Source organism: Streptomyces sp. SAI-127, from assembly GCF_029894425.1.
Classification (GTDB): domain Bacteria; phylum Actinomycetota; class Actinomycetes; order Streptomycetales; family Streptomycetaceae; genus Streptomyces.
This window is the reverse complement of record NZ_JARXYJ010000001.1, coordinates 6,851,932-6,909,602: the sequence shown is the minus strand read 5'-3', so window position 1 is coordinate 6,909,602 and position 57,671 is coordinate 6,851,932. Positions and strand designations below refer to the sequence as shown.

General features: G+C 70.9%; 46 protein-coding genes and 2 tRNA genes (2 of these 48 only partly in view). 12 read left to right on the top strand and 36 right to left on the bottom strand.

The genetic code is table 11. The features are described from left to right. Positions 1-3,134 carry the 5' portion of a S41 family peptidase gene (locus tag M2157_RS31810; RefSeq protein WP_280866899.1) on the bottom strand. 82 nt of this gene lie to the left of the window's left edge, so only the first 3,134 of its 3,216 coding nucleotides appear in the window; its start codon is at positions 3,132-3,134; its stop codon lies off the left edge, out of view. A 45-nt stretch (positions 3,135-3,179) separates the two neighbouring features. After that, entirely contained in the window at positions 3,180-3,656 is a 477-nt protein-coding gene (locus tag M2157_RS31805; RefSeq protein WP_280857560.1) for a hypothetical protein, read from the bottom strand. Between the two features lie 138 nt (positions 3,657-3,794). On the opposite strand from M2157_RS31805, the gene M2157_RS31800 reads away from it, so the two are divergent. After that, the gene (locus tag M2157_RS31800) at positions 3,795-4,184 is read left to right on the top strand and encodes a hypothetical protein (RefSeq protein WP_280857561.1); all 390 of its coding nucleotides are present in this window, start codon (positions 3,795-3,797) and stop codon (positions 4,182-4,184) included. Here the strand turns inward: M2157_RS31800 and M2157_RS31795 are convergent. From M2157_RS31795 to hrcA, 5 genes are all read right to left on the bottom strand, one after another. Then, positions 4,126-4,518, bottom strand: coding sequence for a VOC family protein (locus M2157_RS31795; RefSeq protein WP_280857562.1), 393 nt, complete (start codon positions 4,516-4,518; stop codon positions 4,126-4,128). The two genes, M2157_RS31800 and M2157_RS31795, sit on opposite strands and share 59 nt — an antisense overlap. Before the next feature lie 17 nt (positions 4,519-4,535). After that, the gene (locus tag M2157_RS31790) at positions 4,536-5,285 is read right to left on the bottom strand and encodes a 16S rRNA (uracil(1498)-N(3))-methyltransferase (RefSeq protein WP_280857563.1); all 750 of its coding nucleotides are present in this window, start codon (positions 5,283-5,285) and stop codon (positions 4,536-4,538) included. Beyond that, positions 5,282-6,358: a nitronate monooxygenase gene (locus M2157_RS31785; RefSeq protein ID WP_280857564.1), complete on the bottom strand. Its 1,077-nt coding sequence runs from the start codon at positions 6,356-6,358 to the stop codon at positions 5,282-5,284. Before M2157_RS31785 ends, M2157_RS31790 begins: the two co-directional genes overlap by 4 nt. A gap of 198 nt (positions 6,359-6,556) precedes the next feature. Further along, positions 6,557-7,696, bottom strand: a complete 1,140-nt coding sequence (gene dnaJ / locus M2157_RS31780) for a molecular chaperone DnaJ (protein ID WP_007381949.1) — start codon at positions 7,694-7,696, stop codon at positions 6,557-6,559. Then, positions 7,697-8,713 (bottom strand): heat-inducible transcriptional repressor HrcA, encoded by a 1,017-nt coding sequence (gene hrcA, locus M2157_RS31775; RefSeq protein ID WP_057615852.1) that lies wholly within the window; start codon positions 8,711-8,713, stop codon positions 7,697-7,699. It abuts the gene before it with no gap. Positions 8,714-8,863: 150 nt separating this feature from the next. Between hrcA and M2157_RS31770 the strand changes: the two genes are divergently transcribed. Together M2157_RS31770 and M2157_RS31765 are read left to right on the top strand one after the other, a co-directional pair. Continuing rightward, complete coding sequence (locus M2157_RS31770) at positions 8,864-9,595, top strand: MBL fold metallo-hydrolase (protein ID WP_280866898.1); 732 nt, start codon at positions 8,864-8,866, stop codon at positions 9,593-9,595. Positions 9,596-9,626: 31 nt separating this feature from the next. Next, complete coding sequence (locus M2157_RS31765; RefSeq protein ID WP_280857566.1) at positions 9,627-10,439, top strand: DUF3097 domain-containing protein; 813 nt, start codon at positions 9,627-9,629, stop codon at positions 10,437-10,439. A 575-nt stretch (positions 10,440-11,014) separates the two neighbouring features. Here M2157_RS31765 and hemW read toward each other — a convergent pair. Next, positions 11,015-12,247, bottom strand: a complete 1,233-nt coding sequence (gene hemW / locus M2157_RS31760) for a radical SAM family heme chaperone HemW (RefSeq protein ID WP_280857567.1) — start codon at positions 12,245-12,247, stop codon at positions 11,015-11,017. A gap of 31 nt (positions 12,248-12,278) precedes the next feature. Continuing rightward, positions 12,279-14,273 (bottom strand): ATP-binding SpoIIE family protein phosphatase, encoded by a 1,995-nt coding sequence (locus tag M2157_RS31755; protein ID WP_280866897.1) that lies wholly within the window; start codon positions 14,271-14,273, stop codon positions 12,279-12,281. Positions 14,274-14,376: 103 nt separating this feature from the next. Here M2157_RS31755 and M2157_RS31750 point away from each other — a divergent pair, with 103 nt between their 5' ends. After that, on the top strand, positions 14,377-18,501 hold the full coding sequence (locus tag M2157_RS31750; RefSeq protein WP_280857569.1) for a HAMP domain-containing protein: 4,125 nt from the start codon (positions 14,377-14,379) through the stop codon (positions 18,499-18,501). A gap of 13 nt (positions 18,502-18,514) precedes the next feature. Next, positions 18,515-19,063 carry a response regulator gene (locus tag M2157_RS31745; RefSeq protein ID WP_280866896.1) on the top strand — a complete coding sequence of 183 codons (549 nt, stop codon included), beginning with the start codon at positions 18,515-18,517 and terminating at the stop codon, positions 19,061-19,063. A 76-nt stretch (positions 19,064-19,139) separates the two neighbouring features. On the opposite strand, the gene M2157_RS31740 is transcribed toward M2157_RS31745, so the two are convergent. Continuing rightward, entirely contained in the window at positions 19,140-21,014 is a 1,875-nt protein-coding gene (locus tag M2157_RS31740) for an AMP-dependent synthetase/ligase (protein WP_280866895.1), read from the bottom strand. A 232-nt stretch (positions 21,015-21,246) separates the two neighbouring features. Further along, positions 21,247-23,115, bottom strand: a complete 1,869-nt coding sequence (gene lepA / locus M2157_RS31735) for a translation elongation factor 4 (protein ID WP_280866894.1) — start codon at positions 23,113-23,115, stop codon at positions 21,247-21,249. 255 nt (positions 23,116-23,370) lie between these two features. Here lepA and rpsT point away from each other — a divergent pair, with 255 nt between their 5' ends. Beyond that, on the top strand, positions 23,371-23,637 hold the full coding sequence (gene rpsT, locus M2157_RS31730) for a 30S ribosomal protein S20 (protein WP_280857573.1): 267 nt from the start codon (positions 23,371-23,373) through the stop codon (positions 23,635-23,637). Positions 23,638-23,871: 234 nt separating this feature from the next. Here rpsT and M2157_RS31725 read toward each other — a convergent pair whose 3' ends face one another. From M2157_RS31725 to leuS, 9 genes are all read right to left on the bottom strand, one after another. Beyond that, complete coding sequence (locus tag M2157_RS31725; protein ID WP_280857574.1) at positions 23,872-24,270, bottom strand: nuclear transport factor 2 family protein; 399 nt, start codon at positions 24,268-24,270, stop codon at positions 23,872-23,874. A 259-nt stretch (positions 24,271-24,529) separates the two neighbouring features. Further along, positions 24,530-25,519 carry a DNA polymerase III subunit delta gene (gene holA / locus M2157_RS31720; RefSeq protein ID WP_280857575.1) on the bottom strand — a complete coding sequence of 330 codons (990 nt, stop codon included), beginning with the start codon at positions 25,517-25,519 and terminating at the stop codon, positions 24,530-24,532. Positions 25,520-25,753: 234 nt separating this feature from the next. Then, positions 25,754-25,999: a hypothetical protein gene (locus M2157_RS31715; protein ID WP_280857576.1), complete on the bottom strand. Its 246-nt coding sequence runs from the start codon at positions 25,997-25,999 to the stop codon at positions 25,754-25,756. Between the two features lie 37 nt (positions 26,000-26,036). Then, the gene (locus M2157_RS31710) at positions 26,037-26,915 is read right to left on the bottom strand and encodes an arylamine N-acetyltransferase (RefSeq protein ID WP_280866893.1); all 879 of its coding nucleotides are present in this window, start codon (positions 26,913-26,915) and stop codon (positions 26,037-26,039) included. Beyond that, the gene (locus M2157_RS31705) at positions 26,896-29,559 is read right to left on the bottom strand and encodes a ComEC/Rec2 family competence protein (RefSeq protein WP_280866892.1); all 2,664 of its coding nucleotides are present in this window, start codon (positions 29,557-29,559) and stop codon (positions 26,896-26,898) included. Before M2157_RS31705 ends, M2157_RS31710 begins: the two co-directional genes overlap by 20 nt. 14 nt (positions 29,560-29,573) lie before the next feature. Then, positions 29,574-30,818, bottom strand: coding sequence for a helix-hairpin-helix domain-containing protein (locus M2157_RS31700; protein ID WP_280866891.1), 1,245 nt, complete (start codon positions 30,816-30,818; stop codon positions 29,574-29,576). Positions 30,819-30,943: 125 nt separating this feature from the next. Next, positions 30,944-31,789 (bottom strand): DegV family protein, encoded by an 846-nt coding sequence (locus tag M2157_RS31695; protein ID WP_266523331.1) that lies wholly within the window; start codon positions 31,787-31,789, stop codon positions 30,944-30,946. Positions 31,790-31,861: 72 nt separating this feature from the next. Next, on the bottom strand, positions 31,862-32,596 hold the full coding sequence (locus tag M2157_RS31690) for a hypothetical protein (protein WP_280866890.1): 735 nt from the start codon (positions 32,594-32,596) through the stop codon (positions 31,862-31,864). 154 nt (positions 32,597-32,750) lie between these two features. Further along, a complete protein-coding gene (leuS, locus tag M2157_RS31685) occupies positions 32,751-35,624 on the bottom strand; it encodes a leucine--tRNA ligase (protein ID WP_280866889.1) in 2,874 nt (957 codons plus the stop codon). A gap of 505 nt (positions 35,625-36,129) precedes the next feature. On the opposite strand from leuS, the gene M2157_RS31680 reads away from it, so the two are divergent. Beyond that, positions 36,130-37,401 (top strand): cytochrome b/b6 domain-containing protein, encoded by a 1,272-nt coding sequence (locus M2157_RS31680; RefSeq protein ID WP_280866888.1) that lies wholly within the window; start codon positions 36,130-36,132, stop codon positions 37,399-37,401. Then, positions 37,398-39,011, top strand: a complete 1,614-nt coding sequence (locus tag M2157_RS31675; protein ID WP_266523338.1) for an NADH-quinone oxidoreductase subunit NuoF family protein — start codon at positions 37,398-37,400, stop codon at positions 39,009-39,011. Before M2157_RS31680 ends, M2157_RS31675 begins: the two co-directional genes overlap by 4 nt. A gap of 114 nt (positions 39,012-39,125) precedes the next feature. Here the strand turns inward: M2157_RS31675 and M2157_RS31670 are convergent. The 4 genes from M2157_RS31670 to M2157_RS31655 form a co-directional block, all read right to left on the bottom strand. Further along, positions 39,126-39,198: transfer RNA gene (locus M2157_RS31670), tRNA-Ala, on the bottom strand. Positions 39,199-39,295: 97 nt separating this feature from the next. Continuing rightward, positions 39,296-39,529 (bottom strand): hypothetical protein, encoded by a 234-nt coding sequence (locus tag M2157_RS31665; RefSeq protein WP_003976229.1) that lies wholly within the window; start codon positions 39,527-39,529, stop codon positions 39,296-39,298. Between the two features lie 3 nt (positions 39,530-39,532). Continuing rightward, positions 39,533-39,706, bottom strand: a complete 174-nt coding sequence (locus M2157_RS31660; RefSeq protein ID WP_106409891.1) for a hypothetical protein — start codon at positions 39,704-39,706, stop codon at positions 39,533-39,535. Between the two features lie 69 nt (positions 39,707-39,775). Further along, a complete protein-coding gene (locus M2157_RS31655; RefSeq protein ID WP_280866887.1) occupies positions 39,776-41,143 on the bottom strand; it encodes an MFS transporter in 1,368 nt (455 codons plus the stop codon). Between the two features lie 225 nt (positions 41,144-41,368). On the opposite strand from M2157_RS31655, the gene M2157_RS31650 reads away from it, so the two are divergent. Beyond that, entirely contained in the window at positions 41,369-42,217 is an 849-nt protein-coding gene (locus M2157_RS31650; RefSeq protein WP_280866886.1) for a helix-turn-helix transcriptional regulator, read from the top strand. A 57-nt stretch (positions 42,218-42,274) separates the two neighbouring features. On the opposite strand, the gene M2157_RS31645 is transcribed toward M2157_RS31650, so the two are convergent. The 7 genes from M2157_RS31645 to M2157_RS31615 all read right to left on the bottom strand — a co-directional run bounded on the left by M2157_RS31645 (position 42,275) and on the right by M2157_RS31615 (position 46,686). Continuing rightward, positions 42,275-42,347: transfer RNA gene (locus tag M2157_RS31645), tRNA-Ala, on the bottom strand. A gap of 80 nt (positions 42,348-42,427) precedes the next feature. Next, positions 42,428-43,087, bottom strand: coding sequence for a histidine phosphatase family protein (locus M2157_RS31640; protein ID WP_280866885.1), 660 nt, complete (start codon positions 43,085-43,087; stop codon positions 42,428-42,430). Beyond that, positions 43,084-43,527 (bottom strand): ribosome silencing factor, encoded by a 444-nt coding sequence (gene rsfS, locus M2157_RS31635; RefSeq protein ID WP_057615887.1) that lies wholly within the window; start codon positions 43,525-43,527, stop codon positions 43,084-43,086. Before rsfS ends, M2157_RS31640 begins: the two co-directional genes overlap by 4 nt. 114 nt (positions 43,528-43,641) lie before the next feature. Next, positions 43,642-45,510, bottom strand: a complete 1,869-nt coding sequence (locus tag M2157_RS31630) for an LCP family protein (RefSeq protein ID WP_280866884.1) — start codon at positions 45,508-45,510, stop codon at positions 43,642-43,644. Between the two features lie 16 nt (positions 45,511-45,526). Continuing rightward, positions 45,527-46,165: a nicotinate-nucleotide adenylyltransferase gene (gene nadD / locus M2157_RS31625; RefSeq protein WP_266523350.1), complete on the bottom strand. Its 639-nt coding sequence runs from the start codon at positions 46,163-46,165 to the stop codon at positions 45,527-45,529. A 79-nt stretch (positions 46,166-46,244) separates the two neighbouring features. After that, the gene (locus M2157_RS31620) at positions 46,245-46,409 is read right to left on the bottom strand and encodes a hypothetical protein (protein WP_031051387.1); all 165 of its coding nucleotides are present in this window, start codon (positions 46,407-46,409) and stop codon (positions 46,245-46,247) included. Between the two features lie 118 nt (positions 46,410-46,527). Beyond that, the gene (locus tag M2157_RS31615; protein WP_266523353.1) at positions 46,528-46,686 is read right to left on the bottom strand and encodes a hypothetical protein; all 159 of its coding nucleotides are present in this window, start codon (positions 46,684-46,686) and stop codon (positions 46,528-46,530) included. A 146-nt stretch (positions 46,687-46,832) separates the two neighbouring features. Here M2157_RS31615 and M2157_RS31610 point away from each other — a divergent pair, with 146 nt between their 5' ends. Beyond that, positions 46,833-47,933 carry a M48 family metallopeptidase gene (locus tag M2157_RS31610; RefSeq protein WP_280866883.1) on the top strand — a complete coding sequence of 367 codons (1,101 nt, stop codon included), beginning with the start codon at positions 46,833-46,835 and terminating at the stop codon, positions 47,931-47,933. 121 nt (positions 47,934-48,054) lie between these two features. On the opposite strand, the gene M2157_RS31605 is transcribed toward M2157_RS31610, so the two are convergent. From M2157_RS31605 to proB, 5 genes are all read right to left on the bottom strand, one after another. After that, the gene (locus M2157_RS31605) at positions 48,055-49,125 is read right to left on the bottom strand and encodes a hypothetical protein (RefSeq protein ID WP_280857587.1); all 1,071 of its coding nucleotides are present in this window, start codon (positions 49,123-49,125) and stop codon (positions 48,055-48,057) included. 78 nt (positions 49,126-49,203) lie between these two features. Further along, positions 49,204-49,770 (bottom strand): hypothetical protein, encoded by a 567-nt coding sequence (locus tag M2157_RS31600; protein WP_280866882.1) that lies wholly within the window; start codon positions 49,768-49,770, stop codon positions 49,204-49,206. A 148-nt stretch (positions 49,771-49,918) separates the two neighbouring features. Continuing rightward, positions 49,919-51,205 carry a glutamate-5-semialdehyde dehydrogenase gene (locus tag M2157_RS31595; protein WP_280866881.1) on the bottom strand — a complete coding sequence of 429 codons (1,287 nt, stop codon included), beginning with the start codon at positions 51,203-51,205 and terminating at the stop codon, positions 49,919-49,921. An 85-nt stretch (positions 51,206-51,290) separates the two neighbouring features. Then, positions 51,291-51,767, bottom strand: a complete 477-nt coding sequence (locus tag M2157_RS31590) for a hypothetical protein (protein WP_280866880.1) — start codon at positions 51,765-51,767, stop codon at positions 51,291-51,293. A gap of 612 nt (positions 51,768-52,379) precedes the next feature. Beyond that, positions 52,380-53,486 (bottom strand): glutamate 5-kinase, encoded by a 1,107-nt coding sequence (gene proB, locus M2157_RS31585; protein ID WP_280859013.1) that lies wholly within the window; start codon positions 53,484-53,486, stop codon positions 52,380-52,382. Between the two features lie 291 nt (positions 53,487-53,777). On the opposite strand from proB, the gene M2157_RS31580 reads away from it, so the two are divergent. Both M2157_RS31580 and M2157_RS31575 read left to right on the top strand, forming a co-directional pair. After that, on the top strand, positions 53,778-55,790 hold the full coding sequence (locus tag M2157_RS31580; protein ID WP_280857591.1) for a hypothetical protein: 2,013 nt from the start codon (positions 53,778-53,780) through the stop codon (positions 55,788-55,790). Positions 55,791-55,924: 134 nt separating this feature from the next. Then, positions 55,925-57,671, top strand: the 5' portion of a protein-coding gene (locus M2157_RS31575) for a hypothetical protein (RefSeq protein WP_280859014.1). 272 nt of this gene lie beyond the right edge of the window; only the first 1,747 of its 2,019 coding nucleotides appear in the window; the start codon lies at positions 55,925-55,927; its stop codon lies off the right edge, out of view.

The window sequence follows — 57,671 nt, the reverse complement described above, 5'->3', positions numbered from 1 at the left end:
GCGTCCCGGCCCGCCGCGTAGTCCTGCGGCCTCTGCACGACCTCCACGTCCGGGTCCACCCCGTGGTTCTCCACGCCCCACTCGTAACCCTCCAGCCAGAACGCGTACTTCGGCTGGGTGATCAGCGTGCCGTCGACGAGGCGGTAGCGGCTGTCGATGCCGATGACACCGCCCCAGGTGCGCGTTCCCACCACCGGGCCGATGCCCAGCGCCTTGATCGCCGCGTTGACGATGTCGCCGTCGGATCCCGAGAACTCGTTCGCCACCGCCACGACAGGACCGCGCGGCGCGTCCCTCGGATAGCTGTAGGCGCGCATTCCGCGCGGCAGCGCCCAGCCGACGATCCGGCGGGCCAGCTTCTCGACGACCAGCTGGGAGGTGTGGCCGCCGCGGTTCTCCCGGACGTCGACCACGAGCCCCTCGCGGGCCACCTCGACCCGCAGGTCGCGGTGGATCTGGGCCCAGCCCGGGGCCTGCATGTCCGGGACGTGCAAGTACCCCAGCCGGCCGCCGGACTTCTCGTGGACGTAGGCGCGGCGGTCGGCGACCCAGGCGTGGTAGCGCAGGGGTTCCTCGTCGGCGATGGGTACGACGACCGCGTGGCGCAGCTCGCCGCCGCCGGACGGGGAGATGGTGAGCTCGGTCGGTTTGCCCGCCGTGCCGACCAGGAGCGGGCCGGGGCCCGTGACCGGGTCGACCGGGTGGCCGCCGACCGCGACGATCGCGTCCCCGGCGCGGACCGCGACGCCGGGTGCGGCGAGCGGGGAGCGGGCGTCGGGGTCGGAGGTCTCGGTCGGCAGGATGCGGTCGATGCGCCACTGTGCCGCCCCCTGGGGGCCGTCCTCGTGGCGGGAGATGTCGGCGCCGAGCAGGCCCTGGCGGGGGCCGTGGCCGTGGCCGCCGCGGGGGGTGACGTAGGCGTGGGAGGTGCCGAGTTCGCCGTGCACCTCCCAGAGGAGGTCGACGAGGTCGTCGTGGGTGGCCAGCCGGTCCAGGACGGGGCGGTAGCGGTCGAGCACGCCGTCCCAGTCGACACCGCTCATGTCCGGACGCCAGAAGTGGTCGCGCATGATGCGGCCGGTCTCCGCGTACATCTGGCGCCACTCGGCCGACGGGTCGACGGTCTGGCGGATACGGCCGAGGTCGACGCCGATGTTCGTGTCGCTGTCGTCGTCGCTCGAGGCACGGCGGTCGCTCGGTACGACCTTCAGACGGCCGTCGGTCCACAGCAGGACCCGCTTGCCGTCGCCGCTGACGGCGAAGTGGTCGGCGTCGGCGGCGAGGTGCTCGAGTCGCTGCTGGGCGAGGTCGTAGCGCTGGAGGTCGGTCTTGGGGTCCGGGTCGTCCGGGGTGGCCCGGGAGGAGCCGAGGACGCCCTGGACGGGGTGGCGCAGCCACAGCACGCCGTCCTTGGCCGCGCGCAGGTTGGAGTAGCGGCCGGCCTCCACCGGGAAGGGCACGATCCGGTCGGCGAGGCCCTCGAGGTCGATACGGGTGGCCGGGGTGCCCTCGCTGTCGGGGGTCTCGTCCTTGTCGGGGGCCTCGAAGGGGCGGCCGTGGCGCTGCGGGCCGAACGGCGACGGGGTGGTCGCGGCCAGGGTGATCAGGTGCGGGCGGTCGCCGACCACGAAGGCGAGGTCGAAGACGTGCTCGTCGTAGACCGGGTCGAAGGAGCGGTTGGACAGGAAGGCCAGGTGCTTGCCGTCGAGGGTGAAGGCGGGGGCGTAGTCCTGGAAGCGCAGCGGGGTGGCCTCGGTGACCGACAGGTCGGTGGTGTTGGCGAGGCGGAGCTGGCAGAGCGGTGCGGGGCCGGGGTGCGACCAGGCGAGCCAGGCCGAGTCGGGCGAGAAGGTCAGCCCCCGTACGTCGCCGTCCTCGCTGCGGTCGACCTCGCGGACCTCGCCGGTCTCCCGCTCGACGAGCAGCACGCGGCCGTCGTGCGCGGCGACCGCGGCCCGGCTGCCGTCGGGGGCCATGGCGAGACCCAGGACGCGGCCGAGCTGTCCCGCGGCGAGGCGGCGCGGGGTGGCGCCGGGGGCGAGACCGGTGGCGGGCGCGAACTCCAGGGCGTCGTCGCCCTCCGCGTCCGTCACCCACACCACCCACTCCTCGCCCTCCGTGCGGAAGGTGCGCGGCAGCCGGGCCCTGACTCCGGGTTCGGCGGCGAGGGCACGGGCCGGGCCCGAGCGGTGGGTGACCCAGTGGACGGCACCGCGCACCGCGACCGCGCTGCCGCGCGCGGTGTGGTCGGGTGCGGCCGAGCCGAACCAGCGGGAGGCGTCCACCGGGAACGGCTGCCGGTCGGCACGCTGTCCGCCGAGCCGGACCTCCAGGCGGCGCGGTTCGGCGCCGTCGAGGTCGTCGAGGATCCACAGCTCACCGGCGGAGGTGTGGACGACCCGGGTGCCGTCGCCTGCGGCGTGCCGGGCGTAGTAACCGTCGAGGGGCGTGTGCCGTCGCAGGTCGGAGCCGTCGGCGAGGGAGGAGTAGAGGGCCCCGGTGCCCTCGTGGTCCGAGAGGAAGGCGATCCGGTCGCCCGCCCACACGGGGTACTCCAGGTTTCCGTCCAACTCCTCATGCAGCCGTACGAACTCGCCGTCGCCCTCGGGATCGATCCACAGCTTGCCCGCGGTACCGCCGCGGTACCGCTTCCACCAGGCCGCCTCCCGGCCCATGGGCGCGGAGAGGATCACGGTCGCCGGTCCGTACGCGACCTGGCCGACGGGACCGTAGGGCAGGGTGGTGCCGGGGCCGCCGTCGAGCGGGACGGTGTGCGCCCAGCTGCGGCGCAGGCTGGCCTGGCCGTGGGTGGTGATCGCGAGGACCTCGCCGTCCGGGGTCCAGCCGCGCACCTGGGTGCGTGCACTGCCCCAGTGGGTCAGCCTCCGGGACGGTCCGCCGTCGACCGGGGCGATGTGCACCTCGGGGGCGCCGTCGCGGGCGGAGGTCCAGGCGACGGTGGTGCCGTCGGGCGAGATACGGGGGTGGGTGACCGGCACGTTGTCCGCGCTGACCCGCCAGGCGCGCCCGCCGTCGAGCGGCGCGAGCCACACGTCGTCCTCGGCGGTGAAGGCCACCAACTCGCCCTGCAGGTGCGGAAACCGGAGATATGCAGACGTCGCAGGCTGTGTCACCCGATCACCCTATGCACGGGCGGTCCCCGTGCACAGAGGTTTCGATCACTTGCCGTCGGGCCAGCACTGCGGGTCGTTCTGGCACCAGATCGTCTTCGTGACGGTCACGGTGACGGTCGGTCCGGGCTGTCGCGGGTTGTTGACCGGCGGGGTGGGCGTGGCGTTGCAGTCGCCGAGCCCCTCCACGTGGAACCACTGTTTGCCACCGACGGTGGCGGTGAGGTCCCCGCGCACACACGCGCCGCTGACGGTCCGGGTCACCTTGCCCTTGACGGTGATGTCCTTGCCGTCCCGTGTCTTCCCGTCGCAGTCGACGGTGGCGACGGTGTTCACGCTTGAGCTCGGTGTCCGGTCGCCGTTGTCGTACGAGGCCGTGCAGGTCAGCCAACTCACGTCGGCCTTCTGCCGGTTCAGCTCCTTGGTGACCAGCTGGTCGGTGGTGTACGACACGGTCGCGGAACTGACCGCGCCGGTCGGATCACACGCGGCGACCCCGCCCACGGCCAGCACGGCAACCCCCATCACACCCGCTACTCGCACCCCGCGCGGCCGACGCCAGTTCCGTCTCAACGCCACCATGGAGGGCAGCCTGCCACTGTCCCGCCCACGACGGTAGGGCGCATACGGCCACCTGTGCGCCGGTCGGGCTACGGTGGGCGGATGCGCAAAGACGGTGCGGTGAGAAGGCTCGTCGTGGGCGACCGAACCTACAGGTGGAGCCTCCGGCACAAGCACCGGGACGGCGACGTCTGCCGCGATGTGCTCCACCTGGTCCTCGACGGGGTCCGCACCCGGATCGTCTTCCGGGAAGGCGAGGGCCGGGGCATCTCCTGCTGCTACGCGCACGACGGCTTTGTGGCGACGGGCCCCGGCAGGGCGCTCTATCTGAACGAGCCCGGTACCGTACGCCGTCTCGTCGACGAGGCGACGGACCGCGGACTCCTGCCCGGTGCGGCCGAGTTGGACGGCTGGGACCTGTTCGACGCGGTGCTCAGGCGCGCAGCAGCAGCCACTGCTGCAGCTCCACCAGGTTTCCCTCCGGGTCCTTGAGGTGGGCGACGCGCATGCGGTCCGTCATCGGGGACGGGCCGTGCAGGAGGGTGGCACCGCGGGACGCGATCTGATCGCAGTAGGTGTCCAGGTCGTCGACGCGGAGCACGACCAGGGAGCGGTGGCCGGTGGCCGTGTCGCCCAGTTCGCCGAGGACCGCCGCCATCATCGACCGGTCCTGCAGGGCGATGCCCGCCGAGCCGGTGGCGGGGCTGAACTTCTCGTACGGCCCGCCCGTCGCCCCCGACTGGGGCTTGAGGCCGAGGACCTCGGCGTAGAAGCGGTAGCAGGCGGCGAAGTCGGTGACGAGCAGGCGTACTTGAGCGAGTTCCACAGCCGTCCTTCCAGGGGTCAGGACCAGCGGCCGGTGCGGCCGAGGAGCAAAGCGGTCGCCGCGGTTCCGGCGGTCGAGGTACGCAGCACGGTGGGCCCGAGGACGTAGGCGCGCGCACCGGCCTCCTCGAAGAGCGCCAACTCGTCCTTGGCGACGCCTCCTTCGGGACCGACCACCAGCACGATCTCGCCCTCGTCGGGGAGTTCGGCGGTGGCCAGCGGCTCGCTGCCGCGGTCGAAGTCGGAGTGGAGCACGGCGGCGAAGTCGGCTTTGGCGAGAAGTGCGGCAACCTGTCTGGTCGTCGCCGCGTCCGCGACCTCCGGGAAGCGGACCCGGCGGGACTGCTTGCCGGCCTCGCGGGCGGTGGCCCGCCACTTGGCGAGCGCCTTAAGGCCCCGGTCGCCCTTCCACTGGGTGATGCAGCGGGCCGCCTGCCAGGGCACGACGGCGTCGACGCCGACCTCGGTCATGGTCTCGACGGCGAGTTCACCGCGGTCGCCCTTGGGGAGGGCCTGGACGACGGTGATGCGGGGCTGTGGCCTGGGTTCCTCGGCCACCGAGTCCAGCTGGACGATCAGCCGGTCCTTGCCCTCGGTGCCGAGCACCACGCAGTCGGCCCAGCGCCCGGCCCCGTCGGTGAGGATGACGTCCTCGCCGGGCTGGAGCCGCTTCACGGAGACGGCGTGGCGGCCTTCGGGGCCGTCGAGGACGTAGCGTCCGCCGCCGTCCGCGTCGAAGTGCTCGACCACGAACACCGGTGCGGTCATCGCGCGTCCCCCGTCCCTGACAACGCTGTCCTGGCGGCGTCGAATTCGGCGGCGAGTATCTCCACCAGCTGTCCCGCGGGCAGCTCGCGTGCCATCCGGTGCCCCTGGCCCGCCCACAGCGCCATGCCCTGGGCGTCCTTGGCCTTGGCGGCGGCCTTCCTGAGCGGGGCGGTGAGGTGGTGGACCTCGGGATAGGCGGCCGGCGCGTACGGTCCGTGCTCGCGCAGGAAGCGGTTGACCAGGCCACGAGCCGGTCTGCCGGAGAAGGCGCGGGTCAACTCGGTGCGGACGTAGAGGGGGTTGGTCAGCGCCTGCTTGTGCACGTCGTGGGCGCCCGACTCGTGCGTGGCGAGGAACGCCGTGCCGAGCTGGGCCGCGCTCGCGCCCGCGGCGAGGACGGCGGCGATCTGGCTGCCGCGCATGATGCCGCCGGCGGCGACGATCGGGATGGTCACCGTCTCCCGGATCTGGGCGACGAGCGAGAGGAGTCCGAGGCCGGAGCCGTCCTGCTCGGGGAGGTCCCGGTGGGTGCCCTGGTGACCGCCGGCCTCCACGCCCTGCGCGATGACCGCGTCGGCGCCCGCGTACTGCACGGCGAGGGCCTCTTCGGGGGTGGTCGCGGTGACGAGGGTGAAGGTGCCGGCACGGCGCAGCGACTCCAGGACCTCACTGCTCGGGATCCCGAAGTGGAAGGAGGCCGCCGGCACGGGGTTGTCGAGGAGTACGGCGAGTTTGGCGTCGTACCCGTCGTCACGGCCGCTGTCGGGGTCGCCGAGCTCGGTCTCGTACCAGGTGGCCTCGCCGGCGAGCTGATGGGCGTAGACGTCGACGGCCGCCGGGTCGGCGTACTCGGGTTGCGGCATGAACAGGTTGACCCCGAAGGGCAGCGCGGTCAGCCCGCGCAGCTGCTTGATCTCCTGGTACAAACCGTCGGCCGTCTTGTACCCGGCCGCGAGGAATCCGAGCCCGCCCGCCTCGGACACGGCGGCGGCGAGCCGCGGCACGGAGACACCGCCCGCCATGGGGGCCTGCACGATCGGATGACGGAAGAGACCGGTCAGCGCGGAGGACATGACGGCATGTTGTCACGTCCTCCGAACAAGTCCGAATCGGGCCTTCGACAGCTCACGTACGGCCGTTGAACACGTCCGTCGACAGCTCACGTACGGCCGTTGAACACGTCCTTCAACCTGGAGAACAGGCCCTGCTGCCCCGGCTGGCTGTGTCTGCCCGGGGGACAACCCCCGGACCCCCGGCAGTCGTCCCACGCCTCACGTACGGCCGTTGAACGCGTCCTTCAACCTGGAGAACAGGCCCTGCTGCCCCGGCTGGAACTGCCCCGTGGGGCGCTCCTCGCCGCGCAGCTTGGCCAGCTCGCGCAGCAGGCGCTCCTGCTCGGGGTCCAGCTTGGTCGGGGTCTGGACCTCGACGTGGACGATGAGGTCGCCCCGGCCGCCGCCGCGCAGGTGGGTGACGCCACGGCTGTGCAGCGGGATCGACTGGCCGGACTGGGTACCGGGCCGGATGTCGACCTCCTCCATGCCGTCCAGCGTCTCCAGCGGCACCTTCGTGCCGAGCGACGCCGCCGTCATCGGGAGCGTGACCGTGCAGTGCAGGTCGTCGCCGCGCCGCTGGAACTGCGAGTGCGGGAGTTCGTGGATCTCGACGTAGAGGTCACCGGCGGGACCGCCACCGGGACCGACCTCGCCCTCACCCGCGAGCTGGATCCGCGTGCCGTTGTCCACACCGGCCGGGATCTTCACGGTCAGTGTGCGGCGCGAGCGGACCCGGCCGTCGCCGGCGCACTCCGGGCACGGCGTCGGGACCACGGTGCCGAAGCCCTGGCACTGCGGGCACGGCCGGGACGTCATGACCTGGCCCAGGAAGGACCGCGTCACCTGCGACACCTCACCGCGGCCGCGGCACATGTCACACGTCTGGGCGGAGGTCCCCGGCGCCGCGCCCTCACCGCTGCAGGTGGTGCAGACGATCGCCGTGTCGACCTGGATGTCCTTCGTGGTGCCGAAGGCCGCCTCGTCGAGCTCGATCTCGAGACGGATCATCGCGTCCTGGCCGCGCCGGGTGCGCGAGCGCGGACCCCGCTGCGACGCCGTACCGAAGAACGCGTCCATGATGTCCGAGAAGTTCCCGAACCCACCGGCCCCGAAGCCGCCCGCGCCACCGCCGCCGGCCTGCGAGAGCGGGTCGCCGCCGAGGTCGTAGACCTGCTTCTTCTGCGGGTCCGACAACACCTCGTAAGCGGCGTTGATCTCCTTGAACCGCTCCTGGGTCTTCGGATCCGGGTTGACGTCCGGGTGCAGCTCGCGCGCGAGCCGACGGAACGCCTTCTTGATCTCATCCTGCGACGCGTCGCGGCGCACGCCGAGAACGGCGTAGTAGTCCGTGGCCACTTACGACTCCGCCAGGATCTGTCCGACGTACCGTGCCACTGCGCGTACCGCTCCCATCGTTCCCGGGTAATCCATGCGGGTCGGTCCGACCACGCCGAGCTTGGCGACTGCCTCGTTGCCCGAACCGTAGCCGACCGACACCACTGAAGTGGAGTTGAGTCCCTCATAGGCGTTCTCGTGACCGATGCGTACGGTCATGCCCGAATCCCCCGCCTCGCCAAGGAGTTTGAGGAGGACGACCTGCTCCTCCAGAGCCTCCAGGACGGGCCGGATGGTGAGGGGAAAGTCATGTCCGAAGCGGGTGAGATTGGCGGTGCCGCCGATCATCAGCCGCTCCTCGTTCTCCTCGACGAGTGTCTCCAGGAGAGTGGAGAGCACTGTCGTGACCGTACCCCTGTCCTCGACGTCGAAGCCTTCGGGCAGGTCCTCGACCAGCCGCGGCACATCGGCGAACCGCCGTCCGGCGACCCTGCTGTTGAGCCGGGCCCGCAGATCGGCGAGCGAGGCCTCCCCGAAGGGCGCCGGGCAGTCGACCATGCGCTGCTCGACCCGGCCGGTGTCCGTGATCAGCACGAGCATCACGCGCGCGGGGGCGAGCGAGAGCAGTTCCACGTGCCGCACGGTCGAGCGGGTCAGGGACGGGTACTGCACGACGGCGACCTGCCGGGTCAGCTGCGCCAGCAGCCGCACGGTCCTGGCCACGACGTCGTCGAGGTCGACCGCGCCGTCGAGGAAGTTCTGGATCGCGCGCCGCTCGGGCGCGGTCATCGGCTTGACGCCCGCCAGCTTGTCGACGAACAGCCGATAGCCCTTGTCGGTCGGGATGCGCCCGGCACTGGTGTGCGGCTGGGCGATGAACCCCTCGTCCTCCAGGGCCGCCATGTCGTTGCGGACGGTCGCCGGGGAGACGCCGAGGTTGTGCCGCTCGGTCAGGGCCTTCGACCCGACCGGCTCCTCGGTGCCGACATAGTCCTGGACGATGGCGCGCAGCACCTGGAGCCTGCGTTCACTCAGCATCGCGCACACCTCCAGAAGTCGTTCCCTTTGCGCCTCGCCTGGCACTCTGTCCGTCCGAGTGCCAGCGCTCCCCGGCCAGTGTACGGCGGTGGGGTAGGCCCTGGGCAAGGCTGGTCCCGGCGTGACGGGTTGTAGGGCTAGCGTCGCGGTATGACGGTGACTTGGGAAGAGCTCGGGTGGGAGCGGGTCGCGACCGGGGTGGGGCGGTGCCGGCTGCCCGGCTGGGACTGTACGGCGGGCCTGGTGATCGGCGAGGGCACGGCCCTGCTGATCGACTCCGGCTCCGGACTCGCGGAGGGCGCCCGCCTGCGCGCCCAGGCCGAGGAACTCGCCGGTCATCGTGTGACCCATCTCGCGCTCACCCACCCCCACTTCGACCATGTCTTCGGGGCGGCGGCGTTCGCCGGGGCGGAGGTGTTCGGCGCCGTGGGTGTGGAGACGGTGCTGAGGGGACGGCTGGGCCGCGCGGAGCTGCGGGCGGACGCGGTGCGCAACGGACTGGACCCGGCGGTGGCCGACGAGGCGGTGGACGCCCTCGTCTCGCCCCGGCATCACGTCTCCGGCGAGTGGACGCTCGACCTCGGCGGCGGCCGGCAGGCGCTGCTGGCGAACGTCGGCCCCGGCCACACGGCCCACGACCTCGCCGTCCTCGTCCCCGGCTCCCCGGAGGTCGTCTTCTGCGGCGACCTGGTCGAGGAGTCGGGCGAACCGCAGGCGGGCCCGGACGCCGTACCGCCGCAGTGGCCCGCCGCGCTGGACCGGCTGCTGGACCTGGGCGGCGAGGACGCGCTGTACGTGCCCGGTCACGGAGCGGTGGTGGACGCGGCGTTCGTCCGGGCACAGCGGGACGCGCTGGCCGCCCGCTTCGGCGTGTCGTCATGACTCCCGAGCCGCTTCTCCTATCGTCATCCGAATGCGCCAGTACTCCGCCGACCTGACCCCTCCGTGGAAGAAGCCCAAGCCGGTGCCGGAGGTCCCCGCCGAGCCCGGTCTGGTGGTCGAGGAGCCGGGGACGGGCTTCTGCGGCGCGGTGATCCGCTGCGAGGCGGGCACGGTGACGCTGGAGGACCGCTTCGGCAAGCACCGGGTGTTCCCGCTGGAGCCGCGCGGTTTCCTCCTGGAGGGCCGGGTGGTGACGCTGGTGAAGCCGTCGGGCGCCTCAGCCGCTTCTGTGCGACCCACTCGTACCGCGTCCGGCTCGGTGGCCGTCCCCGGCGCCCGCGCACGCGTGGCCCGCGCGGGCCGTATCTACGTCGAGGGCCGCCACGACGCGGAACTCGTGGAGAAGGTCTGGGGCGACGACCTGCGCATCGAGGGCGTGGTCGTGGAGTACCTGGAGGGCGTGGACGACCTCCCGTCGATCGTCGCCGAATTCGCGCCGGGCCCGGACGCCCGCCTCGGCGTCCTGGTCGACCACCTGCTCCCCGGCACCAAGGAGTGGCGCATCGCACAGCAGGTGACCAGCGAACACGCGCTTGTCGTCGGCCATCCGTACATCGACATCTGGGAGGCGGTGAAGCCGTCGTCCCTGGGCATCGAGGCATGGCCCCGGGTACCGCACGGCCAGGACTGGAAGACGGGCGTGTGCAAAGCCCTGGGCTGGCCGTCGGAGAACACGGGCGCGGTGTGGCAGGCGATCCTGAAGCGGGTGGGGTCCTACCGGGACCTGGAGCCGGAGCTGCTGGGCCGGGTGGAGGAACTGATCGACTTCGTCACGGCGCCGTAGCGGATACGCGCGGCGAGTCTGCGGGCGGGTCGTACGGCTGCGGGCCGGTGGGGGCTCGTCGCGCCCGCGGCGGTAGCCGCACATCGATACAGCCCCGCGCCCCTGAGCAGGTTGCGGCTGCGGTCAGTCACCCACCCAAGGGCCGCGGGGAACTGCGCGACCAGCTACAACGAACCCGCAGCCGCCACACAACCCGACGCGTCACCGTTCCTGTGGACTGAGCGGGAGTGAGTCCGTTCAGCCGCGCGCCCCGAACGGGCTTGGGCGAGCTGGTCCCCGGCGTACTCGACCCCGGGGCGGCGACACGCATCCTGTGCGCGGTCCGAGCCTGAGAGGCCAGTTCCCTTACGACCTGGCAGGTCGGTACGGCCAGAGGCGACGGGGAGGCCCTGAACCATCCTCTGGTGGAGCAGGGGCCCCGCACGCTGACGCCGTACCCGGTGTCCCAGGTCGCACGACCACGCCAGCCCGAACAGCCCAGGGCGCCGCAAGCCCGTCAGCGGACGATCACACGATCGAGCTAATGCGGCCTTGTGCGCACTCCTTGGGGAGCAGTACCTACCCCCACCAGGCGCCTAATCCACCAGATCCCGAACCACCGCGTCCGCCAGCAACCGCCCCCGCAGCGTCAGCACAGCCCGGCCCTCCGCGTAAGGCGTCTCCTCGAGCAGCCCCTCCCCCAGCGCCCGGCGGGAAGCGGCCAGACCCTCCTCACGCAGCAGCGACAGCGGTGCCCCCTCCCGCAGCCGCAGCTCCAGCAGGATCCGCTCGACCCGCCGGTCCTCGTCCGACAGCAGCTCACGCCCTGCTCCCGGAGACTTCCCGGAAGCCAGCGCCCCGGCGTACGCACCGGGATGCTTCACGTTCCACCAGCGCACCCCGCCCACGTGCGAGTGCGCCCCGGGCCCGGCGCCCCACCAGTCCGCACCCCGCCAGTACAGCTCGTTGTGCAGGCACCGGCCCGCCTCGGACGTGGCCCAGTTCGACACCTCGTACCAGTCGAACCCGGCCTCCGCGAGCACCGAGTCCGCGATCAGATAACGGTCCGCGTGCACGTCGTCGTCCGTCATCGGAACCTCGCCCCGCCGGATACGGCGAGCCAGCTGGGTGCCCTCCTCGACGATCAGCGCGTACGCCGACACATGATCCGGTCCGGCCCCGATCGCCGCCTCCAGGGACGCCCGCCAGTCGTCGTCCGACTCCCCGGGCGTGCCGTAGATCAGATCCAGGTTGACGTGCGAGAATCCCGCCGCCCGTGCCTCCGCCACGCACGCCTCCGGCCGCCCCGGGGTGTGCGTACGGTCCAGCACCTTCAGCACATGCTGCCGCGCGCTCTGCATCCCGAAGGAGACCCGGTTGAAGCCGCCCTCCCGCAGCTCGGCCAGATACGCCGGGTCCACCGACTCCGGGTTCGCCTCGGTCGTCACCTCCGCGTCGGCGGCCAGCCCGAACTCGTCACGGATCGCCCCCAGCATCCGTACGAGATCCCCGGCGGCCAGCAGCGTGGGCGTACCGCCGCCGACGAACACCGTACGGACCGGGCGCGGGTCGTCGCCGAGGACCTTCCGCGCCAGGCGGATCTCGTCGATCAGCGTCTCGGCGTAGTTGTCGCGGGAGGCCAGCACCCCGCCCGAGCCGCGCAGCTCGGTCGCGGTGTAGGTGTTGAAGTCGCAGTAGCCGCAGCGGGTCGCGCAGTACGGGACGTGCAGATAGAAGCCGAGCGGGCGGCCGGCGGACCCGGTGAGCGCGGACGCGGGGAGTGAGCCGTCGTCGGGGACGGGTTCGCCGTCGGGGAGTGCGGAAGGCATGTCCCTCATTGTCCCGCACCCCGGCGGGCACCTACTCCGCCTGCAGCACCAGCAGCGCCAGATCGTCCTCGGGCGGCCGCGCCCCGAACTCGTGGACCAGCCGCTTGATCCGCTCCGCGATCAGCTCGGCGTCCAGCCCAGCGCAGCCGGCCAGCGCGTCCGCGAGCCCGTCCTCGTCGTCGAACTGCCGGGAGCCGCTGCGCCGCTCGGTCACCCCGTCGGTGACACACAGCAGGCTGTCGCCGGGCCGCAGCTCGAAGGTCTCACTGGTGTACGTCTCGTCCTCGACGACCCCGAGCAGGGTCTGCGGCCGCGCGGCCGTACGGACCTCGCCACCCGATCCGAGCAGCAGCGGCAGCGGATGTCCGGCGGAGGCGAGGGTGCAGCGCACTCCGCCGTCGAAGGGCGCGAGCTCGCCGTAGAGGAGGGACAGGAAGCGGGTCTGCGGGCCGTCGCCGGGGTGCATGGGGCGGCCGCCCGCGGAGGCCAGGGCCCGGGCCGCCGCGTCCGCGGCCTCCGTCGCGTCGTCGAGGAGCAGCTGGTTGAGGCGGTCGAGGACGTCGGCGACGCGGTAGCCCTCGCGGGCCAGCAGCCGGAGCCAGGGCCGGGCTAGGCCGATGACCACGGCGGCCTCGGGGCCCTTGCCCTGAACGTCACCGACGGCGAAGCACCAGCGGCCGTCGCCGGCCGGGAAGAGGTCGTAGAAGTCGCCGCTGGGACCGCCCTTGTCGCACGGCTCGTACACCAGGGCGCTGCGCACTCCGGGGATCTCGGCGACCGCGCCGGGCAGCAGACCGCGCTGGAGCACCGCGCTGATGGTGGCCTGGCGCGCGTACTGGCGGGCCGCGCCGATGGCGAGCGCCACCCGGCGGCTGAGGTCCTCGACGAGCCCGGTGATCTCGTCGGGGAAGGAGACCAGCCCGGCCCGGCCGATGACCAGGGTGCCCAGCGGGCGGCCGCCGGCCGTGAGGCGGTAGGCGAGCGCGGAGCCGTGGGTGCCGTGCGGGCCCAGTGCCTCGCCGGGCCAGGGGAACGGCACCGGCCCGGGACCGTCCGGCCCCGAGCTGCCCGGTGGCTCCTTCTCCAGCGCCTGCCGCAGATCCTCGATCCGGGTCTCGGAGCAGTGCCAGACCCGGGTCAGCCGCGGCCCGGACACACCGCCCTCGCCCCAGCCCGACCCGCTCTCGGCCCCACCGGGACGAGGGGACCCCCAGCGCCCGGCGACCTCGTCCTCCAGCCACACCGCGCACCAGTCGGCCAGGCGCGGCACGATCAGCTGGCCGGCGAGGGCGGCCACCAGGTTCTCGTCCAGCTGGCCGGCGAGCAGGTCGGAGGCCTCGGCGAGGAAGGACAGCGCACCGCGATTCAGCCACTCCCGGTCCTGGTCACCGCGAGAGACGGGAGCGGGCGAGAGCGGGGCCCGGGACGGGGGCGACTCCGGGGCGAGTATCCCGGCGATCCGCAGCGCCCGGTCACGTGCGCGGTCCCCGGCGTACGCCTGGATCCCGTCGAGGGCCTCCTTCCCTCCGGCCGGCAGCTGCGCCCACACGGTCTTGGCGCCCGTGCGGTAGGTGATGCCCCAGGTCTCGGCGAGCGCGGCGACCAGGCGCAGCCCGCGCCCGTACTCCGGTGTGCCGTACGACGGTTCGGGGTCACCGTCGCGAGGCGCGCGCGAGGGATGGTGGTCGAGGACCTCGACGACGAGGGCACCGGTGTGCGCCTCCAGGCGGCAGTCGAGCTCGACGTCGGTGCCCGCGTGGATGACGGCGTTGGTGACGAGCTCGCTGACCACGACCACGGCGTCGTCGGCCTGCCGGTCGGTGAGGAACTCGGTGCCGGGCAGGGCGAGTTCGGCCCATTCGGTGAACGCGGCCCGTAACAGGGCGCGCGCCGCTCCCGGCGCGAGCGGACCGCCGGAAAAGGTGGCGTGGGCGTGCGCCGGGGCGTGCGGGAGCGCGTCGCCGTCGCGCGTCGGCACGTCGGACGCACGGGCAACGGACTCCCGTTGCGCAGGAATGGCCCCCATGTCCGTCTCCCCGAACCAGTTCGGACGAATACACCTCAGTCGATGCGGACAGAGTGACAGACTGGCCACGCCCATAAGCGCCGAGTTACCGAAGTGGGCCGCCATGAGTGAGAACAGTGGTACGCCTGTGCTCGAAGACGGACAGAATGCCGACCGGATGCGAGCATCGGATCTGCGCCCTCTGCTCGCCGCGATGACCGCGGCCCGGGACGGCGACTTCCGCCGGATGCCGGAGTCCGGGGACGGGATCGTGGCCGAACTGACGGCCGTCTTCAACCAGCTGGTGGACCGCAACGTCCACTTCACCGGCGAGGTCAACCGGGTGAAGCGGGAGCTGGTGCGGCACGGCCGGCTCGACGAGCGGCTCTCCCCCAGCCCGGGGCAGGGGTCGTGGGCCTCCCGGGTCGACGACGTGAACCAGCTGCTCGACGCCCTGGTGGCCCCGGCCGCCAACGCGACCCGGGTCCTGGACGCGGTGGCCGGCGGCGATCTGACCCAGCGGGTCGATCTGCACGACGGCAACCGGCAGTTGCGCGGTGATCTACGACGTCTCGGCCGGGCCGTGAACAAGATGGTCGACCAGCTCTCCCTGTTCACCGGCGAGGTGACCCGGGTGGCCCGCGAGGTCGGCACCGAGGGGCGGCTGGGCGGACGGGCCAAGGTGACCGGCCTGTCGGGCAGTTGGCGGGACGTGACCGAGGCGGTCAACACCATGGCGTCCCGGCTGACCGCGCAGGTCCGGGACATCGCCCTGGTGACCACGGCGGTGGCCCGCGGCGATCTGACCCGTACGGTCACGGTCGAGGCGACGGGCGAGCTGCTCGAACTGAAGCTGACCGTGAACACGATGGTCGACCAGCTCTCGGCCTTCGCCGACGAGGTCACCCGGGTGGCCCGCGAGGTCGGCACCGAGGGGCAGTTGGGCGGCCGGGCCCAGGTACGCGGGGTGTCCGGGGTCTGGAAGGACCTCACCGACAACGTGAACTTCATGGCGTCGAACCTGACGTCACAGGTGCGGAACATCGCCCAGGTCACCACGGCCGTGGCCAACGGCGACCTGTCCCAGAAGATCACCGTCGACGCGCAGGGCGAGATCCTCGAGCTGAAGTCGACCATCAACACGATGGTCGACCAGCTCTCCGCCTTCGCCGACGAGGTCACCCGCGTGGCCCGCGAGGTCGGCACCGAGGGCAATCTCGGTGGGCGGGCTCAGGTGCGGGGTGTCAGTGGCGTCTGGAAGGACCTCACCGACAACGTCAACTTCATGGCGGACAACCTGACCTCGCAGGTCCGCAACATCGCGCTGGTGTCGACGGCGGTGGCCCAGGGCGACCTCGGCAAGAAGATCACGGTCGAGGCGAAGGGCGAGATCCTGGAGCTGAAGTCCACCATCAACACGATGGTCGACCAGCTCTCCGCCTTCGCCGACGAGGTCACGCGCGTGGCCCGCGAGGTCGGCACCGAAGGAAACCTGGGCGGCCAGGCGCAGGTGCGGGGCGTGTCGGGTGTCTGGAAGGACCTGACGGACAACGTCAACTTCATGGCCCTGAACCTGACGTCTCAGGTGCGGAACATCGCCCAGGTCACCACGGCCGTGGCCAACGGCGACCTGTCGAAGAAGATCACGGTCGACGCCCGTGGCGAGATCCTCGAACTGAAGGACACCGTCAACACGATGGTGGAGCAGCTGCGTGCCTTCGCCGACGAGGTGACCCGCGTGGCCCGCGAGGTCGGCACCGACGGCCGGCTCGGCGGGCGGGCCCAGGTGCTGGGTGTCTCCGGGGTCTGGCGGGATCTGACCGACAACGTCAACTACATGGCCGACAACCTGACGTCACAGGTGCGGAACATCGCCCAGGTGACGACCGCGGTGGCCAACGGTGACCTCTCCAAGAAGATCGACGTGGACGCGCGCGGCGAGATCCTGGAGCTGAAGACCGCCATCAACACCATGGTCGACACGCTCTCCTCCTTCTCCTCCGAGGTCACCCGCGTGGCCCGCGAGGTGGGCTCCGAAGGCCAACTCGGCGGCCAGGCACGCGTCGAGGGCGTGTACGGCACCTGGAAGCGGCTGACGACGAACGTCAACGAGCTGGCGTCCAACCTGACCACCCAGGTCCGGGCGATCGCCGAGGTCGCCTCCGCGGTGGCTCAAGGAGACATGTCCCGAGCCATCACCGTGGAGACGCAGGGCGAGGTCACCGAGCTCAAGGACAACATCAACCTGATGGTGGCCAATCTCCGCGAGACGACCCGGGCCAAGGACTGGCTGGAGTCGAATCTCGCTCGCCTGGCCGCCCTGATGCAGGGCCACCGGGACCTGATGGAGGTCGCCGACCTGATCCTGCGCGAGCTGACCCCGCTGGTGAACGCCCAGTACGGGGCGTTCTTCCTGGCCGACCCGGACGAGGACGCTCTGCGCACCACCGTGCCCGCAAAGGGACTCGCGTTCATCGCGGGCTACGGTTCGGCGCAGGGCGCGACCGTCGACACCGGCGGCATGCCGGTCCACGGCCTGGTGCGCCAGGCGGCCCGCGAGAAGAAGCGCATCCTGGTGGAGGAGGCCCCACCGGACTACATCAAGATCAACAGCGGGCTCGGCGAGGCGGCCCCGAGCAGTGTCGTCATCATCCCGATCCTCTTCGAGGACAAGCTCCTCGGCGTGATCGAGCTGGCGTCCTTCTCCCGTTTCTCCGATGTCCACCTGGCCTTCTTCGACCAGTTCGTGAACACCATCGGCGTCGCCATCAACACGATCATCGCCAACTCCCGCACCGAGTCACTGCTGGGCGAGTCCCAGCGCCTGGCGATGCAGCTCCAGGAGCGCTCGGACGAACTCCAGAAGCAACAGGCCGAGTTGCAGCGCTCGAACGCGGAACTGGAGGAGAAGGCCGCCCTGTTGGCCACGTCGTCGCAGTACAAGTCGGAGTTCCTGGCGAACATGTCGCACGAACTGCGCACGCCGCTGAACTCCCTGCTGATCCTGGCGAGGCTCCTCTCCGACAACCCCGACGGCCATCTCTCCGACCAGGAGGTGCAGTTCGCGACGACCATCCACCGGTCGGGCTCGGACCTGCTCCAACTGATCAACGACATCCTGGACCTGTCGAAGATCGAGGCCGGCCGGATGGACGTACGCCCGAAGAAGCTGCCGCTCATCAAGCTGCTCGACTACGTCCACGCGACCTTCCGCCCGCTCACCCTGGACCGGGGGCTCGCCTTCGAGGTGGCGGTGGGCGAGGACGTGCCGCGCGAGATGTACTCGGACGAGCAGCGCCTCCAGCAGATCCTGCGCAACCTGCTCTCCAACGCGATCAAGTTCACCGCCGGCGGCCGGGTCGAGCTGCGCGTGAACCGCATCAAGGATCCCGAGCACGTGTACGTCCGCGACAGCGACGACGTGGTCGCCTTCGCGGTCTCCGACACCGGCATCGGCATCGCGCGGGAGAAACTCCCGGTGATCTTCGAGGCGTTCCAGCAGGCCGACGGCACGACGAACCGCAAGTACGGCGGCACAGGGCTCGGCCTGTCCATCAGCCGGGAGATCGCGGGCCTGCTGGGCGGCCGTATCGTCGCGGAGAGCGAACCCGGCAAGGGCTCCACCTTCACGCTCTACGTCCCCGTCGTCAGCCCCGGCCACCCGGCGACCGGCCCGACCGCCGAGGACCGTCTCCTGCCGGCCCCGGAGGACCTGTCCACCGAGCCCTACCCGACCGCCCACGACGCCGAGGACTCCTGGCCGGCCCCCACCAAGCTGGAGGCGTGGACGGCGGGCCGGGCAGGGCAGGTGCTGTCCGGACGGCGGGTGCTGATCGTCGACGACGACATCCGCAACGTCTTCGCCCTCACCCATGTGCTGGGCCGGGTCGGCATGCCGGTCCTGTACGCGGAGAACGGCCGCGAGGGCATCGAGACCCTGGAGCGCAACCCGGATGTGGAACTCGTCCTGATGGACATCATGATGCCGGAGATGGACGGCTACGAGACCATCGCCGCCATCCGCCGCACCTCGCGCTGGTCCGGTCTGCCCATCGTCGCGCTCACCGCGAAGGCGATGCCCGGCGACCGCGAGAAGTCGATCGCGCGCGGCGCCAACGACTACGTACCCAAGCCGGTGGACGTCGACCAGCTACTGACCGTCGTCTGGGCACTTCTGGACCCCGAGGGTGCTCAGGCGGAGGAGCGGACCGACGCAGAGGAAGCGGTGGTCCCGCCCACCGACGACTGAATGAGGCAGTCACATGAGCAGCGCCGAGGCAAGGACCGACGAGAGCGCAGGCATCCTCCTGGTCGACGACATGGAGGACAACCTGATCGCCCTGGAGGCCGTCCTGGGATCCCTCAACGAACCACTGTTCCGCGCCCGTTCGGGCGAGGAGGCGATGAAGGCCCTGCTCCGCCGCCAGTTCGCCCTGGTCCTCCTGGACGTCCGCATGCCGGGCATGGACGGCTTCGAGACGGCGGCGCACATCAAACGCCTGGACCAGACGAAGGACGTCCCGATCATCTTCCTCACGGGCGTGGAGGACGACTCCGGCTACGCCTTCCGCGGCTATGCGACGGGCGCCGCGGACTACCTGACCAAGCCGTTCGACCCCTGGGTGCTCCGCGCGAAGGTCAGCGTGTTCCTGGACCTGCACAGGAAGAACCAGCAGCTGGAGAGGCTGCTGGTGCGGCAACGGACGGACTACGAGGAGGTGAGCAAACAACTGGAGGATCTGGAGCAGGAGGTGACCGAGCCCCAGCGCACGAGGATCAAGGAACTCCGGCACCTGCTCGAGAAACGGTGAGGTCGGTCAGGGGCGCGGGGAACTGCGCGACAAGCCACGACGAACCCGCGGCCGCCAAGCAGTCCCCCACCACCCCCTACGCCTCGCGAGAGCCCGCGTACATCTCCTCGATGAGGTGCTTGTACTCCCGCTCCACCACAGGCCGCTTCAGCTTCAGGCTCGGCGTGATCTCACCGTGCTCCACGTCCAGGTCCCTCGGCAGCAACCGGAACTTCTTGATCGTCTGCCACCGCTGAAGCCCCTCGTTGAGCTGCTTCACATAGCCCTCGACCATGGAGACGGTGACGGGCGCGGCGACGACCTCCGCGTACGACTTGCCTTCGAGCCCGTTCTCCTTGGCCCACTCCAGGATGGACACCTCGTCCAGCGCGATGAGCGCCGTGCAGAAGTTCCGGTCCGCCCCGTGCACCAGGATGTTGGACACGTACGGACACACCGCCTTGAACTGTCCCTCGACCTCGGCGGGCGCGATGTACTTGCCGCCGGACGTCTTGATGAGGTCCTTCTTGCGGTCGGTGATCCGCAGATACCCGTCCGGCGACAGCTCACCGATGTCCCCGGTGTGGAACCACCCGTCGGCCTCGAGGACCTCGGCGGTCTTCTCGGGCAGTCCGTGGTACCCCTCCATGATCCCCGGGCCCCGCAGCAGGATCTCCCCGTCGTCCGCGATACGGACCTCCGTGCCGGGCAGCGGCTTGCCGACCGTACCGGTGCGGTAGGCCTCGCCCGGGTTCACGAAGGAGGCCGCCGAGGACTCCGTGAGGCCGTAGCCCTCGAGGATGTGGATGCCGGCGCCGGCGAAGAAGTACCCGATCTCGGGTGCGAGCGCGGCCGACCCGGAGACACACGCCCGCAGGTTCCCGCCGAACGCCTCCCGGATCTTCGAGAAGACCAGCGCGTCGGCCACCTTGTGCTTGGCGCTCAGCCCGAAGGACGCACCCGCGGTGCCGGTGCGCCGGAAGTTGTCCTGGCTCTCCTTGGCATAGGCGCGGCCGACCTCGGCGGCCCACTGGAAGATCTTGTACTTGGCACCGCCGCCCGCACGGGCCTTGGCGGCTACCCCGTTGTAGACCTTCTCGAAGATGCGCGGGACGGCCGCCATGTACGTCGGCTGCACGACCGGCAGATTCTCGATGATCTTGTCGACTCGGCCGTCGACGGCCGTGACGTGACCGACCTCGATCTGCCCGGAGGTGAGCACCTTGCCGAAGACGTGGGCGAGCGGCAGCCACAGGTACTGCACGTCCTCGCTGCTGATCAGGCCGGTCGCGGCGGTCGCCTTCGCCATGTAGGCCCAGTTGTCGTGCGGCAGCCGTACACCCTTGGGACGGCCGGTGGTGCCGGAGGTGTAGATCAGCGTCGCGAGCTGGTCCTTGGTGATCGCGCCGACCCGCTCCTTGATCAGGTCGGGGTCCTTCTCGAGGCGGGAGGCACCACGGGCCTCCAGCTCGGAGAGGGTCAGGATCCAGTCGTCGGTCTCGACACCGGCCGGGTCGATCACCACGACATGGGTGAGGGCGGGCAGTTCGCCGCGCTTCTCGACCGCCTTGGCGAGCTGGGCCGCGTCCTCCGCGATCAGCACCCGGCTCTCGGAGTCGGAGAGGATGAACGCCGACTCGTCGGCGTTGGTCTGCGGGTAGACCGTGGTCGTGGCGGCGCCGGCGCACATGATGCCGAGGTCCGCGAGGATCCACTCGATCCGGGTCGAGGAGGCGAGGGCGACCCGCTGCTCCGGCTGTACTCCCAGTTCGATCAGCCCGGCCGCGATGGCGTACACCCGCTCCGCGGCCTGCGCCCAGCTGAGCGACTTCCAGTCGTCCGGGCCCTGCCCGGAGGCCGCCGGTACCGGGTACCGGTACGCCTCGGCGTCCGGCGTGGCCGCAACGCGCTCCAGGAAGACGGTCGCCACACTCGGCGGACGGTTCTCGATCAGTGTCTGTGTGTCGCTCACGACATCCTCCGGGCCCGCGACAATGCGGCTGGCTCAGGTTGCGGCTGTTGTTTAACTCGCGAGTAACTATCGAGCAGGGATCAGAGTAAAGCGCGGCCGAGCCGTTCGTAAGGGGCGGCGGCCTGTCACTTCCTACAGAGCGCGACCCTACGCACGCGTAGGGGTCCACCGCACTTTCGCACGACGGACCCCTTTCCGTCCGATTCGACGGGTAACCGGCTGTAACCCGCGGTTACTTCTTGCCCTTGCCCGACCCCGCGCTGTCATCGCTGGAGAGCACGGCGATGAAGGCCTCCTGCGGAACCTCCACGGAACCCACCATCTTCATCCGCTTCTTGCCTTCCTTCTGCTTCTCAAGGAGCTTCCGCTTACGGGAGATGTCACCGCCGTAGCACTTGGCGAGGACGTCCTTGCGGATGGCGCGGATGGTCTCGCGGGCGATGACCCGGGAGCCGATGGCGGCCTGGATGGGCACCTCGAAGGCCTGCCGCGGGATGAGCTCACGCAGCTTGGCGACGAGCCGCACACCGTAGGCGTAGGCCGCGTCCTTGTGCGTGATCGCCGAGAACGCGTCCACCTTGTCGCCGTGCAGCAGGATATCGACCTTGACCAGGCTGGAGGCCAGCTCGCCGGTGGGCTCGTAGTCCAGCGACGCGTAACCGCGCGTCTTCGACTTCAGCTGGTCGAAGAAGTCGAAGACGATCTCCGCGAGGGGAAGCGTGTAGCGGATCTCGACCCGGTCCTCGGACAGGTAGTCCATGCCGAGCAGGGTGCCGCGCCGGGTCTGGCACAGCTCCATGATCGAGCCGATGAACTCGGACGGGGCGAGGATCGTGGCGCGTACGACGGGCTCGTACACCTCACTGATCTTCCCCTCCGGGAACTCGCTCGGGTTGGTGACGGTGTGCTCGGTGCCGTCCTCCATGAGGACGCGGTAGACCACGTTCGGCGCGGTGGCGATCAGGTCGAGGCCGAACTCGCGCTCCAGCCGCTCCCGGATCACGTCGAGGTGCAGCAGGCCGAGGAAGCCGACACGGAAGCCGAAGCCGAGGGCGGCGGAGGTCTCCGGCTCGTAGACGAGGGCGGCGTCGTTGAGCTGGAGCTTGTCGAGGGCGTCACGCAGCTCGGGGTAGTCGGAGCCGTCCAGCGGATACAGGCCCGAGAAGACCATCGGCTTGGGGTCCTTGTAGCCGCCGAGCGCCTCGGTCGCGCCCTTGTTCAAGGTGGTGATCGTGTCACCGACCTTGGACTGGCGGACGTCCTTCACGCCGGTGATGATGTAGCCCACCTCGCCGACGCCGAGACCGTCGGCGGAGAGCATCTCGGGCGAGTTGGTCCCGATCTCCAGCAGTTCGTGCGTGGCGTTCGTGGACATCATCCGGATGCGCTCGCGCTTGTTGAGCTGTCCGTCGATGACTCGTACGTACGTCACCACGCCCCGATAGGAGTCGTAGACGGAGTCGAAGATCATCGCGCGGGCCGGAGCGTCCTGGACGCCGATGGGGGCGGGAACCTCCGCCACCACCTTGTCGAGCAGCGCCTCGACGCCGAGCCCGGTCTTGGCGGAGACCTTGAGCACGTCCGCGGGGTCGCAGCCGATGAGGTTGGCGAGTTCCTCGGAGAACTTCTCCGGCTGGGCGGCCGGCAGGTCGATCTTGTTCAGTACGGGGATGATCTTGAGGTCGTTCTCCATCGCCAGGTAGAGGTTGGCGAGGGTCTGGGCCTCGATGCCCTGGGCGGCGTCGACGAGGAGGACGGTGCCCTCACAGGCGGCGAGCGACCGCGAGACCTCGTAGGTGAAGTCGACGTGCCCCGGAGTGTCGATCATGTTGAGGATGTGCGTGTTGGTCTTGTCGTGGGTCGGGGCCCACGGCAGACGCACCGCCTGCGACTTGATCGTGATTCCGCGCTCACGCTCGATGTCCATGCGGTCGAGATACTGAGCACGCATCTGGCGCTGCTCGACCACGCCGGTCAGCTGGAGCATCCGGTCGGCGAGCGTGGACTTGCCGTGGTCGATGTGCGCGATGATGCAGAAGTTGCGGATCAGAGCCGGGTCGGTACGGCTCGGCTCGGGCACGTGGCTGGGGATCGCGGGCACGCAGGGTCCTGATTCTTGAGGCGTCCGCAGTGTCTGCGGTCTCGGGTCGGATCGATACGTAGCCTCCATGGTCCCACGGGCGGGGACCGGCGACCGGTTTGGGCCACTCACGGAGCCGCTGGTAGTCTGGGTGGCTGTGTCCTCATGCCCTCTCAGCACGAGGCACAACTCCGAGAAATCACCTGGTACGGGACCCTGGGTTTTCCTTCACCGGAATCCTCCTGGCCCCGTGCCTGAACCTGTAGAGGCTCATTCGTGGCGAACATCAAGTCCCAGATCAAGCGGATCAAGACCAACGAGAAGGCCCGGCTGCGCAACAAGGCCGTCAAGTCCTCCCTGAAGACCGCGATCCGCAAGGCCCGTGAGGCCGCTGCCGCGGGTGACGCCGAGAAGGCCACCGAGTACCAGCGCGCTGCTGCGCGTGCGCTCGACAAGGCCGTCTCCAAGGGCGTCATCCACAAGAACCAGGCCGCCAACAAGAAGTCGGCGCTTGCTTCGAAGGTCGCCGGCGTCCAGGGCTGACTCTTTCTGATCTGACCGGTCCTGTTCCTACGGGACCGAACCGCCGGAAGGACCCAGAGCGGGCCCTCTCTCATCCGCTCCCGACCGGCCCCCAGGAGCCACGCGCGGCCTGCGTTCGCCACGCGGGCGTGACTCCGACAGCTTGAACCGAAGGCCCCGGTGCCGTGCCCTTCCCCAGGGCAGGGTGACCGGGGCCTTCGTCATGACATGCGTGGATTCCCGTCTGCCGGGGGCTCAGTCCGACCAGAACTCGTTGCTCTTGTCGATGTCCTCGACGCACTCGTCGAGGTCGGTGACCTTGTCCCCGACGATCCGGAAGACGATGCACCCGGTGTCGTCCAGGCGGCGGCCCTTCCGCTCGGCCGTGAACCGGCACATCCCGACGGCGTGACCACGCCCGTCCACGGCGATCCCGAGCATCTCCAGGCGCATCGACCCGCCGGTCTCCTGCCCGAGCCTCTGATACATGTCGATGATCGCGTCCTGCCCCTTGAAGTCCCCCGAGAGCGGGTGACTACCGGGCACGTGATGCGTGGCGTCGTTCGCGATCAACTCCCGCAGGGTGTCCATGTCCCCCCGCATGAACGCCTCGAACCCCTTACGCACGAGCACTGCGTGCGGATGCTCAGCCATGACGACCGCCACCTCTCCGTTGTCCGGCGATGTTCGGCTGACATGACGATTCTCCTCCCGAGTACCGGGGGGAGCCACAGCAGGAGGGGGTGGTACCGGGGCCTGAGGGGGGCAGCGCCCGAAGGGGCGCGGGGAACCGCGCGACCGGCCACAGCGCAGGCGCAGACGCGCTACGGCAACGCGGGGCACCCCCGATGGCGCGACGGCTCCCAGACAGGCACGGGCACAGGCACAGGCACAGGCACAGGCACGCCGTACGCTAACCGCGCCCCCGAGACCGCGCCGCCCGAGCAATCGCCACGACCGCCTTCTCCAGGGCGTACCCGGGATCGTCCCCGCCGCCCTTCACCCCCGCGTCCGCCTCAGCCACGGCCCGCAGCGCAACGGCGACCCCGTCCGGCGTCCACCCCCGCATCTGCTGTCGCACCCGATCGATCTTCCAGGGCGGCATCCCCAGCTCACGCGCGAGATCAGCGGGCCGCCCGCCACGGGCGGACGACAGCTTCCCGATCGCCCGCACGCCCTGGGCCAGCGCACTGGTGATCATGACCGGCGCGACCCCGGTCGACAACGACCACCGCAACGCCTCCAACGCCTCCGCGGCCCGCCCCTCCACGGCCCGGTCGGCAACGGTGAAACTGGAAGCCTCGGCCCGCCCCGTGTAGTACCGCCCCACGACGGCCTCGTCGATCGTGCCCTCGACATCCGCGACCAGCTGAGACACGGCGGACGCCAGCTCCCGCAGATCACTTCCGATCGCATCGACCAGGGCCTGGCACGCCTCGGGTGTGGCGGACCGCCCCGTCCCCCGGAACTCCTGCCGCACGAAGGCCAGCCGGTCCGCCGGCTTGGTCATCTTCGGACAGAGGACCTCTCGGGCCCCCGCCTTCCGCGCGGCGTCGAGCAGTGTCTTGCCCTTGGCTCCCCCCGCGTGCAGCAGCACCAGGGTGATCTCCTCGGCGGGCGCCCCGAGATACGCCTTCACATCCTTGACGGTGTCGGCGGAGAGATCCTGCGCATTGCGCACGACCACGACCTTGCGCTCCGCGAACAGCGACGGACTGGTCAACTCGGCAAGCGTCCCCGGCTGCAACTGCTCCGGGCTCAGATCCCGCACATCCGTATCCGCGTCGGCGGCCCGAGCAGCAGCGACCACCTCCCGCACAGCCCGGTCGAGCAGGAGCTCCTCCTGCCCCACAGCAAGGGTCAAAGGGGCGAGAGGGTCGTCATGAGCAGTCTTCTTGGCCATCGCGTACAGCATGGCACGCGGCACTGACAGCGCCGTAGCCGCGGGCCGGTGAGGGATGCTTGGGGGCTGGTGGGGCGCCGGTGCATTGGTCGCGCAGTTCCTCGCGCCCTGGACGGGCGCGATCACGCCGGCCCAGCAGCGCTGCCCGCGCAGCACCCCGCCGGCGCGGGCGAGCGAAAACCCACCCCCGCCGGACCACCGAGCCTCACCTCACCCGGCCAAGCCGCCGCAGGCTCACGGCTCTTCCCGCCATCCGTCCCACTCCCCCACGAACTCGTTCAGCTCCCCGGCGTCCAACCGCCCCGCCGCGTCCCGCAGCACCACGAGCCACTGCGCGTCCTCCGCATCGTCCTCCCCCGCCAGCGCGTCCCGAACGACCTGCGGCTCCTCATCCACCCGGAACCGCTCCGAGAGCGCCTCGACGACCTCCTCCGCGGCATCCCGATCAGGCAGCACCAGCACATGTCTCACATCGCTCACGGCACCATTTTCCAGCCCGGCCCCAGCGCCCGACCGCTCACCCCTTCGACACGGCCTGCACACCGCCGTTCCCGTCGGGGTTTCGTACAGTCGGCACCCGGTCGAGCTCGATACCGAACCTCTCCCGGTACGCCCCCAGCACCTCCTCGTCCGTCTCCAACTCCCGCTCCTCCCGCGCCCCGTCGGCCGCCGTCACCTTGAAGGTGCGACCGCTGAGAGTGATCCGCCCGCCGTCCTCCGTCACCCTCGAACACACCAGTGACCGGGTGAAGTGCGAGGCCGACGAGGTGCTGTGCCACCAGGCTCCGGCCACGAAATCACCGAGCGCCCGGGGCCGCACCTCCAGCCGGTACTGGCTCCTGCCGCCCATGACCACATCCAGATCCGCGGCGTCAGCCCCTCCCTTCTGCACCCCACCGTCCCCGCTCCGCACCCCGGCGGCATCGGGCCCCGCCTCGACAATCCGGAAGGTGCCGCCGGGATCCTCCTGCTCGCCCCGCGCCCCGAACGCCAGCGGGTAGTGGCTGTGCGCCCCGAACCCGACATCGGCCAGCCAATCGCCCCCGTCCACCGTCCGCACCCGCAGTGCGAGATGGTCGTACGGGATCCCGAGCCGCCCCTCGTCCGCGTACACCCGGCCGGCGAGCAGCGTGACGTCGAAGCCGAGCGCGGCCAGCAACGCCCCGAACGCCCCGTTCAGTTCGTAGCAGAACCCTCCCCTCCTGGCGCCCACCACCTTCTCCACCAGCCGCTCCTCCTCCAGCACGATCTCCTCACCGAGGTGGACCGACAGGTTCTCGAAGGGCACGGTCTGCAGATGGCGCAGATGCAGCTCGCGCAGGACCTCCACGGTGGGCCACGCCGGGTGCTGGACTCCCAGTCGGCGGAGATACGCGTCAACCTGTGTGGGATTCATGCCTCCAGTCTCGCGCCACCCACAGCTCCCCACCCCCCGCGCCACCGCCTCCACCGCCACCGCCACCGGCGCCGCGCCCCGCACCTCCTCCGTCTCCGTTTCCGCCGCCCGCCCCGGCGACCGCCAGCGCCCCGTCCCGGTCCGTCCGCAGCACCACCGCGCCCCCGGCCTGCAGCGCGGCGACCGTACTGGGAGCCGGATGGCCGTACGAGTTGTCGGCACCGACGGAGATGAGCGCCAGCCGCGGGGCGGCCCTGCGTATCAGCTCCGGGTCCTGGTAGGCCGAACCGTGGTGAGCGACCTTGAGGACATCCACCCCGGCCAGCCGCGCACCCGCCGGCGATCTCAACAGCTCCTGCTGGGCCGGGGGTTCGAGGTCCCCGAGGAGGAGGAAGCGCAGCCCGGCCGACCGTACGAGCATCGTGACACTGGCGTCGTTCGGCCCGCCCGTCGCCGCCACCGTCGCCGGGCCCGCCGGCGGCCACAGCACCTCCCAGGTCAGCGCTCCCGTACACCGCTCCTCGCCGGCCACGGCACGCGTCACCGGAATGCGCCGGGCGGCCGCCTCCCGCCGTACGGCCTCGGCCTGGTCCAGCGGCTCCTCGAGCCCCGTCGTCTCGATCGCCCCCACCGACCGCCCCCGCAGTACCCCGGCCAGCCCCGCCACATGGTCGGCGTGGAAATGGGTCAGCACCACGAGCGGCACCTTGGTGATGCCGAGCGTGCGCAGACAGTCGTCGACGAGCCCCGGATCGGGTCCGGCGTCCACGACCACTCCCGAGCCCTCGCCCGCCGCCAGCACCATCGCGTCGCCCTGGCCCACGTCACACATCGCCAGCCGCCAGCCCGGCGGTGGCCAGCCTGTGATCACCCGGGTCAGAGGTGGCGGCTGCACGACCGCCAGCACGAACGCCATGGCGCAGACGGCACACCACCAGGGATGCCTCAGCAGCCGTCGCCCGACGAGCAGCAGGAGCCCGGTGACGAGAGCGAGCAGCCCCGCGCCTGTCCAGCTGCCCGGCCAGTCCACTCCCCCGCCGGGCAGCGACGCACCGGTCCGGGCGACGTCCGCGATCCACCCGGCGGGCCAACTCGCGCACCAGGCCAGCGCCTTGGCCACCGGCATCGCCACGGGTGCGGTCGCCAGCGCCGCGAAGCCGAGCACCGTGGCCGGGGCGACCGCGAACTCCACGAGCAGATTGCACGGCACCGCCACCAGGCTCACCCGCGCCGACAGCACGGCGACCACCGGCGCGCACAGGGCCTGCGCGGCTGCCGCGGCGGCCAGCGCCTCCGCCAACCGCGGCGGCACCCGGCGCCGGCGCAATGCCAGGCTCCAGCGCGGCGCGAGCGTGAGCAGGGCTCCGGTGGCCAGCACGGAGAGCAGGAAGCCGTAACTGCGGGCCAGCCACGGGTCGTACAGCACCAGCAGCAGGACGGCTGTCGCCAGCGCCGGGATCAGTGATCTGCGGCGTCCGGTCGCGAGAGCGAGCAACGCGACGGCCCCGCAGGCCGCGGCCCGCAGCACGCTCGGGTCCGGCCGGCACACGACGACGAAACCCAGCGTGAGCCCGCCGCCGAGCAACGCGGTCGTCCGCAGCGACACCCCGAGGCGGGGCGCCAGTCCTCGTCGCTCGACGAGCTGGGCGAGTCCGGGCGGCCCGATGAGCAGGGCGAGCAGGATCGTGAGGTTGCTGCCGGAGACGGCGAGCGTGTGCGCGAGGTCGGTCTCCTTGAAGGCCTCGTCCAACTCGGGCGTGATCCGCGAGGTGTCCCCGACGACCAGCCCCGGCAACAGCGCCCGGGCATCCGCCGGCAACCCGTCGGTGGCTTCCCGCAGCCCTGCCCGCAAACGCCCCGCGAACCGCTGCGTCCCCGACGCCTCCCCCACGACCTCGGGCCCTCCGCGGTCCCACACCCGCAGTACGGCCGCGACCCGGTCACCCCCGGCCAACGCCGGCGCGGCACGCGCGGTGACCCGCACCCGCGTGGACGGCAGCAACCCGAGCCAGGGCGACCGAGCCGGACCTTCCACGGCGGACGGCGCACTACGGGCGGCCCCCTGTGCACCCGAGCCGGCCCCCGCACGCGCGTCGACGATCAACAGCACCGGCGCCCGCGTCACCACCGCCCGCCCGTCCACCGTCTCCACCCGCCGGACGTCGGCGCCGATGACGACGGCGGTCGGGGCCGCGTGGTCCCCCGTGATCCGGGGCCGGGTCAGCCGGGGGTCGGCGGTCACCTCGACCTCGGCGGTCACGGTGGCGTACTGCCTGGCCAGTGCGGGCACCGGGCCCCGCCGCAGATCGGCCCCGTGCAGCCCGGCGGACACGGCGGCCGCCGCGACACAGAGCAGCACAGCGGCGACCGGCACCCGGCCGCCCCTTCCCGGGCCCCGCACTCCGCGCCACCGTCCCGACAACAACACGCAGGCGATGACCAGGCACCCGGCCACCACCCCGGTCACCCACCCCGGCGAGGCATCGAGGGCCACAGCGGCCGTGCCCCAGGCCGCGAGCGCCGCAGGCACCAGACGCAGATCCGTAGGCCCTTCCTGCCGCGGGTGGGCGTCCCCGAGCCGCTTCCCCGAGGCGGCGTGCACAGCGGCCCGCTCCGGCGCCTCGCTCTCATGCCCTCGCCGCATCCTGGAGCCGTGCCTCATGGCTGTACGAGATTCCGGAGATCGGCGAAGCGGCGGTCGCCGATGCCGTTGACCTCGCGCAGTTCGTCCACCGAGCGGAAGCCGCCGTGCTGGGTGCGGTAGTCGACGATGTGCTGGGCCAGCACGGGGCCGACGCCGGGCAGGGTGTCGAGCTGGTCCACGGTGGCCGTGCTCAAGGAGACGGGAGCCGCCGCCGGGCCGGCCGGGCCGCCGGCAGCCGGTCCGCCCGTGCCGGGCGCGGGCGCAGGAGCGGCCTGGCCGCCGACGATCACCTGCTCGCCGTCCACGAGGAATCGCGCTCGGTTGAGTGTGTCGGTGTTCGTGCCCGGGCGCACTCCACCGGCCGCCTTCAACGCGTCGGCGACCCTCGAACCGGCCGGCAGCCGCTGGATGCCGGGCTCGCGGACCTTGCCGCCGACGTCCACGACGATCTCGGCCCCGGCCGGTCCTGCCGTGCTCGGGACCCCGCCCGAGACGGCCGGCCCGGCCGCCCCTCGCCGTTCACCCGCGCTGCTCGCCCCGCTCTCCCCGAACGGCGCCGCCGCGCGCACCACTTCGGGCGCCTGGACGGACTGCGTCCGGCCCGTCCAGAAGTGCTGCACGGCGAAGACCGCGGCCACGACGAGCAGCACCGAGAGCGCGACCACGTTCCGCCGCTCCAGGCCGCACCGGGCCTGCAGCCACACCGGCAGCCGCTCCCGCAGAGCCGACCCGGCCCGCTCCCGCCAGTTCCTGTCCTCGTACCCGTAGCCGTTCCCGTTCCCGGAATCGGTGTCTCGCCAGGCCTGATCCCTGGTAGCGGCGTCGGGCCAAAGCCCCTCCCGAGAGCCGGCGTCCCGCCGGGCCCCGTCCGCGGAATCACCGTCCGGCCGGCTCTCTTGGGCAGCACCCGCCTCCCACCGAGCCCTCTCCACGAACCCGACCGCATCGGCGGCCGAGCCGGCCTCGGTGACATCTACGGCACCGGCAGCCTTCAGGCGCTCCGGGTCACCCGCCAGGTCGTCGTCCACGCCCGGCCCACCCGGCGGCGGCCCCTTGCCCGAGTCCCTCCGCTCCCCCGCCCGTTCGGCGAAGAGCACCTCCGCCCGCCGCTGGAGTTCGTCCGCCGAGGCGGCATGCCGATGCCGGACCCGGCCTTGGGTTCCGGGCGTCCGGCGATGCCGTGAGCGCCCGTCGGAATGAGGGCCGCGGCCCGGCCCGCTGGTCGCCGTCGCTGTACGTGAGCGTGATCGAAGTGCCATGCGCCGAGGATCGGCCACATCCGCACTCTCGTGATGATCTTGGTCAATTCCCGGGGATTACCCACCGGTTGTGGAAAACTCCGCCACCCGGACGAGTGACTCAGGCACCCCGTGCGGCGGCTCCGTCACCGGGGCGAGACCACGACCCCCAGCAACCCGGGCCCCGTGTGCGCCCCGATCACCGCCCCGACCTCGCTCACATGCAGGTCGACAAGTCCCGTCACCCGCGCCCGCAGACGGTCCGCGAGGGCCGCCGCCCGGTCGGGGGCGGACAGATGATGGACCGCGATGTCGACCGGCGCGCTGCCGGCCCGGTCTGCCGCGATCTCCTCCAGGCGGGCGATGGCCTTCGACGCTGTCCGCACCTTCTCCAGGGGCTCGATCCGCCCGCCGACCAGCTTCAGCAGCGGCTTGACGGCGAGCGCGGAACCGAGAAGAGCCTGCGCGGCCCCGATCCGGCCGCCACGGCGCAGATAGTCGAGGGTGTCGACGTAGAAGTAGGCGGACGTGCCCGCGGCCCGCTTCTCCGCCGCCATGACCGCTTCGTCGACCGTGCCGCCCGTCTCCGCGGCCTCGGCGGCGGCGAGCGCGCAGAACCCGAGAGCCATGGCGATCATGCCGGTGTCGACCACGCGCACCGGGACCGGCGCCTCGCGCGCCGCCATGACCGCCGCGTCGTAGGTGCCGGAGAGCTCGGCGGACAGATGCAGCGACACGATGCCGGTGGCGCCGGACTCGGCGACCTTGCGGTAGTGCTCCGCGAACACCTGGGGGCTGGGCCGCGAGGTGGTGACGGAGCGTCGCTTCTGGAGTGCCTGGGCCAGTGACCGGGTGGAGATCTCGGTGCCCTCTTCCAGCGCTCGGTCACCGAGAACCACGGTCAGGGGTACCGCTGTGATGCCGTGCCGCTCCATCGTCCCCTGCGGCAGGTAGGCCGTTGAATCCGTGACGATCGCGACATGGCGGGACATGAGCTGGAGGTTACCTGCCGTAGCGCCCGGGTGGCAGCCCGGCCCCTGTCACCTGGGGCGGCCGTGTCCGGATCAAGTCGTGCTCTCGGGACGGGGTTTCTTCTGCCAGGGGTAGGTGGGACGAGGGCCCGGCGGGGTGATCGCGGGCCGCGTCGGCTCCTCGGCGGTGCGGGAGCGTGCCGTCTCGGGCCAGGTCTGCTGCTCGGCACTGCCGCCGGCGGTCGGGGTCTCGGGCCACGGGGGCGGGGTCGCGGCGGGCTCGGTCTTCGTCCAGTGCCGCAGGGCTCCGGACTCGACGTCGATCTGCGCGCTCAGCGTGTCCAGGTCGTCGTCTGCGAAGCGGCGGGCGCGGTCGCGTGCCGCCCAACGCAGGGAGTCCGCCGACTGTGTGATGCGCTCGGTGCGCTCCCGCAGACCGGGCAGGCGCTCGGCGAGCGTCGTACGGTCGGGCTCGGACTCCAGGCGCTTGAGTTCGCCGTCCAGTTCGTGGCCGTGGGCGCTGAGCCGCTGGAAGAGGCCGAGGGACTCCTTGAGGGATTCGTCCTCGGTCACGCCCGCGTGCAGCGCGTCCTGGGTGGCCCGCATCGAGGTGCGCAGCTTCAGCCGCAGCTGGGCCAGTTCGCCCGCCGGGCCGAGCTGGGCGAAGGACTTGGCGCGCAGGGTGTGGTCCTCGACCGTGCGCCGGGCCTGGGTGATGGTGCGGTCCACACCGCGCTTGGCGGCGCCGACCGCCTTCACCGTCGCGTACACGCCGAGCGCCACGAAGAGCACGAAGAGCAGGGCCACGATCGCGATCACTGCTTCCACGAAACTCCTCCTCCAGCCGACCCGGCGGTCGCCGTGCCGCTCTTCAAAGGTAAACGCCACGGGCAGGCCCTGAGTTCCGGAGGAACCCCGAACCTGCCCGCACACAGCCCCTAGGGGTCTGAGGTCCTGGCCGGCGGATCACGCCGGCCGGGCCCTACGCCGGAACGATGTTCACCAGCTTCGGCGCCCGCACGATCACCTTGCGGATGCCCGCCCCGTCCAGCGCGGCCACGACCTTCTCGTCGGCCAGCGCGACCTTCTCCAGCTCGTCGTCGGAGATGGCGGGCGAGACCTCCAGGCGGGCCTTGACCTTGCCCTTGACCTGGACCACGCAGGTCACGGTCTCGTCCACGACGTACCGCGGGTCGGCGACCGGGAAGTCCTGGTGGACGACCGAGTCGGTGTGGCCCAGCTTGCGCCACAGCTCCTCGGCGATGTGCGGGGCCAGCGGCGCGATCAGCAGCACCAGCGACTCGGCGACCGGACGCGGAACCGCGGCGCCCGCCTTGGTCAGGTGGTTGTTCAGCTCGGTGACCTTGGCGATGGCGGTGTTGAAGCGCAGGCCCTCCAGGTCCTGGCGCACCCCGTCGATCGCCTTGTGCAGGGCCCGCAGCGTCGTCTCGTCGGGCTCGGCGTCGACGACGGTCACCTCGCCGGTGGCCTCGTCGACGACGTTGCGCCACAGCCGCTGCAGCAGGCGGTACTGGCCGACCACCGCGCGCGTGTCCCACGGACGCGAGACGTCCAGCGGGCCCATCGCCATCTCGTACAGGCGCAGGGTGTCGGCGCCGTACTCCTCGCAGATCGCCTCGGGGGTGACGGCGTTCTTCAGGGACTTGCCCATCTTGCCCAGCTCGCGCTTGACCTGTTCGCCGTTGTAGAAGAAGGCGCCGTCGCGCTCCTCGATCTCGGTGGCGGGCACCGGGAAGCCCCGGCTGTCGCGGTAGACGAAAGCCTGGATCATGCCCTGGTTGTACAGCTTGTGGAACGGCTCGGGCGACGAGATGTGCCCCAGGTCGTACAGGACCTTGGACCAGAAGCGCGCGTACAGCAGGTGCAGCACGGCGTGCTCGGCACCGCCGACGTACAGGTCGACACCACCGTGCGGCTGCCCCGCGCGGGGGCCCATCCAGTACTGCTCGATCTCCGGGTCGACCAGCTTCTCGCTGTTGTGCGGGTCCAGGTAGCGCAGCTCGTACCAGCAGGAGCCGGCCCAGTTGGGCATGGTGTTGGTCTCGCGGCGGTACGGGCGGGGACCGCGTCCGTCACCCAGGTCCAGGGTGACGTCGACCCAGTCCTGGTTGCGGGACAGCGGGGTCTCCGGGGAGGTGTCCGCGTCGTCCGGGTCGAAGGTACGGGGCGAGTAGTCCTCGACCTCGGGCAGCTCCAGCGGCAGCATCGACTCGGGCAGGGAGTGGGCGATGCCGTCCTCGTCGTAGACGATCGGGAAGGGCTCGCCCCAGTAGCGCTGGCGGCTGAACAGCCAGTCGCGCAGCCGGAAGTTGACGGTGCCCTCTCCGATGCCCTTGCCCTGCAGCCACTCGGTGATGCGCGCCTTGGCGTCGGTCACGCCCAGGCCGTCCAGCGACACGTCCTCGCCGTGCGAGTTCACGATCTTGGCGTCGTACGAGACGAAGGCGTCGTCCCACGTCGAGGCGTCCGTGCCCCGGTCGTCGCTCGGCTCGACCACGCAGCGGATCGGCAGCTCGAAGGCGCGCGCGAAGGCGAAGTCACGCGTGTCGTGCGCCGGTACGGCCATGATCGCGCCGGTGCCGTAGCCCATCAGGACGTAGTCGGCGATGAAGACGGGGATCTGCTCGCCGTTGACCGGGTTGGTGGCGAACGCGCCGGTGAAGACACCGGTCTTGTCCTTGGCCTCGGCCTGGCGCTCGACGTCCGACTTGGAGGCGGCCTGGGCGCGGTAGGCGGCGACGGCCTCGGCCGGCGTGGCGTGGCCGCCGGTCCACACGTCGTGCGTGCCCTCGGGCCAGGCGCCCGGGGTGAACTTCTCGACCAGCGGGTGCTCGGGGGCCAGCACCATGTAGGTAGCGCCGAACAGGGTGTCCTGGCGCGTGGTGAAGACTGTGATCGCCTCGCCGTCGATCGGGAAGTCGACGCGGGCGCCCTCGGAGCGGCCGATCCAGTTGCGCTGCTGCAGCTTGATGGCCTCGGGCCAGTCCAGCTCGTTCAGGTCGTCCAGCAGGCGGTCGGCGTATGCGGTGATCCGCATGTTCCACTGGCGCAGCTTGGCCTTGAAGACGGGGAAGTTGCCGCGCTCGCTGCGGCCGTCGGCGGTGACCTCCTCGTTGGCCAGCACGGTGCCCAGACCGGGGCACCAGTTGACCGGCGCGTCGGAGGCGTACGCCAGGCGGTACTCGCCCAGGACGTCGGCACGCTCGGCGGCGGACAGGGCGTCCCAGGAACGGCCGCCGGGAACCGGGCGCTCACCGGACTCGAACCGCGCGACCAGCTCGGAGATCGGGCGGGCCTTCTTCGCCTCGTCGTCGTACCAGGAGTTGAAGATCTGGACGAAGATCCACTGGGTCCACTTGTAGTAGTCCGGGTCGATCGTGGCGAACGACCGGCGCTTGTCGTGGCCCAGGCCCAGCCGGCGCAGCTGGGACTTCATGTTGTTGATGGCGGCCTCGGTGGTGACCCGGGGGTGCTCGCCGGTCTGCACGGCGTGCTGCTCGGCGGGCAGGCCGAAGGCGTCGAAGCCCAGGGTGTGCAGGACGTTGTGGCCGGTCATCCGCTGGAAGCGGGCGAAGACGTCGGTGGCGATGTAGCCCAGCGGGTGGCCGACGTGCAGGCCCGCACCGGAGGGGTACGGGAACATGTCCATGATGAACTTCTTGGGCTTGGCGACCAGCCCGGGGTCGCCGGCCAGGTCACCCTTGGGGTTGGGCGCCGCGTAGGTGCCGTCGGCATCCCAGAAGTCCTGCCAGCGTGCCTCGATCTCGGCCGCGACGGCGGCCGTGTAGCGGTGCGGCGCGGCCACCTCGGCGGCAGCGGGGTTCGTCTCGCTCATGGTCCTCAAAGCTCCATCGATCGTCTCTGCCAGCGGCTGTGTCGTCCGGAAACGAAAAATCCCCTCGCACAGGAGGGGACGCCGCGCCGATTCCGACCACGTCTTCACCGGTGGTCGGGACTGATCAGCGCGGCTCGCTAAGCAGAAGGCGTACGGCACGCATGGCGTCAGAGTACCGCAGCCGTTGAGCAAGCCGCGACGAGCTTACGTATGCCTCTGTGGCACCGGGTGCCGCACTCGCCGCCGCAGTCGAGCGCAATCGTCCGATCCGACACAGGAACTGAGCCATGGCCAATGGTTACTTCGCGTAACAGCTACTAAGGGACATCACAACGGCCCCGCAGTCGTTTGATAACAACGCAATAACTCAAATGCCGTACCCATCGGTATGGCGCCACTTAGAGTGCGGCAGCGGGACCGCCTTCCCGAACCGCTCGGAGTTGCCCCCATGAACCCTCGTAGTACTAGCAACACGCTCCCCAGGACCGGCCGGTCGGCCTACGGGGTGGCGACGGCCGTCTTTCTGCTGGCCATCCCTCTGGTCGTGGTGTACGGAGGTGTCTGGCTGCAGGACTTCCTCAACTTCGGAGCGGGCGTGGTGACGCTCGTCCTCCTCACCTGCTCCGTGATCTGGGGGCTCGTCGCACAGGACCGGCTGATCCTCAACACCCGGCAACGGATCGTCGCGCAGGGGATCCACCGGATCACCGCCGTGGGCTCGATCGCGTTCCTTCTGCTGCACATCGGGATCAAACTGACCCTCGACCACACGACCTGGATCGCCGCGTTCATCCCGTTCGGGCTCGGCTTCAGCAGCAGCGGAGGCCTCATAGGTCTCGGCACCCTGGCCGGCCAGCTCATGATCTTCGTCGGCATCACCGGCGCCCTGCGCAACCGGTTCGCGTCCCCGGCCCCGGTCGCGGCACGGTGGCGGGCGATGCACATGCTGGCCTACCCGGCCTGGTGCGCCGGACTGATCCACGGCCTGTACGCGGGGCGCGCGGTGAAGGCCCCGATCTTCACGTACATGTACGTGCTCTGCGTCCTCGGTGTCATCGCGGCCCTCGCCCTGCGCTCGGCCCCCCGCCCCTTCAAGCGCAAGGTCACCGACCGGATCGCCATGCTCCTCGGCGCCGAGGAGCGGCCGGGCCGCGAGGAGCTGGAAGCCAGCCGCGCCAGGCGGGCCGCGGAAACCGCCGCGCCGGGCCGCGAGAGCCGCCGGCCCGCCGAGTCGCCCAGACGGCGTTCGGAGTCCGCCCTGCCCGGCTACGAGGGCCTGACCCAGACCGGTGGCGTGCCCCTCTACCAGGCCCCGCCGGCCCCGGAGCCCGCGGGCAGCGGATTCGCGGCCGCCTATCGCGCTGTGTCACCGAACACACAGCAGCCGTTCGACACCGGCCAGACCGCACGCATGGACATGCCGATGGACATGCAGGCCGCCACCGACCCCATCGCGCGCATGGACAGCGGCAGCACCTCCGGCAGCTGGCCGATCCCGTCCCCGCCACCGGTCGGCGAAGCGCCAGCCTCCGTCTACGACCCGCTCCAGGACACGGGGTACAACATCCCGACCTATGGCGGTAATTCGGGCACGGCCAGCTATCTCTCAGGTGATGTGCGCGACACCGGTGAGACGAACACCCTTTACGGCACGTACAACCCGAATGACACGTACAACAGCGGTCCCGCCACGGATACAACACCCGGTCAGTCGTACGACTTCGACGCACCGGGCTCGGGCGAACCTTGGAACACGCCTTCCGGAGGCTATAGGTGAACGAGGCCCTGCCCGACGTACCAGAAGTCCGCGTGGTCGGCCTTCCTCAGCTCACGTCGGGTTTCGACCTTGTCGAACGACTTGACCTGCCCATGCACCTGAAGGTGCACGGCCCGCTCGAACCCATGGGCGGGGAGCAGCTCGCGAAGCTCTCCGAAGCCATCAACCTGAAGGGACGCGGCGGAGCCGGCTTCCCCTTCCACAAGAAGCTGCGCTCGGTCGCCGAGGCAGCGATCAAGCGTGGCGTCCGCCCGGTCGTCGTCGTCAACGGCAGCGAGGACGAACCGGCCTGCCGCAAGGACACGGTGCTCATCAACCGTGCCCCGCACCTCATCCTGGACGGCGCCCTCCTGGCCGCCGAAGCCCTGGGTGCCCGCACGCTCGTGGTGGGGGTCACCCGGGAGTCCACCCAACGGTCCATGGAGGCCGCCCTCGCCGAACGCGGTCTCAGCAACGGCCGCAGATCGGCACTACGCGCGCGCGTGCAGCGCAATCCCGTCCGTATGGTCACCGGAGCGGCGGCCTCGCTGATCCGTTCCATCGACGGCGGCCCGGCCATCCCGCCCGGCCGCAAGATCAGCGCCTCCCAGAGCGGCGTCGGCGGGGCGCCGACCCTGCTGTCCAACGCCGAGACCTTCGCGCAGCTCGCGATCGCCGCCCGCATCGGCCCGGAGCGCTACGGCAACACCGGGCTGTACGACGAGCCGGGCACCGTCCTGCTCACGGTCTCCGGCGCCGTCGCGCGCCCGATGGTCATCGAGGTCCCCACGGGCGTACCGCTGCGCTACGTCCTGCAGTTGGCCGGCGCCCCGCCGGTCCCGCAGGGCGTGCTGACCGGCGGTTACCACGGCAAGTGGATCGACGCGGCGACGGTCAACGAGGCGATCGTCTCCCGCAACTCCCTGGACGCCGTGGGCGGCGCGCTCGGCGCCGGCGCGATCCTGCCGATCACTCAGGAGACCTGCCCGCTGGGTGAGTCACTGCGTGTGGCGCAGTGGCTGGCCGAGGAGAGCGCGGGCCAGTGCGGCCCCTGCTACCTCGGTCTGCCGGCCGCCGCGCGCGGCATGGAGGACATCCTCAACGGCGGCGGGCCTGCCGCCCTGGAGGCCCTCAAACAGGTCGCCAAGAACGTGAAGCGGCGCGGCGCTTGCTCGCACCCGGACGGCTCCGCGATGTTCCTGGAGTCGACCATCAAGGCGTTCACGGACGACCTGGCCGCCCATGTCCTCGGCAACGGCTGCGGACGGCCCGTGGAGGGCGTTCTGCCGCTCTTCGAGGGCGGCAGGACTCCCACCGGCATCCCGGGTGGCGCAGAGGCCGAGGAGAGCGGGCCCAGCCGTCAGAAGATCTACGTCGACTGGACGCTCTGCCGGGGCCACGGTCTGTGCGCCGACATCCTGCCCGAGGTCTTCGAACTCGGCGCCGACGGCTTCCCCACCGTCGCCCAGGCACAGGTACCGCGCTACGCCGAGGCGAAGGCGCTACGCGCGGTGCGTCGCTGCCCCGCGCTCGCCCTGCGCCTCGAGGAGGAGACAGCACGCGACAAGGGCCCTTCCCGCAACCTGCCGGTCCTCTCCCAGGGCCGCGGGCGCCGCGCACTGGGCCGCTGAACCGACACCACGAAAGGGCCGCCTCAAGAGGGCGGCCCTTTCGTGGTGTCCGGCCACAACTGCCTTTAAAACGCCAAGATCCCGCCGGATCCATGATCCGGCGGGATCTTTCTGTGGAGCTAAGGAGATTTGAACTCCTGACCCCCTGCATGCCATGCAGGTGCTCTACCAACTGAGCTATAGCCCCGAGCGGTGTTCCGCGGGTTTCCCCGCGGCGACGCCAACATTACACGGTCCACCGGGTGGAACACCAAATCGTTTCGCTGGGGCGGGGAGGGACGACGTCAAGCGGTCACGAAGGAGTAGAACCGCTTCAGCGTGCAGTGTTCTTCGAGGAGGCGGCCGTAGATCGGCTCACCCTCGAGTTCGCGGTACGTCTCGATGGGGTCGCCTTTTATGATCAGCGCCCGCGCGCACTCCTCGCACCAGTACTGGTAGTCGGGATTGACCGGCTCCATGTCCCGCACGATCGGCGTCCCACTGCCGCACCAGTCGCACTTTCGCCTGTGTGCACCCATCGTTCAGCTCCAGCTGTGGCCGCAGGCCGTGCACACGTAGGAGATTCCGCCGTTGTCGCCGAGTACCTGGGCGACATGGACAGAACCGCAGGAAGGGCAGATGAGGCGGACCGTCGTGTCCCTTGTCGACGCCGCTTCGCGGAGGTGGCCGACCTCCACGAGGATGCTCGCAGGCATCACTACTCCCTCCCGTCGGGCCGCGCCCCCTTCCGGCCGTTTGATTCTGCCACGGCCGGACCAATACGGTCAGCGACGCCTGAGTACCAGTCCGGACACGGCGCCCACCGCGGCGGTCCCGGCCAGCGCGAACATGCACGTCCAAAGCGCCTCCGGAGAGGTATACGCCTCAGAGGGGCCGAGTGACTCAAGTCGGTTCAAGAACAGTGTGCCGAAGCCCGCGACGCCGATCAGCTGGCCGAGCTGGGTGACCGTGGCGAGCAGACCGCTGGCGTCCGCCGCGTGCCGGGGCGGCACCGTGGCGAGGGCCCCGGTGAGTGTGGGGCTGAAGGCGAGCGCGAGCCCCACGCCCACGCCGGCGTACGCCGCGTACAGCGCGACGCCGCCGTCGCCGCCGCCCTTGAGCACCAGGCCCACGCCCAGCGAGGCCAGCGCGGTGATCACGAACCCGGCAGGCGTCAACAGCCGCTGCCAGGAGGCCGGCCAGGCGCGCCAGGTCAGTCCGACGATGCCGAAGATCACCGCGGTCGGCGCGAAGGAGAGCCCGGCCCGCAGCGCGCTGTAGCCGAGGCCGCCCTGCACATACAGGGTGAGAACGAAGAGGAAGCCGCCGTTGACGGCCATGACCGCCATGATCCGGAAGACGGCGAGGCCCATGCCGGGGTGGCGCAGCACGCTGGGTGTGATCAGCGGGGCACCGCCGCGCCTCGCCAGCCGGGACTCGTAGGCGCAGAAAACGGTGAACAGAATCGCGGCGGCGGCCAGGGACAGCCAGGACCACAGCGGCCAGTCCTCCTCCTGACCGAGCACCAGCGGCACCGTGCACAGCGACACGGCCGCGCCGAGCAGCACCAGGCCGGGCAGGTCGAGACCGCGCGCCCGGTCCCGGGGCGCCGGACGGTCCCCGGGCAGCAGGACCCGCGTGCCTACGGCGAGCAGGACGAGCCCCACCGGCACGTTCACGAGGAACACCGGCCGCCAGCCCGTGCCGAACAGGTCGGCGCCGACCAGGACTCCACCGACGACCTGCCCGGCGGCGGCGCCGACCGCGAGGACCGCCGAGTACACGCCGAGCGCCTTCATCCGGGCCTCGCCGGTGAAGTTGCGCTGGATCAGGCTGAGCACCTGCGGGATCATCACCGCCGAACCGGCGCCCTGCACCAGCCGGAAGACGATCAGTTCGGTGGCTCCCTGCGCCAGCCCGCAGGCGAGCGAGGCCGTCGTGAACAGGGCGAGTCCGGCGAGGTGGACCCGGCCGTGCCCGAACCGTTCGCCGAGCCGGGCGCCGGTGATCAGCAGCACCGAGTACGTGATGGCGTATCCGGCGACGACCAACTGGAGTTGGGCGCCCGAGGCGTGCAGTTCCGTGCCGATCGTCGGGGCCGCGACGTTCACGATGAACACGTCGAGCAGCGCCATGAACTGGGCGGCGAGCACAAGCGCGAGCAGCGGCCGGGGCCGGTTGTCAGTGGCGGGTGCTTCACTTTTGGCAGAGGGGAAAACGGGTGCGGGATCCGGTCCCGTCCGGGGCGTTGTCGTCATGCCGTCGAGCCTGAGGACATCCCGGTAAGGGTGCCGAGAGCCCGCCGATGCTGGTACTGCCAGCACCTGGCAACCGCCGGGTGCGGCACCGAGGATGGTCGTGACGAGGGGGACGTGACGATGAGGACGACACACCGACGACGGCCCGAGCTGGCCACGTTCCTGCGCAGCAGGCGGGCCCGGGTGACTCCGGCGGACGTGGGCATGCCGCCGGGCCTCAGGCGCCGCACCCCGGGGCTGCGCCGCGAGGAGGTCGCCCAGCTTTCCGGCGTCGGTGTGACCTGGTACACGTGGCTGGAGCAGGGCCGGCCGATCAACGCGTCCGCGCAGGTCCTGGACGCCGTGGCCCGTACGCTGCGGCTCGACCCCCCGGAGCGGGAGCATCTGTACCGCCTGGCGCAGGTGCCGTTCGCCCCGGACCCGGAGAGCCTGACGCGGTCGACGGGCCCGGAGGTGCAGGGCATCATCGACGCCCTCGACCCGCTCCCGGCGGTCGTCTACAACTCGCGCTACGACATCCTGGCCACCAATCCGGGCTACCGGCACCTGTTCCTGATCCCGGAGATCGTCGACATCGGGGTGGCGAACGCGCTGTGGACGCTGTTCACGGTGTCCGAGCGGGCGTGTCCGCTGATGTACCGGGAGCGCGAGCTGCCCGTCATGGTGGCGACCCTGCGGTCCTCGTACGGCAGACATGTGGGCGAACCGGCCTGGGAGAGCTTCATAGCCGCGCTGGCGGCGGCCAGCCCGTACTTCGCCGAACTGTGGGCGAGCGGAGAGGTGGTGCAACCGGGGCCACGGGTCAAGACGTTCCGTCACAAGGCGGTGGGCGAACTGCGGATGACGTCTCAGTCGCTGTCGATCGACGGGATGCCGGAGTGCCGGATCGTGGTCTACACACCTGAGGACGAGGAGACACGGGAGAAAGCGGCGCGGCTGCGGGAGCACACAAAAAATCCCGCCTCCTGAAGGAGGCGGGACCTTGATGATCACCGATCTTTGACAACTCAACAGAGTGTCGATCTGTGGAGCTAAGGAGAATTGAACTCCTGACCTCCTGCATGCCATGCAGGCGCTCTACCAACTGAGCTATAGCCCCTTGTGTTCTTCCCGCTCGGCGGGCGAACAAGAAGAACTTTAGCCTGCGACCTGCCGGAAGTGAAATCCGGTCCGGAGCCCTCAGTCGTCGTCGCCGAGCACCGGCTCCGGGAGGGTGCCGGCATTGTGCTCCATGAGGCGCCAGCCGCGGGCGCCCTGGCCGAGGACGGACCAGCAGCAGTTGGAGAGGCCGCCGAGACTCTCCCAGTGCCGGGCGTCCAGACCGAGCAGCCGGCCGATGGTGGTGCGGATCGTGCCGCCGTGGCTGACCACGACAAGGGTGCCGTCCTCGGGGATCTTCTCGGCGTGCCGGAGCACGACCGGAGCGGCGCGGTCGGCGACCTCGGTCTCCAGTTCGCCGCCGCCGCGGCGCACCGGCTCACCGCGCTTCCACGCGGCGTACTCCTCGCCGTGCCGGGCGATGATCTCCTCGTGCGTCAGCCCCTGCCAGACGCCCGCGTAGGTCTCGCGCAGGCCCTCGTCGTGGGCCACCTCCAGGCCGGTGAGCGCGGCGAGCTCGGCCGCGGTGTTCGCGGCCCGCTGGAGGTCGGAGGCGACGATGGCGTCGGGCTGGAGGGATGCCAGCAGCCGGGCGGCGCGGCGGGCCTGGCCGACACCGGTCTCGGTGAGTTCGACGTCGGTGGTGCCCTGGAAGCGGCGCTCCACGTTCCAGGCGGTCTGGCCGTGCCGCCACAGGATGACGCGACGGCCCCGGCCCTTCCGGTCGGCGGGAGCGGTCACCGCGGCTCCCCGAACTCTGCGGCGTCCTCCTCGGCACGGAGCTTGGTGTGCTCCTCCGCCTTGCCGCGGGTCGCCTTGGCGTCGGCCGGCAGCTCCAGCTCGGGGCAGTCCTTCCACAGCCGCTCCAGAGCGTAGAAGACCCGCTCCTCGCTGTGCTGGACATGGACGACGATGTCCACGTAGTCGAGCAGGACCCAGCGGGCCTCGCGGTCGCCCTCGCGGCGCACCGGCTTCGCGCCGAGCTCCTTCGAGAGCCGCTCCTCGATCTCGTCGACGATGGACTTGACCTGGCGGTCGTTGGGTGCGGACGCCAGCAGGAAGGCGTCGGTGATCGACAGGACGTCGCTGACGTCGTAGGCGATCACATCATGGGCGAGCTTGTCGGCGGCCGCCTGCGCGGCGGCGTTGATGAGCTCGAGAGAACGGTCAGTGGCGGTCACTACAAGGCTTTCGGTCGGCGGTCGATTGACATCAAGGGTCTCACGGACCGCCGACGGCACCCCACGTGATCGCGGAGATCACGCGGGGTGCCGCTTCGGAGCCGGAGCCCGGGCCTAGGACGAGGAGGACGGCTTGTAGTCCTGGCCGAGGACCACGGAGACGTTCGCGCTCGACGACTGGCTGCCCTTGGCGACTGCGCCGGCGGGCAGGCCCAGGGTCTTGGCGACCTCGGTGGCGTTCGCCTTGTCGGCGGCGTCGGCGTAGACGACCTTGGAGGTGGCCTGCGTCGAGGAGGGTGTGCCGCCGTCGACGAAGGTGAAGCCGCCGTTGAGGAGGACGACGCGGGCCTTCTCGGTGTTGTCCTTGGTGCCGGTGGCGTTCTGGACGGAGACGCTCACGGCCGCGTCCTTGTCGGGGCTCTTCGCCTTGCCGCCGAGGACGTCCTTGACCACGCTGGCACTGGCCGCCGCGCTCAGCGTGCCGTCCTGCTGGACGGGCAACAGCGCGGTCTTGTAGTCGCCGCCCTTGGCGAGGTCGGCGAGCTTGGCGAGGAAGGTGCCGAGATCCTTGTCGGTCAGGGACGGGTCCAGGATCTGGGCCAGTGTCTGCACGGTGGTGGTCGCGGCCGTCGGGTCGGAGGACAGCTTGCGCAGCACGGCCTGCATGACCTGGCCGAAGCGCTCCAGCTGGGCGTTCTGGGCCTCGCCGGAGGCGCGGTAGGTGGCGTAGGCGACGGCCATCTTGCCGCTGAGGGTCTGGCCCTTCCCCTTGTTCACCAGGGGCGCCTGGCCCTTTTTCTTGGCGCCCGGGTCGGGCACGGCGGTGTTGGTGTCGACGTCGATGTTGCCGACGAGGTCGACCAGGTTCTGCAGATAGGGGGTGTCCAGACGCCAGGTGCCCTCGATGTCGGTGCCGAGGGCGGTGTCGAGGGAGTCGACGGTCCCGGAGGAGCCGTCGTCGTCGACCGACTTGGCGAGGGTCGTCGTGGTGCCGTCGTCGGCCGTCAGGGCGAGGGAGTTGGGGATCAGGACGGTGGTGCCCTGCTTGGTGGTGGTGTTGTCGACGAGCAGCGCCGTGGAGGTGCCGCCCTTCGCGGTGTTGTGCAGATGGACGACGATCACGTCGCGGTTCTGGGCGCTCGCCGCGATCGTGGTGCCCTTCTTGCTCTCCGGGTCCGACAGCGCGGGCAGCTTTCCGGCGTACCAGAGGTAGCCGACGCCGCCCACCGCGACCAGGGCGAGGACGACGACCAGGGCGACGAGCCGGCTGCGGGCGCGGCGCTTGGCCTCCTCGCGGCGCTCGGTGCGGTTCTCGGTGAAGTTGAGCCAGTCGATGACGTCCTCGGAGTCACCGTCGGGATCCTCGACGAACGCGAACTGTGCGGTGTGGTACTGCCGTTCGTCCCCGTTGGCGGGGTCCGCACCGGGACCGGCGGCGCCGGGACGGCCCGCGCCGGCAAGGTCCTCCTCGACCGCGGGGCGGTATCCCTGGCCGGTCTGGGGGCCCGCAGCGTGCCCCTGGCCGGCCTGCGTGCCTTGCGCATGGCCCCGGCCGGCCTGCGTGCCCCGGGCAGGCCCGCCCTGCTGCGGGATGTAGGCGGTCTGCTCGGCGACTCGGGGCTGCTGACCGCTCGCGGCGGCCTGACCGTAAGGGTCGTAGGCCCCCGAACCGCCCTGCTGGGCCCCGTTGGCGTAGGGGTCGTAGGGCGGCACGGGCGCCTGCCGGCCGGTGTCGCCGGCGCCGTAGGGGTCGTACGGCGGGACGGGGTTCTGGGTGCCCGTGTCGTACGGCGCGGCCTGTTGGCTGCCCGTGGCGTACGGGTCGTAGCCGTATCCCTGCTGCGCGTAGGGGTCGTACTGCTGCTGCGGGGCCTGTTGCGGCGGGACCTGCCGGTAGACCGGCCGGCCGTACTCGTCGTAGCCGACGAGTGCGTACTGGTTCTCCTGATCGTCGCCGTAGCCCGCGTCGTGTCGGTCGTTCACCGGTGCCCCTCTCGGCTCACTCGCCGCGGTACAGCTCGCGCTTGTCGATGTAACGCACGACTCCGTCCGGCACCAGATACCAGACGGGGTCGCCCTTGGCGACTCTCGCCCGGCAGTCGGTGGAGGAGATGGCCAGGGCGGGGACCTCGACGAGCGAGACGCCGCCCTCGGGCAGCCCGGGGTCGGCCAGGGTGTGGCCGGGCCGGGTGACTCCGATGAAGTGCGCGAGGGAGAAGAGCTCTTCCGCGTCCCGCCAGGTGAGGATCTGGCCGAGGGCGTCGGCGCCCGTGATGAAGAAGAGGTCGGTGTCGGGGTTGAGGGACTTGAGGTCGCGCAGCGTGTCCGTGGTGTAGGTCGCGCCACCGCGGTCGATGTCGATGCGGCTGACCGAGAACTGCGGGTTCTCGGCGGTCGCGATGACCGTCATCAGATAGCGGTCCTCGGCCGGGGAGACCCGGCGGTGGGTCTTCTGCCACGGCTGGCCGGTCGGTACGAACACCACCTCGTCCAGGTGGAACTGCGCGGCGACCTCGCTGGCCGCCACGAGGTGCCCGTGGTGGATCGGGTCGAACGTTCCGCCCATGACGCCGAGGCGGCGCTTGCCGGGGTTCGACGGGCTGTTGCCCGGGCCGGTAGGCATGTCCTGCTCTCCCATGCGTGCAGACCCTACCGGCCCGACCTGAGGGCACCGGCCGGGGGAGGCCCGGAGTGCCCCGCTTTGGGCACTCGGCGCCTCAGCGGTCGCGGTTGAAACGGGTGGTGATCCACAGCAGGAGCAGCAGGATGAGGAACGCGGCGCCGCCGGTCACCAAGGGGTCGAGGCTCTCGTGGTTGCCGCCGTGCTCCTCGCCCTCTGCGGCGAGGGTGACCAACTGGGCAGCGGTGCTGTGGAAGCTCATCTTCGGCAGGACCTATCCGGTGGGCGGGACAAAGCTGTCGGCCCATCGTAAGCGGGCGCGGTGAGGGCGATCACGCCGACTCCACCGTTGGGGGACGGCAGGGAACCTTCGCCCATTCTCAGTCGTCCTTCCGCTTGTACCCCCGCAGCAGGAACCACGCGGTGAACGCACAGCCCAGAAACATCACGATCAGTACCACCCGGAGCAGGTTTCCGGACCCTTGCTGCTCGGCGGCGCTCGCGGCCTCGGTGAGCCAGGCGGCCCGGGTGTGCTCCATGACGTGGACTCCTTCGCTGTACTGCCCGTCCACGCTATCTCCGCCTAGGCTGGGGTCTGCTTCGGGGGGCGCAAAGGGCCGCACAAGGGTCCGCAAAGGATCACAAAGGTCAAAGTGCACAGCCAAAGACGCACATGGGGGAAGACATGTCCGACGACGGCCATCAGAACAACGGACACGAGAACGTGCCGAGCAGGCAGCGCAGGCGTTTCCCGGGAATCTCCTCCCGTGCGTACGAACACCCCGCCGACCGCTCCGCCCTGGTGGCGCTGCGCAAGCTGAGCGGTTTCGACACGGTGTTCAAGGCGCTCAGCGGTCTGCTCCCCGAGCGGAGTCTGAGGCTGCTGTTCCTGTCCGACTCGGTGCGCGTCTCCGACCAGCAGTTCGCGTATCTCAACGACATGCTGCGGGACGCGTGTTACATCCTGGACCTCGAGAAGGTCCCGCCGATGTACGTCAACCAGGACCCGCAGCCGAACGCGATGTGCATCGGCCTGGACGAGCCGATCATCGTCGTCACCACGGGTCTGGTCGACCTGCTCGACGAGGAGGAGATGCGGGCGGTCGTCGGTCACGAGGTGGGCCACGCCCTGTCCGGCCACTCGGTCTACCGGACCATACTGCTGTTCCTGACCAGCCTCGCCCTCAGGGTGGCGTGGATCCCGCTGGGCAACCTCGCGATCATGGCGATCGTGACCGCGCTGCGCGAGTGGTTCCGCAAGTCGGAGCTGTCGGCGGACCGGGCGGGCCTGCTGGTCGGCCAGGACCTGAAGGCCTCGATGCGCGGTCTGATGAAGCTGGCCGGCGGTCACCATCTGCACGAGATGAACGTGGACGCGTTCCTGAAGCAGGCCGAGGAGTACGAGGCCGGCGGCGACCTGCGCGACTCCGTGCTGAAGATCCTGAACGTCCTGCCGCGCTCCCACCCCTTCACCACTGTGCGGGCGGCCGAGCTGAAGAAGTGGGCCGAGTCCCGCGACCACCAGCGGATCATGGACGGCCACTACCCGCGCCGCACCGAGGACAAGGACACCTCGGTGACGGACTCCTTCCGCGAGTCGGCGGCGAGCTACGCGACCAACGTCAAGGGCTCCAAGGATCCCCTGATGAAGCTGGTCAGCGACATCGCGGGCGGGGCGGGCGATCTGGGCGGCAGGGTACGGAGGGGCTTCGGCGGCTTCTCGAACTCGGCCACGCGGGAGGACGAGCCGCCGACCGACACGTCCCGGAACAACGAGGAGGACTGAGACCCCCGGGGTGGGTGCGGGGGGGCTGTGTCGCCGTGCGGCTATGCCGCGTGGGCTCGACCGGCCCCCACCAGCCTCCACCGGCCCGCACGGGACGTACCGGCCCTACCCCGGGTCCCGGTCACACCTTCGGCTGCGCACCGGTCGCCAGCGACCCGCACAACGCGGTGGCACTCCCCGTCGCATACGGGTCCGTCCCCGCCGGCCCGCCTGCCTTCGCCGTCTCCCCGGCCAGCAAGGGATGCAGCCGGTTCGTGGAGTCCTCCGCACATGACAGCGGCCCGGCCTGGACGTAGGACACGACCAGCTGGGCCGTGTGCATCCGCAGATCGTCCCGGTCGAACCGGAAGTGCAGCTCACGCCGGACGGTGAACAGCGACACCTCGGGCCTGGCGTCCGCGGCCGCGGAACGCAGTGCGTACACGAACGTGTGGTCCGCCGTGACCTCCAGCGTCGACGAGTCGGTCTCGGCGGCCTGCAGGCTCCCCTGCACCCGGATCCTGTGGTCGGCCAGTCGCGCCTCTGCGGGGTCGAAGCGAACCAGCCACCCGGTCGGCGCGTGCCTCCCGTCCGCGGCCGGATGGGCGAAACTCTGGTCGAACTGGTCGAGTTGGTCCGTGTCGAGGAGCACCCGCACGGCACGGACCTGGTCGCCGACGAGGACGTCCGGGTCGAGCGAGGACCGCACGATGTAGTCCTTGGCGGTGGTCAGCGCGGACACGACCTGGCTGTCGGAGAAGTGCGCGGTGCGGCGGGAGGCCGGCAGCGGGATGCCCTCGGCGCCGACGCGGTACTGCGCGGCCGGGCTGTGCCCGTAGAGGTACTCGGCGTCCGTGTGCCCCGGGACCTTGCCCGCGGGGGCCAGCGGGATGACGGTCATCCGCAGGGGCTCGACGGGCTGGCGGACCGCGGAGGTCTGGTAGGGGTGCCGTACACCCATGTAGATCGCGGTACCGAAGGCGAGGGCGATCAGCAGGAACAGGATCAGCGCCTGCCGGGACAGTCCCCGGCGCAGCGGCGGGCGGCGGCGTACGGCGGGCGCGTGGTCGGTCATGCGCTCCTGCGCGGAGTACTCCTGGAGGCGGGCAGCGCGGACGAACGACTCGTCGAAGACGACGGATCGGTACTCGTCCTCACCACCCACGGGGCCGCCCTCGGGTGTCCCCTCAGGTGGGTCTCCTGGCCCTCCCATATCTTCAGAGTAGGTCTCGGGGAGCTCAGGTAAACGCCCTGCCGTGCGACAAGTTCTGACAGGTTCTCACCAGGAGTGTCAGGGCGTTCGCGGGACCGCGGAGACGGCTGGCTGGGAGTAGTCGGCGGATGCCGAGGGCGTCACCGTGCTCCCCTGTTCCAGGCCGGTCGAGGCCGGCGGCGGAACCCGGTCGCGGCTGCCGGAGGAGGCGCCCCTGTAGACCGCCGTGAAGGCCAGCGCGACCATGCCGATGCCCATGACGAGGGCGAGCATCCAGGCGACGGGGCGGTGCCAGCGGACCTGTTTGCCGTACGTCCCCGGGGCGCCGTAGCGGCCTTCGAGGACCTCGGTGTCGTCCAGGTCGTCGAGGTCGGGATCATGGCCGAAAGCGCCGGATCCGTAGCCGTCCTCGTACCGCTCGCCTCTGGGGCGTGCGCGGCGGGCCTCGGCCTCGGAGGCCTCCGCTCTCGCCTGGGCCGCGGCCAGGAGGCGCTCGACGGCGGTCGGCTCGTGCACCACGGCCGCCCGTACGAAGGCCTCGTCGAAGACCACGGAGGCGAACTCTTCGTCCGACACCCCGCGGTCGTGGTCGTCGTCGGGCTCCCAGCCGTCAGGGAACGGCGTGCCCCCCACGTCCTCCGGCACGGATCCAGAGTAGACCTGGGTGGTCAATTTGGGCAGACGGTATGGAAATTCATCCGCCTGGTGAGACACCTCTCGTGCGCCACGGAAGCGGGGCGGGGCGCGTGACGGACGCATATGCGCAGGTGTGCGCCCCTGTGCGCGAAGGCCGTCAGCGCCGGATGTGGCCGTCCCCGGTCACGATGTACTTCGTGCTCGTCAGCTCCGGCAGGCCCATCGGGCCGCGCGCGTGCAGCTTCTGGGTGGAGATGCCGATCTCCGCGCCGAAGCCGAACTGGCCGCCGTCGGTGAAGCGGGTGGAGGCGTTGACCGCGACCGTCGTGGAGTCGACCAGCTGGGTGAAGCGGCGGGCGGCCTGCTGGGAGGTGGTGACGATGGCCTCGGTGTGGCCGGAGGTCCACAGCCGGATGTGCTCGACGGCCTTGTCGAGCGAGTCGACGACGGCGGCGGCGATGTCGTAGGAGAGGTACTCGGTGTCCCAGTCGTCGAGCGTGGCCTCGACGACGGTCGCCTTGGTGTCCTTCGCGTACGCCAGCACCCGCGGGTCGGCGTGGACGGTCACCCTGGCCTCGGCGAGGGCGTCCAGGGCGCGCGGCAGGAACTCGGGGGCGATGTCCTGGTGGACCAGGAGGGTCTCGGCGGCGTTGCAGACGCTGACCCGCTGGGCCTTGGAGTTGATCAGGATGTCGATCGCCATGTCGAGGTCGGCCTGGGCGTCGACGTAGACGTGGCAGTTGCCGGTGCCGGTCTCGATGACGGGGACGATCGACTCCGTCACGACGGTCTGGATGAGCGAGGCACCGCCGCGCGGAATGAGCACGTCGACCAGGCCGCGGGCGCGCATTAGCTCGCGGACGCTCTCGCGGCTCTCGCCGGGGACGAGCTGGATGGCGTCGGCAGGCAGCCCGGCGCCGCCCACGGCGTCGCGCAGGACCCGTACGAGGGCGGCGTTCGACTCGTACGCGGAGGCCGAGCCGCGCAGCAGGACGGCGTTGCCGGACTTGAGGCAGAGGGCGGCGGCGTCGACCGTGACGTTCGGGCGGGCCTCGTAGATGATCCCGACCACGCCGAGCGGGACGCGGACCTGGCGCAGGTCGATGCCGTTGGGGAGGGTCGAGCCGCGCACGACCTCGCCCACCGGGTCGGGCAGGGCGACGACGTCCCGGACGTCGGAGGCGATCGCGCGCACCCGCTCCGGGGTGAGCGTCAGCCGGTCGATGATCGCCTCGCTGGTCCCGGCCTCGCGGGCCTTGGCGATGTCCTTGGCGTTGGCCTCGACGATCTCGCTCGTACGGACCTCCAGGGCGTCCGCGATGGCGAGCAGCGCGTCGTCCTTCTCGGCCCTGGGCAGCGGGGCGAGGTCGGCGGCGGCGGCCTTGGCCCGGTAGGCGGCCTGGGTGACCGGGGTCATGGAGTCGTACGGCGAGAGCGAGGTCATACCGGAAGGGTAGTGCGCCGGGCGGGGCCGTCCACCTGTTGTTCCACAGCGCGAGACGGGATCAAAGGGACACCGGGTGCCACGATCAGAACGGGTGCGCTCCGACCGGTGAGGCCGGGGGCGGTCCGTACCCCTCGGCGATGCGCTGGTGGTAGGTCTGGCGGTCGATGACCTCCAGGCCGACGATCTCCCAGGGCGGCAGTCCCGCGGTCTGGCGGTGCTCCCCCCACAGGCGCAGGGCGACGGCGGCCGCGTCGTGCAGGTCGCGGGCCTCCTCCCAGTACCGGATCTCCGCGTGGTCGTTGGCGTAGCGGCTGGTCAGCAGGAAGGGGTGGTCGTGGGCGAGCTGCTCGAGGGCGCGCCGGACCTCCTTGAGCGGGGCCTCCCCACCGGAGACGCTGAGGGTGACATGCCACAGGCGCGGCAGATCCCGGGGCTCCTCGCCCTTGAACCGGTCCCCGGCCGCGACACTCGTCAGGGCCCGCTCCTCTCCGGCCGCCCGCACTACGGAGCCACCGGCCTCACCCGCGGCCCGCGCCGCCGAGCCACCGGCCTCACCCACCGCCCGCACTGCAGAACCACCGGATTCACCCACCGCTCGCGCGGCAGACCCACCGGCTTCACCCACCGCTCGCGCGGCAGGTCCACCGGGCTCCCCCACCGCCCGCGCGGCAGACCCACCGGCTTCACCCACCGCCCGCACTGCAGAACCACCGGGCTCACCCACCGATCGCGCGGCAGAGCCACCGGCCTCACCCACCGCCCGCGCGGCAGACCCACCGGGCTCCCCCACCGCTCCCGCAGCAGAATCACCGGCCTCGTCCACCGCCCCCGCCGAAGAACCGCCGGACGCCCTCACGACGGTCCGGCCGGGCGGACCGGATCCGCCGTGGGAAGCCGCCGCACCATCGCGGGACGCCGCCGCCCCAGGGCGCACTCGTCTCACGACGGCCTCCTTCATGCACAGGTCGACCCCACGGGTCGGGCGGAATGTGTCCCTGGGACAAAGTTGAGCAGGCCGCAAGGGCTCATGGGGCGATTTTGCGGAACGTCCACCTCAGGGCGACGCTCTTGGCAGGGCGTTCACCCCGTTTTCGGGCACCCATGGCACCACCCGGGGCACGAGGGGCACGCGGGGGCACCGGAAGGCGCCGGATGACTCCGGAGGCGATCGTCAGGGGTGCAGAATCACCAGGTCGTCCCGGTGGACGACCTCCCGCTCGTAGGCCGGTCCCAGATCACGTGCCAGCTCCCGGGTCGAGCGGCCGATCAGCTGCGGGATCTCCTTGGCGTCGAAGTTGACGAGCCCGCGGGCCACCGCGTGGCCCGTGCCGTCCCGCAGCTCGACGGGGTCGCCCGCGACGAACTCGCCCTCGACGGAGGCGATCCCGGCCGGCAGCAGCGACTTGCGGCGGTCGACGACCGCCTTCACCGCGCCGTCGTCCAGGGTCAGCGAGCCCTGTGGGGTGGACGCGTGCTGGAGCCACAGCAGCCGGTCGGCGGAGCGCTTGCCCGCGGGGTGGAAGTACGTGCCGGTGTCACCGCCGGACAGCGCCTCGGCCGCGTGGATCGTGCTGGTCAGCACCACGGGGATACCGGCGGCGGCCGCGATCCGGGCGGCCTCGACCTTGGTGACCATGCCGCCGGTGCCGACGCCCGCCTTCCCCGCGCTGCCGATCTCGACGCCCGCCAGGTCCCCGGGCTCCCGCACCTGAGCTATCCGCGAGGTCCCCGGTTTGCTGGGGTCACCGTCGTAGACGCCGTCGATGTCGGAGAGCAGGACCAGCAGGTCGGCGTGGACCAGGTGCGCCACCAGGGCCGCGAGCCGGTCGTTGTCGCCGAAGCGGATCTCGTCGGTGGCGACGGTGTCGTTCTCGTTGACGATCGGGAAGGCGCCCATCGCGAGGAGCTTGTCGAGGGTGCGGGAGGCGTTGCGGTGGTGGGCGCGGCGGCTCATGTCGTCGCTGGTCAGCAGCACCTGGCCGACGCGGACGCCGTACCGCGCGAAGGAGGCGGTGTAGCGGGCGACGAGCAGGCCCTGGCCGACGCTGGCGGCGGCCTGCTGGCGGGCGAGGTCCCGGGGGCGGCGGCGCAGCCCCAGCGGGGCGAGCCCGGCGGCGATGGCTCCCGAGGAGACGAGGACGATCTCGCGCTCTCCGCCGCTGCGGCTCTTGGCGAGGACGTCGACGAGCGCGTCGACCCGGTCGGCGTCGAGGCCGCCGGCGGCGGTGGTCAGCGACGAGGAACCCACCTTGACGACGATCCTGCGGGCCTCGCCCACAGCCTGCCTTGCCCCTGCCACCTTGCGTCCTGTCCCCTCGCGCCACTTCGGGTACCTCGTCCGCAATGTACGCGAAGGGGACGCGGGGACGCGCGTCCGTCCAGTCCCCGGACCCGGTACCGGACGCGTTCCGGGGCCGGTTCGGTTCCCTTTCCGAGAAAAGCGGAATTACACCCTCCTGTTAACCGGAAATGAATTCTTTTCGACGCCGGGATGTACAACCATTCACCTCCGGCTCGCGTCGAACTGCCGACAACAAGGTCATTGCCGTAGCTCGAGAAAGCACCGCCCATGACGATCCGTCGGTTGTGCACTGCCCTGCGCGTTCCCGGAAAGACCGAACTTCTCCTGGTGATCCTTTTCGGTGCCGGTTTCGCGGCACTGCCCGTCCTGGCATTGCTGCCCTCCCTGTGGGGCTTTACGGCGGCGTGGGCCGTGACGTACCTGGCGGACGAGGCCCTGCACGCCAAGGCCCCGGGATTCGTCCGCCGCCTGGCGACACTGCAGCTCAGCCGCACGATGCGGTTCGCCGTGCGCACGGTGATGCTGCTCGCCCTGGCCGACCGGATGGACGCGCCGGGCGCGGTGCCGGTCACTGGGCTCGCCGTCCTCAGCGCCCATTTCCTGCTCGTGATGATGTATTCGGCACTGCATCACGCAATCCGCAGGCGTCGGATACTCCCGGTGATCGTGCGCAATCTCGACATGAGCGGTATCGACATACCGGAACGCCCGCCCGCCCATCTCTACCGGCGTTTCCTGCGCAAGCTGCTCCACCTCGATCTTCCGGCCCACGCGGGTCTGATCGTCGCGCTGGCCACCGGCACGTGGTATTCGGCCTACGTCGGCTACGCGCTGACGATCGGCGCCGCCTCGGCCGCCCTCATCGCCCTGCTGGGACAGTTCCGCGCGGTCCGCCGGATGCCCCGCCGGGACGCGGTGATCGGCGAGGTCAACCGCCAACTCGCCGGATACCGGCCCGAGGTGGCCCTGTACTTCAGCTTCGCGGCGGTGTCCCGGGACTTCATGTACCAGGTCAACATGTGGATCGAGACGCTGGAGCAGCTCGACCGGCGCCCGGTGATCGTCCTGCGCGAGCGGGCCTCCTTCCGCTTCCTCGGCCGCACCCGGATCCCCGTGGTCTGCGTGCCCAAGGCCGACGACCTGGCCGAGCTCGAGCTGTCCGGAGTCCGGGTCGTCCTCTATCCCGGCAACGCCGGCAAGAACGTGCACATGCTGCGCGTCGCCGAGGCCAAGCACGTCTTCATCGGTCACGGCGACAGCGACAAGCTCGCCAGCAGCAACCGCGTCAGCAAGGTGTACGACGAGATCTGGGTGGCCGGACGGGCCGGCCGGGACCGCTACCGGCGGGTGCGGCACGCCATCAGCGACGGGGCCATCGTCGAGGTGGGCCGCCCGCAGCTGGCCCCGGTACGGACGCACGCCGAGCACATCGCGGGCCCGGTGCCCGTCGTCCTGTACGCGCCCACCTGGGAGGGCTGGAGCGACGACGACTGCCACACCTCCCTGATCCCGATGGGCGTACCCCTGGTCGAGAAGCTCCTCGCGGAGAACGTCCGGATCATCTACAAGCCGCACCCCCTCACCGGCAAACGCTCGCCCGAGGCGGCCGCCGCGGACCGGACCATCAGGGAACTGCTGCGCGCCGACGACGAGAAGCCCACCGAAGCGGCGAGAGCCAGGCTGCGGGGGATCCGGGACCGTCTCGACGAGATGTCCGGGCGTCACGAGGGCGACGACGCCCAGCAGTTGCGGGACGCGCGGGTCCCCGACCGGGACGGCGCGGCCGAGTGGCGGGAGCTGCGGGACGAGTGGCACCGGATCTTCTGGGCGAGCCGGAGCACCGCACGGCATCACGTGATCCTCGGACAACTCCCCACCCTGTACGAGTGCTTCAACCAGGCGGACCTGCTCATCAGTGACGTCTCCTCGGTGGTCGCCGACTTCGTGGCCGGCCTCAAGCCGTACGTCCTGACCAACGCCCAGGACCTGCCCGACGAGGAGTTCCGGGCCGCCTACACCACCGCGGGCGGCGCGTATCTGCTCGACCGCGGCTGCACCCGGCTGCCGGAGATCCTGCGCTCGGTCCGCGAACCCCGTCACGACCCGATGGCCCCGCAGCGCCGCGCCCTCAAGGAGTACGTGCTGGGGCCCGACCGGCCCACGTCCATGGAGCGGTTCAACATCGCCGTGAACGACCTGGCCGACAAGGCGGTGGCGGAACGGGCCGAGGATCTTGTCGCGCCGGTCGCCCGCGTCGCACAACAGGAACCCGTCGCATAGCACTTCCCCGCCCCGGAGGGCAGAGGACACGCGCGTGTCGTCCGGAGGTCGGCACGCGTTAACCAAGGCGTCCGTCTCGCGACGACCTTGGAGTGACCCCCGTGCGAAAACCCCTCCCCCGCCTCCGGTCCGCGCTGCGGCTGCCGGGCCGGCAGACCGCGACGAGAGTCCTCGTCGCCGCGGTCCTGGCAGCCGCCGTCGTCGCCCAGGCCGTCGCCGCCCTGCGTCCGCACATCCCGCTGCTGCTCGCCGCGACGGTCGCCTCGCTGGCCGTCGAGGGCGTCCTGCACCGGTGGCAGCGCGGCATGGTCTCCCTGTTCGCCAAGTCCCACGCGGACATCACCGTGCGGCACGTCCTGCGCGACCTGCTGCTGGTCCTCGGCCTGCTGCGGCTGACCCCGGAGGACGAGGAGACGGCGTACACCGTGCTGGTGGCCGGTCTGCTCGCCTGCTACGCGCTGCACTGCGCGATCCAGACGGCGTCCGTCCTGGTCCGCCGCACCCGCACCCTCCCGGTGGTCACCCGGAACATCGACGCCTCCGCGCTCCGCCTGACCCCGGCCCCGCCCGCCCTGCTGCGCCGCCCCGGCCCCCGCCTCCTGGTCCACGGCCTGCCCGCCACGACGGGCCTGCTGGTCACGGCGGCCACCGGCGATCCCCGGTGCGCGGCCTTCGGCATCGCGATGTCCCTCGGGCTCGCCCTCATGGGCCTGTACGACCTTCTCGTACGACTGCTGCCGAGCCGGCGTCCGGCGGGCGAGCAGGAGGTGCTGGACTGGTTCGACACATGGCTCGCCGAGTACCGGCCGACCGTCGGCCTGTACTTCTCCGGCGGGGCCTCCTCCGCCTACCAGGCCAACATGTGGCTGGAGCCGCTCGCGAAGCTCGACGGGAGGCCGGTCATCATCCTGCGCGAGCGGTTCATGATGCAGAAGATCGCCGCGACCGACGTCCCGATCGTCTGTCTGCCGAAGGTGTCCACGCTGCTGCGCCTGGAGCAGTCCACGCTCCAGGTCCTCATCCATCCGTCGAACTCCGGCAAGACCTCCCAGGTCCTGCGCATCCCCACGATCAAGCACACCTTCGTCAACCACGGCGAGAGCGACAAGCTGTCCTCCTGCAACCCGTACGCGAAGGCCTACGACGAGGTGTGGGTGGCCGGTCCCGCGGCCCGCGAGCGGTACGCGGCGGCCGAGGTGGGCGTCGAGGACAAGGACGTGGTGGAGATCGGCCGCCCGCAGCTGGAGGCCGTACGGCCGTACGAGGGGCCGCCGACCGGGACGTACACGACGGTGCTCTACGCGCCGACCTGGGAGGGCTGGGACGGCAACCCCGGCAACACGTCGGTGATCGAGGCGGGCGAGAACATCGTGCGGGCGCTGCTTGCCGATCCCGGGGTACGGCTGCTGTACAAGCCGCATCCGCTGACCGGATCGGTGGACGCGCGGGCCGGCGCGGCGGACCTCAGGATCCGTGAGCTGGTGCGGGCGGCGAACCGGGAGCGGGCGGGGGAACGACCTGCCGACGACGGTGAACTGTCCCGCAGGACACGCGAGTTGGACCGGCTCACCATCGCGTCCTTCCGGGCCGCCGCGGACTCCGTCGAGCGGATGCTGCTGCAGTCCACGCCGGAGCCGGGCCGTGCGGAGGCGGTGGCCCGGGCGACCGCCGCCTGGGAGCGGGCGTACTGGGCCTCGCTGCCGGAGTGGGAGCACCAGGTCGTGACCGACGCCCGGCCCGCGCTGTACGCCTGCTTCAACCGGGCCGACCTGCTGATCAGCGATGTGTCGAGCGTGGTCAGCGACTTTCTGGCGAGCGGGAAACCGTACGCTGTCGCGAACACCAGCGGGTTGAGCGAGACCGCGTTCCGTGCGGCGTTCC

What these genes read in the sequence shown, in the direction of transcription:
- leuS (WP_280866889.1), bottom strand. Translation starts at nt 35,624, where the DNA reads ATGAGCGAGACGAACCCCGCTGCCGCCGAGGTGGCCGCGCCGCACCGC.
- M2157_RS31805 (WP_280857560.1), bottom strand. Translation starts at nt 3,656, where the DNA reads ATGGGGGTTGCCGTGCTGGCCGTGGGCGGGGTCGCCGCGTGTGATCCG.
- M2157_RS31580 (WP_280857591.1), top strand. Translation starts at nt 53,778, where the DNA reads ATGACGATCCGTCGGTTGTGCACTGCCCTGCGCGTTCCCGGAAAGACC.
- M2157_RS31610 (WP_280866883.1), top strand. Translation starts at nt 46,833, where the DNA reads ATGTCCGACGACGGCCATCAGAACAACGGACACGAGAACGTGCCGAGC.
- M2157_RS31755 (WP_280866897.1), bottom strand. Translation starts at nt 14,273, where the DNA reads ATGGGGGCCATTCCTGCGCAACGGGAGTCCGTTGCCCGTGCGTCCGAC.
- M2157_RS31700 (WP_280866891.1), bottom strand. Translation starts at nt 30,818, where the DNA reads ATGGCACTTCGATCACGCTCACGTACAGCGACGGCGACCAGCGGGCCG.
- M2157_RS31595 (WP_280866881.1), bottom strand. Translation starts at nt 51,205, where the DNA reads ATGACCTCGCTCTCGCCGTACGACTCCATGACCCCGGTCACCCAGGCC.
- M2157_RS31750 (WP_280857569.1), top strand. Translation starts at nt 14,377, where the DNA reads ATGAGTGAGAACAGTGGTACGCCTGTGCTCGAAGACGGACAGAATGCC.
- M2157_RS31710 (WP_280866893.1), bottom strand. Translation starts at nt 26,915, where the DNA reads ATGAATCCCACACAGGTTGACGCGTATCTCCGCCGACTGGGAGTCCAG.
- M2157_RS31725 (WP_280857574.1), bottom strand. Translation starts at nt 24,270, where the DNA reads ATGGCTGAGCATCCGCACGCAGTGCTCGTGCGTAAGGGGTTCGAGGCG.
- hemW (WP_280857567.1), bottom strand. Translation starts at nt 12,247, where the DNA reads ATGCCTTCCGCACTCCCCGACGGCGAACCCGTCCCCGACGACGGCTCA.
- M2157_RS31695 (WP_266523331.1), bottom strand. Translation starts at nt 31,789, where the DNA reads ATGTCCCGCCATGTCGCGATCGTCACGGATTCAACGGCCTACCTGCCG.
- hrcA (WP_057615852.1), bottom strand. Translation starts at nt 8,713, where the DNA reads ATGCTGAGTGAACGCAGGCTCCAGGTGCTGCGCGCCATCGTCCAGGAC.
- M2157_RS31665 (WP_003976229.1), bottom strand. Translation starts at nt 39,529, where the DNA reads ATGGGTGCACACAGGCGAAAGTGCGACTGGTGCGGCAGTGGGACGCCG.
- M2157_RS31790 (WP_280857563.1), bottom strand. Translation starts at nt 5,285, where the DNA reads ATGACCGCACCGGTGTTCGTGGTCGAGCACTTCGACGCGGACGGCGGC.
- M2157_RS31705 (WP_280866892.1), bottom strand. Translation starts at nt 29,559, where the DNA reads ATGCGGCGAGGGCATGAGAGCGAGGCGCCGGAGCGGGCCGCTGTGCAC.
- M2157_RS31615 (WP_266523353.1), bottom strand. Translation starts at nt 46,686, where the DNA reads ATGGAGCACACCCGGGCCGCCTGGCTCACCGAGGCCGCGAGCGCCGCC.
- M2157_RS31650 (WP_280866886.1), top strand. Translation starts at nt 41,369, where the DNA reads ATGAGGACGACACACCGACGACGGCCCGAGCTGGCCACGTTCCTGCGC.
- holA (WP_280857575.1), bottom strand. Translation starts at nt 25,519, where the DNA reads ATGGCCAAGAAGACTGCTCATGACGACCCTCTCGCCCCTTTGACCCTT.
- nadD (WP_266523350.1), bottom strand. Translation starts at nt 46,165, where the DNA reads ATGGGAGAGCAGGACATGCCTACCGGCCCGGGCAACAGCCCGTCGAAC.
- M2157_RS31620 (WP_031051387.1), bottom strand. Translation starts at nt 46,409, where the DNA reads ATGAGCTTCCACAGCACCGCTGCCCAGTTGGTCACCCTCGCCGCAGAG.
- M2157_RS31765 (WP_280857566.1), top strand. Translation starts at nt 9,627, where the DNA reads ATGCGCCAGTACTCCGCCGACCTGACCCCTCCGTGGAAGAAGCCCAAG.
- M2157_RS31800 (WP_280857561.1), top strand. Translation starts at nt 3,795, where the DNA reads ATGCGCAAAGACGGTGCGGTGAGAAGGCTCGTCGTGGGCGACCGAACC.
- M2157_RS31770 (WP_280866898.1), top strand. Translation starts at nt 8,864, where the DNA reads ATGACGGTGACTTGGGAAGAGCTCGGGTGGGAGCGGGTCGCGACCGGG.
- M2157_RS31745 (WP_280866896.1), top strand. Translation starts at nt 18,515, where the DNA reads ATGAGCAGCGCCGAGGCAAGGACCGACGAGAGCGCAGGCATCCTCCTG.
- M2157_RS31785 (WP_280857564.1), bottom strand. Translation starts at nt 6,358, where the DNA reads ATGTCCTCCGCGCTGACCGGTCTCTTCCGTCATCCGATCGTGCAGGCC.
- M2157_RS31605 (WP_280857587.1), bottom strand. Translation starts at nt 49,125, where the DNA reads ATGGGAGGGCCAGGAGACCCACCTGAGGGGACACCCGAGGGCGGCCCC.
- M2157_RS31660 (WP_106409891.1), bottom strand. Translation starts at nt 39,706, where the DNA reads ATGCCTGCGAGCATCCTCGTGGAGGTCGGCCACCTCCGCGAAGCGGCG.